Source organism: Kitasatospora sp. McL0602 (assembly GCF_052076145.1).
GTDB lineage: Bacteria > Actinomycetota > Actinomycetes > Streptomycetales > Streptomycetaceae > Kitasatospora.
In genome coordinates this window covers 5,511,586-5,568,254 of record NZ_CP197246.1, presented here as the reverse complement: position 1 = coordinate 5,568,254, position 56,669 = coordinate 5,511,586, and the positions used below count along the sequence as shown (strand labels likewise).

Annotated in this window: 48 protein-coding genes (2 of these 48 only partly in view); 21 read left to right on the top strand and 27 right to left on the bottom strand. The window is 71.7% G+C overall.

The window, feature by feature from the left end:
* Window positions 1-65, top strand: partial view of an SRPBCC family protein gene (locus tag ACR68M_RS25315; RefSeq protein WP_441246414.1) — the 3' end only. It extends 391 nt beyond the left edge of the window; the window shows 65 of its 456 coding nt (coding positions 392-456); its start codon lies beyond the left edge, outside the window; it ends in the stop codon at window positions 63-65.
* A gap of 3 nt (window positions 66-68) precedes the next feature.
* On the opposite strand, the gene ACR68M_RS25310 is transcribed toward ACR68M_RS25315, so the two are convergent.
* Window positions 69-1,067: an alpha/beta hydrolase gene (locus ACR68M_RS25310; RefSeq protein WP_441246413.1), complete on the bottom strand. Its 999-nt coding sequence runs from the start codon at window positions 1,065-1,067 to the stop codon at window positions 69-71.
* 364 nt (window positions 1,068-1,431) lie between these two features.
* Between ACR68M_RS25310 and ACR68M_RS25305 the strand changes: the two genes are divergently transcribed.
* Window positions 1,432-2,193, top strand: a complete 762-nt coding sequence (locus ACR68M_RS25305; RefSeq protein WP_441246412.1) for an SDR family oxidoreductase — start codon at window positions 1,432-1,434, stop codon at window positions 2,191-2,193.
* Window positions 2,194-2,205: 12 nt separating this feature from the next.
* Here the strand turns inward: ACR68M_RS25305 and ACR68M_RS25300 are convergent, their stop codons facing one another.
* The gene (locus tag ACR68M_RS25300) at window positions 2,206-2,469 is read right to left on the bottom strand and encodes a hypothetical protein (protein WP_441246411.1); all 264 of its coding nucleotides are present in this window, start codon (window positions 2,467-2,469) and stop codon (window positions 2,206-2,208) included.
* Window positions 2,470-2,531: 62 nt separating this feature from the next.
* The gene (locus ACR68M_RS25295) at window positions 2,532-4,268 is read right to left on the bottom strand and encodes a carbohydrate-binding module family 20 domain-containing protein (protein ID WP_441246410.1); all 1,737 of its coding nucleotides are present in this window, start codon (window positions 4,266-4,268) and stop codon (window positions 2,532-2,534) included.
* 263 nt (window positions 4,269-4,531) lie between these two features.
* Here ACR68M_RS25295 and ACR68M_RS25290 point away from each other — a divergent pair, with 263 nt between their 5' ends.
* Window positions 4,532-5,038, top strand: a complete 507-nt coding sequence (locus ACR68M_RS25290) for a SigE family RNA polymerase sigma factor (RefSeq protein WP_441246409.1) — start codon at window positions 4,532-4,534, stop codon at window positions 5,036-5,038.
* Between the two features lie 48 nt (window positions 5,039-5,086).
* Window positions 5,087-5,941 (top strand): hypothetical protein, encoded by an 855-nt coding sequence (locus tag ACR68M_RS25285; RefSeq protein WP_441246408.1) that lies wholly within the window; start codon window positions 5,087-5,089, stop codon window positions 5,939-5,941.
* A gap of 21 nt (window positions 5,942-5,962) precedes the next feature.
* Here ACR68M_RS25285 and ACR68M_RS25280 read toward each other — a convergent pair whose 3' ends face one another.
* The 3 genes from ACR68M_RS25280 to pulA all read right to left on the bottom strand — a co-directional run bounded on the left by ACR68M_RS25280 (window position 5,963) and on the right by pulA (window position 14,800).
* Window positions 5,963-6,301, bottom strand: coding sequence for a P-II family nitrogen regulator (locus ACR68M_RS25280; RefSeq protein ID WP_441246407.1), 339 nt, complete (start codon window positions 6,299-6,301; stop codon window positions 5,963-5,965).
* Between the two features lie 121 nt (window positions 6,302-6,422).
* Window positions 6,423-8,759: a M4 family metallopeptidase gene (locus tag ACR68M_RS25275; protein ID WP_441246406.1), complete on the bottom strand. Its 2,337-nt coding sequence runs from the start codon at window positions 8,757-8,759 to the stop codon at window positions 6,423-6,425.
* A 569-nt stretch (window positions 8,760-9,328) separates the two neighbouring features.
* Window positions 9,329-14,800: a pullulanase-type alpha-1,6-glucosidase gene (pulA, locus tag ACR68M_RS25270; RefSeq protein WP_441246405.1), complete on the bottom strand. Its 5,472-nt coding sequence runs from the start codon at window positions 14,798-14,800 to the stop codon at window positions 9,329-9,331.
* A 391-nt stretch (window positions 14,801-15,191) separates the two neighbouring features.
* Here pulA and ACR68M_RS25265 point away from each other — a divergent pair, with 391 nt between their 5' ends.
* Window positions 15,192-16,154, top strand: a complete 963-nt coding sequence (locus ACR68M_RS25265; RefSeq protein WP_441246404.1) for a phosphatase PAP2 family protein — start codon at window positions 15,192-15,194, stop codon at window positions 16,152-16,154.
* A 61-nt stretch (window positions 16,155-16,215) separates the two neighbouring features.
* On the opposite strand, the gene ACR68M_RS25260 is transcribed toward ACR68M_RS25265, so the two are convergent.
* On the bottom strand, window positions 16,216-19,236 hold the full coding sequence (locus ACR68M_RS25260; protein WP_441246403.1) for a bifunctional [glutamine synthetase] adenylyltransferase/[glutamine synthetase]-adenylyl-L-tyrosine phosphorylase: 3,021 nt from the start codon (window positions 19,234-19,236) through the stop codon (window positions 16,216-16,218).
* 143 nt (window positions 19,237-19,379) lie between these two features.
* On the opposite strand from ACR68M_RS25260, the gene ACR68M_RS25255 reads away from it, so the two are divergent.
* On the top strand, window positions 19,380-20,570 hold the full coding sequence (locus tag ACR68M_RS25255; RefSeq protein WP_441246402.1) for an acyltransferase family protein: 1,191 nt from the start codon (window positions 19,380-19,382) through the stop codon (window positions 20,568-20,570).
* Here ACR68M_RS25255 and ACR68M_RS25250 read toward each other — a convergent pair.
* Window positions 20,537-21,754, bottom strand: coding sequence for a hypothetical protein (locus tag ACR68M_RS25250; protein WP_441246401.1), 1,218 nt, complete (start codon window positions 21,752-21,754; stop codon window positions 20,537-20,539). The two genes, ACR68M_RS25255 and ACR68M_RS25250, sit on opposite strands and share 34 nt — an antisense overlap.
* 120 nt (window positions 21,755-21,874) lie before the next feature.
* Window positions 21,875-22,636, bottom strand: coding sequence for a hypothetical protein (locus ACR68M_RS25245; protein WP_441246400.1), 762 nt, complete (start codon window positions 22,634-22,636; stop codon window positions 21,875-21,877).
* 54 nt (window positions 22,637-22,690) lie between these two features.
* On the opposite strand from ACR68M_RS25245, the gene ACR68M_RS25240 reads away from it, so the two are divergent.
* Window positions 22,691-23,782 carry an IS630 family transposase gene (locus ACR68M_RS25240; protein ID WP_441246399.1) on the top strand — a complete coding sequence of 364 codons (1,092 nt, stop codon included), beginning with the start codon at window positions 22,691-22,693 and terminating at the stop codon, window positions 23,780-23,782.
* A 72-nt stretch (window positions 23,783-23,854) separates the two neighbouring features.
* Here the strand turns inward: ACR68M_RS25240 and ACR68M_RS25235 are convergent, their stop codons facing one another.
* The 3 genes from ACR68M_RS25235 to glnA form a co-directional block, all read right to left on the bottom strand.
* Complete coding sequence (locus ACR68M_RS25235; RefSeq protein WP_441246398.1) at window positions 23,855-24,145, bottom strand: hypothetical protein; 291 nt, start codon at window positions 24,143-24,145, stop codon at window positions 23,855-23,857.
* Between the two features lie 33 nt (window positions 24,146-24,178).
* A complete protein-coding gene (locus tag ACR68M_RS25230) occupies window positions 24,179-24,637 on the bottom strand; it encodes a hypothetical protein (RefSeq protein WP_441246397.1) in 459 nt (152 codons plus the stop codon).
* Window positions 24,638-24,980: 343 nt separating this feature from the next.
* Window positions 24,981-26,342 carry a type I glutamate--ammonia ligase gene (glnA, locus tag ACR68M_RS25225; RefSeq protein ID WP_441246396.1) on the bottom strand — a complete coding sequence of 454 codons (1,362 nt, stop codon included), beginning with the start codon at window positions 26,340-26,342 and terminating at the stop codon, window positions 24,981-24,983.
* 186 nt (window positions 26,343-26,528) lie between these two features.
* Between glnA and ACR68M_RS25220 the strand changes: the two genes are divergently transcribed.
* A complete protein-coding gene (locus ACR68M_RS25220) occupies window positions 26,529-28,283 on the top strand; it encodes an NAD+ synthase (RefSeq protein ID WP_441246395.1) in 1,755 nt (584 codons plus the stop codon).
* Window positions 28,284-28,423: 140 nt separating this feature from the next.
* On the opposite strand, the gene ACR68M_RS25215 is transcribed toward ACR68M_RS25220, so the two are convergent.
* From ACR68M_RS25215 to ACR68M_RS25205, 3 genes are all read right to left on the bottom strand, one after another.
* The gene (locus ACR68M_RS25215; protein WP_441246394.1) at window positions 28,424-29,431 is read right to left on the bottom strand and encodes an endonuclease/exonuclease/phosphatase family protein; all 1,008 of its coding nucleotides are present in this window, start codon (window positions 29,429-29,431) and stop codon (window positions 28,424-28,426) included.
* Window positions 29,432-29,602: 171 nt separating this feature from the next.
* Window positions 29,603-30,262, bottom strand: a complete 660-nt coding sequence (locus ACR68M_RS25210; RefSeq protein ID WP_441246393.1) for a TetR/AcrR family transcriptional regulator — start codon at window positions 30,260-30,262, stop codon at window positions 29,603-29,605.
* 23 nt (window positions 30,263-30,285) lie between these two features.
* A complete protein-coding gene (locus tag ACR68M_RS25205) occupies window positions 30,286-31,920 on the bottom strand; it encodes an MFS transporter (protein ID WP_441246392.1) in 1,635 nt (544 codons plus the stop codon).
* A 251-nt stretch (window positions 31,921-32,171) separates the two neighbouring features.
* On the opposite strand from ACR68M_RS25205, the gene panB reads away from it, so the two are divergent.
* From panB to ACR68M_RS25190, 3 genes are all read left to right on the top strand, one after another.
* Complete coding sequence (panB, locus tag ACR68M_RS25200; protein ID WP_441246391.1) at window positions 32,172-33,050, top strand: 3-methyl-2-oxobutanoate hydroxymethyltransferase; 879 nt, start codon at window positions 32,172-32,174, stop codon at window positions 33,048-33,050.
* Window positions 33,051-33,184: 134 nt separating this feature from the next.
* Window positions 33,185-34,201 (top strand): ATP-binding cassette domain-containing protein, encoded by a 1,017-nt coding sequence (locus tag ACR68M_RS25195; protein WP_441246390.1) that lies wholly within the window; start codon window positions 33,185-33,187, stop codon window positions 34,199-34,201.
* A complete protein-coding gene (locus ACR68M_RS25190; protein ID WP_441246389.1) occupies window positions 34,198-35,007 on the top strand; it encodes an ABC transporter permease in 810 nt (269 codons plus the stop codon). Before ACR68M_RS25195 ends, ACR68M_RS25190 begins: the two co-directional genes overlap by 4 nt.
* A gap of 16 nt (window positions 35,008-35,023) precedes the next feature.
* On the opposite strand, the gene ACR68M_RS25185 is transcribed toward ACR68M_RS25190, so the two are convergent.
* Window positions 35,024-38,329 (bottom strand): BTAD domain-containing putative transcriptional regulator, encoded by a 3,306-nt coding sequence (locus tag ACR68M_RS25185; RefSeq protein WP_441246388.1) that lies wholly within the window; start codon window positions 38,327-38,329, stop codon window positions 35,024-35,026.
* 99 nt (window positions 38,330-38,428) lie between these two features.
* On the opposite strand from ACR68M_RS25185, the gene ACR68M_RS25180 reads away from it, so the two are divergent.
* Both ACR68M_RS25180 and ACR68M_RS25175 read left to right on the top strand, forming a co-directional pair.
* Window positions 38,429-39,247 carry a site-2 protease family protein gene (locus ACR68M_RS25180; RefSeq protein ID WP_441246387.1) on the top strand — a complete coding sequence of 273 codons (819 nt, stop codon included), beginning with the start codon at window positions 38,429-38,431 and terminating at the stop codon, window positions 39,245-39,247.
* A 112-nt stretch (window positions 39,248-39,359) separates the two neighbouring features.
* Window positions 39,360-41,399: a transglycosylase domain-containing protein gene (locus tag ACR68M_RS25175; RefSeq protein WP_441246386.1), complete on the top strand. Its 2,040-nt coding sequence runs from the start codon at window positions 39,360-39,362 to the stop codon at window positions 41,397-41,399.
* 1 nt (window position 41,400) lies between these two features.
* Here ACR68M_RS25175 and ACR68M_RS25170 read toward each other — a convergent pair whose 3' ends face one another.
* Together ACR68M_RS25170 and npdG are read right to left on the bottom strand one after the other, a co-directional pair.
* On the bottom strand, window positions 41,401-41,583 hold the full coding sequence (locus ACR68M_RS25170) for a hypothetical protein (RefSeq protein WP_441246385.1): 183 nt from the start codon (window positions 41,581-41,583) through the stop codon (window positions 41,401-41,403).
* Window positions 41,584-41,689: 106 nt separating this feature from the next.
* Entirely contained in the window at window positions 41,690-42,382 is a 693-nt protein-coding gene (gene npdG, locus ACR68M_RS25165; protein ID WP_441246384.1) for an NADPH-dependent F420 reductase, read from the bottom strand.
* 47 nt (window positions 42,383-42,429) lie between these two features.
* Here npdG and ACR68M_RS25160 point away from each other — a divergent pair, with 47 nt between their 5' ends.
* Both ACR68M_RS25160 and ACR68M_RS25155 read left to right on the top strand, forming a co-directional pair.
* On the top strand, window positions 42,430-42,996 hold the full coding sequence (locus ACR68M_RS25160; protein ID WP_441246383.1) for a hypothetical protein: 567 nt from the start codon (window positions 42,430-42,432) through the stop codon (window positions 42,994-42,996).
* 77 nt (window positions 42,997-43,073) lie between these two features.
* Window positions 43,074-44,354: an MFS transporter gene (locus tag ACR68M_RS25155; protein ID WP_441246382.1), complete on the top strand. Its 1,281-nt coding sequence runs from the start codon at window positions 43,074-43,076 to the stop codon at window positions 44,352-44,354.
* Window positions 44,355-44,367: 13 nt separating this feature from the next.
* Here ACR68M_RS25155 and ACR68M_RS25150 read toward each other — a convergent pair whose 3' ends face one another.
* Window positions 44,368-44,586 carry a hypothetical protein gene (locus ACR68M_RS25150; protein ID WP_441246381.1) on the bottom strand — a complete coding sequence of 73 codons (219 nt, stop codon included), beginning with the start codon at window positions 44,584-44,586 and terminating at the stop codon, window positions 44,368-44,370.
* Between the two features lie 131 nt (window positions 44,587-44,717).
* Between ACR68M_RS25150 and map the strand changes: the two genes are divergently transcribed.
* Entirely contained in the window at window positions 44,718-45,563 is an 846-nt protein-coding gene (gene map / locus ACR68M_RS25145) for a type I methionyl aminopeptidase (protein ID WP_441246380.1), read from the top strand.
* Window positions 45,564-45,582: 19 nt separating this feature from the next.
* On the opposite strand, the gene ACR68M_RS25140 is transcribed toward map, so the two are convergent.
* A complete protein-coding gene (locus tag ACR68M_RS25140) occupies window positions 45,583-46,281 on the bottom strand; it encodes a bifunctional DNA primase/polymerase (RefSeq protein WP_441246379.1) in 699 nt (232 codons plus the stop codon).
* Between the two features lie 365 nt (window positions 46,282-46,646).
* Here ACR68M_RS25140 and ACR68M_RS25135 point away from each other — a divergent pair, with 365 nt between their 5' ends.
* Window positions 46,647-46,916 carry a hypothetical protein gene (locus ACR68M_RS25135; protein WP_441246378.1) on the top strand — a complete coding sequence of 90 codons (270 nt, stop codon included), beginning with the start codon at window positions 46,647-46,649 and terminating at the stop codon, window positions 46,914-46,916.
* Here ACR68M_RS25135 and ACR68M_RS25130 read toward each other — a convergent pair.
* Window positions 46,867-47,523: a PadR family transcriptional regulator gene (locus tag ACR68M_RS25130; protein WP_441246377.1), complete on the bottom strand. Its 657-nt coding sequence runs from the start codon at window positions 47,521-47,523 to the stop codon at window positions 46,867-46,869. The two genes, ACR68M_RS25135 and ACR68M_RS25130, sit on opposite strands and share 50 nt — an antisense overlap.
* A gap of 152 nt (window positions 47,524-47,675) precedes the next feature.
* Between ACR68M_RS25130 and ACR68M_RS25125 the strand changes: the two genes are divergently transcribed.
* Window positions 47,676-48,074: an ACT domain-containing protein gene (locus ACR68M_RS25125; protein ID WP_441246376.1), complete on the top strand. Its 399-nt coding sequence runs from the start codon at window positions 47,676-47,678 to the stop codon at window positions 48,072-48,074.
* Between the two features lie 9 nt (window positions 48,075-48,083).
* A complete protein-coding gene (locus tag ACR68M_RS25120) occupies window positions 48,084-49,124 on the top strand; it encodes a serine hydrolase domain-containing protein (RefSeq protein WP_441246375.1) in 1,041 nt (346 codons plus the stop codon).
* Between the two features lie 7 nt (window positions 49,125-49,131).
* On the opposite strand, the gene ACR68M_RS25115 is transcribed toward ACR68M_RS25120, so the two are convergent.
* Window positions 49,132-49,536 (bottom strand): SSI family serine proteinase inhibitor, encoded by a 405-nt coding sequence (locus tag ACR68M_RS25115; RefSeq protein ID WP_441246374.1) that lies wholly within the window; start codon window positions 49,534-49,536, stop codon window positions 49,132-49,134.
* 212 nt (window positions 49,537-49,748) lie between these two features.
* Here ACR68M_RS25115 and ACR68M_RS25110 point away from each other — a divergent pair, with 212 nt between their 5' ends.
* A complete protein-coding gene (locus ACR68M_RS25110; RefSeq protein WP_441246373.1) occupies window positions 49,749-49,922 on the top strand; it encodes a hypothetical protein in 174 nt (57 codons plus the stop codon).
* Window positions 49,923-50,021: 99 nt separating this feature from the next.
* Here the strand turns inward: ACR68M_RS25110 and ACR68M_RS25105 are convergent, their stop codons facing one another.
* From ACR68M_RS25105 to ACR68M_RS25085, 5 genes are all read right to left on the bottom strand, one after another.
* Entirely contained in the window at window positions 50,022-50,633 is a 612-nt protein-coding gene (locus tag ACR68M_RS25105; RefSeq protein ID WP_441246372.1) for a GNAT family N-acetyltransferase, read from the bottom strand.
* Window positions 50,630-52,681: a penicillin acylase family protein gene (locus ACR68M_RS25100; protein WP_441246371.1), complete on the bottom strand. Its 2,052-nt coding sequence runs from the start codon at window positions 52,679-52,681 to the stop codon at window positions 50,630-50,632. The genes ACR68M_RS25105 and ACR68M_RS25100 overlap by 4 nt, the downstream gene beginning before the upstream one ends.
* 2 nt (window positions 52,682-52,683) lie before the next feature.
* Complete coding sequence (locus tag ACR68M_RS25095; protein WP_441246370.1) at window positions 52,684-53,529, bottom strand: ABC transporter ATP-binding protein; 846 nt, start codon at window positions 53,527-53,529, stop codon at window positions 52,684-52,686.
* Between the two features lie 86 nt (window positions 53,530-53,615).
* The gene (locus ACR68M_RS25090; RefSeq protein WP_441246369.1) at window positions 53,616-54,647 is read right to left on the bottom strand and encodes a FecCD family ABC transporter permease; all 1,032 of its coding nucleotides are present in this window, start codon (window positions 54,645-54,647) and stop codon (window positions 53,616-53,618) included.
* Window positions 54,644-55,714, bottom strand: a complete 1,071-nt coding sequence (locus ACR68M_RS25085; RefSeq protein WP_441246368.1) for a FecCD family ABC transporter permease — start codon at window positions 55,712-55,714, stop codon at window positions 54,644-54,646. Before ACR68M_RS25085 ends, ACR68M_RS25090 begins: the two co-directional genes overlap by 4 nt.
* A gap of 209 nt (window positions 55,715-55,923) precedes the next feature.
* On the opposite strand from ACR68M_RS25085, the gene ACR68M_RS25080 reads away from it, so the two are divergent.
* Window positions 55,924-56,669, top strand: partial view of an ABC transporter substrate-binding protein gene (locus tag ACR68M_RS25080; protein WP_441246367.1) — the 5' portion only. 304 nt of this gene lie beyond the right edge of the window; only the first 746 of its 1,050 coding nucleotides appear in the window; the start codon lies at window positions 55,924-55,926; its stop codon lies beyond the right edge, outside the window.

Here is a 56,669-nt window from a genome sequence, read left to right as displayed (position 1 = left end):
GCTACCCGGAGTCCGGCTACCTGGACGGGATCAAGGCGTACGCGGAGTCGGCCACCCAGCCGTAGGCCTCAGTCGGTCTGGGGGCCGGCGAGGTTCTTGGTGAGCCACTGGAGGGTGTTGGGGATCATCTTCTTGAAGTCGGAGGTGAGGTGCTTGCCGCCGGGCTGCTCGTAGTAGTCGATGGTGAGCGGCGCGGCCGCCTTGGCGACCCAGTTCTTGACCAGCTTGGTCTCGTAGGCGTTGGCCCCGCCGGAGGTGGCGAGCATCCGGACGTCGGCCTTGCTCTGGCTGACCAGGATGTCCGGGCTGTTGGCGAGGCGCTCGGCCTCGTGGCCCTTCCAGAGCGGGGAGTCCGGGGTGAAGTAGCCGTCGATCGGCACCGCGGCCTTGAACACGCCGGGGTGCTGCATCGCCAGCTTGGCGCTGCAGAACGCACCGGTGGAGGTACCCATCACGCCCCAGCCGTCGCGTCCCTTGACGGTGCGGAAGTTGGCCCGGACGAAGTCGGGGATGTCCTCGGCCATCCAGGTGCCGATCTTGGGCTGGCCCGGGATGTCACTGCACTCCAGCGCCATGGCCTCGTTGGAGTCCAGGTTCTGCACCGGCATGATCATGATGAACGGGTGCGCCTGTCCCTGCTGGCTGAGCTGGGCGTCGGCCTCCTGGATCGGCAGCTGATTGTCCGTCCAGGTGTTGTAGCCCGCGCTCTGGCCGCCCGCGTAGAGCGTCAGCACGGGGAAGCCGTACTTGGCGTACTTCGGGTCGTTGTACTGCGGCGGCAGCCAGACCCAGACCTTGCCGGAGACGCCGGACTTCTTCCCGGTCAGGGTGGTCATCAGGATCGGCCCGGCACCGGTCGTCCGGACTGTCCTGAGGTCGGCGGCCGGGCCGGTCGGCATCAGCACCTTGGAGGGCTTCGGCGGCGGGGTGCTGCTCGGCGGGGCACTTGGGGTGGCGCTGGGCACGGTGTGCGCGGCGGGCTTGGCGTCGGAGCCCGGCTTCGAGCCCGTACTGCCGCAGGCCGCCAGCGCGGTGGTGAGGGCGAGCGCCGTGGCTCCGAGGAGCACGGCGCGAGTGCGGGTGGGCTGCGACAGCGACTGCACTGTGAGTATCTCTCCGACCGATCTCACGCCCGGTCGACCGATCCGGGCGGGGCCCCGAGGTGGGGCGGCGCGACGGCTCCGTCCGGAGCACAGCGCCGACTGCGAATCCTATGACGTACGGCCCGAGAAAACCGGTTGCAGGTCAACCGGACAAAGCTCTGCATACCCGCCGATCGGCGGGGGTTGCGGCGGGTCGCGGCGGCGGCGCAGCGGAGATCTCACCAGGCGGACCGGCCTGCCGGGGGCGAGGATTGGAGGCTTCTATGAGTGCCCCGCCCGGCGCCCGTGCACGATCATGGGAGCGCCACCGCACCCCGAGGAGCCCACCATGCCGGACCAGATCGCCGTCGTCACCGGAGCCGGCACGGGCGTCGGACGCGCCGTCGCCCTGGAGCTCGCCGCAGCGGGCTGGCAGCTGGTACTCGCCGGGCGCCGCAACGAGCCGCTGCTGGAGACCGCCGCGCTGGCTGCCGCCGCTTTGGCCGGCGGGCCGGGCGCGGTGGTGGTGCCGACGGATGTCACCGACCCGGCCGCCGTGGACGCGCTGTTCGCCGAGACCGCCGAGCGCTTCGGGCGGCTCGACCTGCTGTTCAACAACGCGGGGACGTTCGGGGTGTCCGTGCCCGTCGAGGAGCTGTCGTACGAGGCGTGGCGCAGCGTGGTCGACCTCAACCTGACCGGTGCCTTCCTCTGCGCGCAGGGGGCCTTCCGGCAGATGAAGGCGCAGCGCCCGCAGGGCGGCCGCATCATCAACAACGGCTCGATCTCCGCCCACGTCCCGCGCCCGAACAGCATCGCGTACACGGCGACCAAGCACGCCGTCACCGGCCTGACGAAGTCGCTCTCGCTGGACGGCCGCCCGTACCGGATCGCCTGCGGCCAGATCGACATCGGCAACGCGGCGACGGACATGACGGCGGCGATGAGCACCGGCGTCACCCAGGCCGACGGCCGGGTGGCCGCCGAGCCCACCATGGACGTGGCCGACGTCGCCCGGACCGTCCGGCACATGGCCGAACTCCCCCTGGAGGCCAACGTCCAGTTCGCGACCGTGCTGGCCACCGCGATGCCGTACATCGGGCGGGGTTAGCAGCTGCTACCACTACTCGTCGTGGGAGTGGCGGTAGTAGCCGGGTTCGAGGCGGTAGATGCTGGTGGTGGGCCAGTACTCGCCGACCTCGGTGGCGGGGAGTTCGGTGCGCAGGGCCATCCGGAGGGACGGGGGTGGGGCGGCGGCCCGGACGCGCTTGTGGTGGCCGTCCCAGCGTCCGCCGTAGAGCTGGAGGTCGAGGACGGCGGGGGCGCCGGGGGTGCTGGTCATCCCGTCGATGCTGCCAGGGGTGGCGGCCAGGGTCCGGGGGGACACCGGCCGGGCCACTCCTTCGAGGGGTTTCGGGGGCTCGGCCGTGACCGGCGGCCGGGTGGGGGTCAGTTGCGCCAGGTGTCGTTCAGGGTGATCAGGCCACTGGCGGGGACGGTCGCGGTGCGGTTGGCCCCGGACTCCCAGGTGACGGCGCCGCTCGCGTCCTTGCGGACGTACTTGTACTCGAAGGCGGTGCCGGCCGGCATCGTGACGTCCAGCTTCCAGACCGGGTAGCTCGCCGAGGAGAGCGGCAGGGCCTTGCCGGTGTCCCAGGCGCCCAGGCCGGTGGTGCTGCCGACGACGTAGATGTTCTGGCCGTAGACGGTGCTCGCGTTGACCGCGAAGGAGGCGCCGTGGGCGGAGCTCGTGCCGCTGCCGGGGGCGCCGACGTAGAGCGCGAGGGAGTCGCCCGCGCCGACCGTCGCGGTGAAGCGGCCGTCCGAGCCGACGGTGTAACTGGCGCCGGTGCAGCCGCCGTTGGCGGGGTCGCCGTGCTCGACGTCGCAGTAGGAGCCGGCCGGGAGGGAGGTCTGGAAGGTCTGGGTGACGGCCGAGCCTTCGTGGTTGATCGCGACGTAGCCCTTGCTGCCCCGACCGAAGGCGATCGCGTTGCTCCCGTCGGACCACCAGTTCGTCACGCCGGTGCCCGCGACAGCGTTGCGGAAGCCGACCATGTTGGCGACGGGCTGCCAGGCGTGCGTGCAGTTCCAGCCGTCGGTGTAACAGGCGTTGACCGTACCGCCGTTGGGCGGCCCGTCGTCGTTGGCGGCGAAGGCGTAGCCGGAGTAGACGTTGGGCGAGCCGTACGGGAAGGCCAGCATGAAGACGTTGGCCAGGGTATAGCTGTTGCCGTCCTTGTAGGTGAGGGTCGAGCCGTTGCGCTCGGTGTCCCAGTTGTCGACGAAGGTGCGGGCCTGGGCGCCGGGGAGCAGCCCGGAGCCCCAGTTCGAGAGCGAGGCGATGCTGCCGCCGGAGAAGGCGCTCTTCAGCCAGGTGCCGGAGCGGAACTCGTCCACATCCCCGGTGCCGGTGTACTCGGTGGGCTGGATGGGCTCGCCCGCGCCGTAGATGACCTCCTGCACCCAGTACGCGTTGGGGTTGGTCATCTTCGCCTTGACGGCGCTCAGGTCGCTCGCGGCGATGTGCTTGGCCGCGTCGATCCGGAATCCGTCCACGCCGAGGCTCAGCAGGTCGTTCAGGTAGTTGGCGATGGTCTGCTGCACGTAGGCGCTGCCGGTGTTCAGGTCGGCGAGGTTGACCAGCTCGCAGTTCTGCACGTTGGAGCGGTCGTTGTAGTTGCTGATCGCCTGGCGGCAGGAGTGGAAGTCCTGGTCCTGGTAGTACCCGGGGTAGTTGTACTTGGTGTAGGCGATGCCGCCGGTGCCCGTGCCGGAGCCGGCCGACATGTGGTTGATCACCGAGTCCGCGATCACCTTGACGCCTGCCGCGTGGCAGGTGCTCACCATGTGCTGGAACGAGGCGCGGTCGCCGAGCCGCCCGGCGATCTTGTAGCTGACGGGCTGGTAGGAGGTCCACCACTGCGGGCCCTGGATGTGCTCCTGGGCCGGGGAGACCTCGACGAAGCCGTAACCCTTGGGGCCGAGGGTGTCGGTGCAGGCCTTGGCGACGGAGTCGAACTTCCACTCGAATAGGGTGGCGGTGACGTCCTTGGTGGAAGGCGGGGCGGCCTGGGCCGCCGGGGCGATGGTGAGGCCCGTGCCTATCGAGAGGGCGAGGGCGGCGGACGCGCCGAGGGCGCCCGCCGTACGGGCGCGCCGACGGGCGGCGGAGGTGGTGACCACGGTGTCTCCAGAGCGACGGCAGGGGTGGGGGGTGCCGAAGTGAACGTCTGCAAGCTTCCTCTGAAACTTGCTGGAACCTTGCAGTGCGCCGAACTTACGAGCGACCGCCGGGCTCGTCAAGGCACGCCGCACAACGGTTCGGTTTCGGCCCCAAAGGGCAGACCGGAAACTTCTCCGCCCGAGTCGTGAGACTCCGCCGGGAGGTGCGGGCGTCTAGTTCGGTTGACGCCGCGACCACACCGAAACGCACGGGGGACGACCTGATGGAGAGCGCAGTCAGCTTCGAGGAGTTCGCGAGTACCAGGGCTCGCCGGCTCTTCCAGCTCGCCTATCTGATGTGCGGCGACTGGCACCAGGCGCAGGATCTCGTCCAGGTCACCCTGGCCAAGATGTTCGCCGCCTGGACCCGGCTGCGCCGGGGCCGGGACGAACCGGGCCTGGACGCCTACGCCCGCAAGGTGCTGCTGCGCACCTACCTCTCGCACCGGCGGCTGCGGCGTTCCTCCGAGCTCGTCACGGCCGAGTTGCCGGAGGCCACGACCGGGCCGGACGGCAACGACCTGCGGCTCACCCTGGCCGCCGCTGTGGCCCAACTCCCGCCCCGGAACCGGGCGGTGGTGGTGCTGCACTACCTGGAGGACTACAGCACCGAGGGCGTGGCCGACCTCCTGGGCCTCTCCGTGGGGGCCGTGAAGAGCCTCAACACCCGCTCACTGGCCAAGCTGCGGGAGATCCTCGCCGAGGATCGCGAGCTGCTCCACCGGCACTGACGCGCGTCACCGCACCAACCCCATCGAATCACCGACTTGGAGCCCCGCATGAACCTCGAAGAGCAGCTCGGCCACCAGCTCGCGCAGGACGCCGAGCGCCTGCACCCGCCGATCCACGCCATCGTCGCCGAGGCCGACCGGCAGGGCCGCAAGCTGCGGTTCCGCCGACGCCTGCAGATCGCCGGCGCCGCGGCGGCCGTGGCGGCCCTGGCCACCACCGGCACCGCGCTCGGCCTGCAGCCCGGCCACGACAAGGGAGCCGTCGTCCAGGCCGCCGCCCCGGCGGCCGACCCGACCGCCGTCGGCATCACGCCCGGCGCCGGGGGCACCCCGACGACCCCGGCGACAGGCTCCGTGCCGCTCAACAGCGACGCGATGCTGAAGATCGTCTCCGGGCTGCTGCCCGCCGGCACCAAGCTGACCAACTACAAGCCGGGCCAGCCCGACTGGGCCAAGCTGCCGGGTGCGACCAGCATCTCCGTCGAGGCCGACAGCGGGCAGGGCCCGGTGTGGATCACCCTCTCCGAACGTGACCACGTCACGGGCCTGCCCGCCACCGACTGCAACAGCGACGGCAAGGCCGGCGACTCCCGGCCGGACTGCACGCCGGGCACCATGGCCTTCGACAAGTCGACCATCCAGGCCATGGGTGACTGGGACGCCACGGCCGACTGCTCGCCCGTGCAGCTCGACATCAAGCACACCGACGACCTCGCGGTCCGGCTGACGCTTCGCACCTGCGTCCAGCGCGGCGGGGCGCTCGTCCCGAGCCACAAGTCGGCCCAGACGCTCGCCCCCTGGTCCAACCACGTGACCAGCTCGCACAACTGGATGGCCAAGGTGCCCGCCGAGCTGGCCGCCCAGGGCGCCGAGCTGGCGAAGACGATCCCGGTCGTCAACTAGCCCCGGCTGCGGGCCGGTCCGTCAGACGGCGGCCGGCCCGCTTTCGCCTGTCCGGACCCGGACGACGGTGTCCACCGGCACGGCCCAGACCTTGCCGTCGCCGATCCGTCCCGTCCGGGCCGCCGTGACGATCGCGGCGATCACCGGCTCGGCCTCCTCGTCCTCGACCACGAGCTCCAGCCGCACCTTGGGCGTCAGCTCGATCCGGTACTCCGCTCCCCGGTACACCTCGGTGTGCCCGCGCTGGCGCCCGTAGCCGCTCGCCTCGGTCACGGTCAGGCCCGAGACCCCGAGCGCGGTGAGCGCCTGGCGGACCTCGCCGAGCGACTGCGGCCGGACGACGGCGGTTATCAGCTTCATGGGGCCGCATCGTACGCGGGGAAATCGTACGTGGGAACGACGAAGTGGAGCCCGGCGTCAGCAGCCGCCGGGCCCCACTCACCTGTCGTTCAGCGCTTCACCCGCAGGGGGTGAGGGTGGATCAGCTGGTCGTGACGGCGGTGTCGTCGATCACGAAGCTGGTCTGGAGCGAGGAGTCCTCGACACCGTTGAACTTGATCGTGACGCTCTGGCCGGCGTAGGCCGAGAGGTCGAAGGTGCGCTGGGCGTAGCCGGTGGCCGCGTCCACGTTGGAGTAGGTCTTCAGCGCGGTGCCGTTGGCCGTGACCGTGAGCTTGTCGTAGGCCGTGGTGCCGGTCTCGGCGGTGTCGATGTGCAGCCAGAAGCTCAGGCTCGCCTTGCAGCCGGCCGGGATGGTGACGGTCTGCGACACCGAGTCGGTGTGCGCGGAGCCGTAGCCGTTCATCCACGCCTTCCAGGAGCCCGAGTGGGCGGCCTGCGAGGCGCTGTTGTCGACCACACCGGAGGTCGCCGTCCACGGGGCGGCGGAGCCGGTCTCGAAGCCCGCGTTGCCGAGCAGCTGCGCCGGGGTGCAGCCACCGCCGCCACCGGTGCTGACCGTCCAGGTGAAGCTGGTGGAGCCGGTCTTGTTGGCGGCGTCCTTGGCGGTGACGGACACGTTGTACGTGCCGGCGGCCGTCGCGGTGCCGGTGATCTTGCCGCTGGTGCTGATCGACAGGCCGGTCGGCAGACCGGTGGCCGAGAAGGTCAGCGGAGCGGTGCCGCCGCTGGCGTTGATCTGCAGGTTGGCCGTGCCGTTCAGCGCGGTGGTCTGGTTGCCCGGGTTCGTGACGGTGGGCGTGCCGCTCACCACGGTGCCGACGTTGACGGCGGCCCAGGTGTTGGCCACCGCGTTCGCCTCGGCGCTGCCGGCGCCGTACAGGTCGTTGGCCGCGTTGATGGTCGCGGTACGCGCGGCGGCGTAGTTGGTGGTGGAGGTCATGTAGGTGCTCAGCGCGCGGTACCAGATCTGCGCGGCCTTGTCCCGGCCGATGCCGGTCAGGGTCGACCCGTTGGAGGTCGGGCTGTTGTAGTTGACCCCGTTGACGGTCTTCGCGCCGCTGCCCTCGGACAGCAGGTAGAAGAAGTGGTTGGCGACACCGGACGAGTAGTGGACGTCCTTGTTGCCGACCGTCGAGGACCAGTAGTCGGCCGACTGGCCGTCCTTGGAGGGCTGGTCCATGTAACGGAGCGGCGTGCCGTTTCCGTTGAGGTCGATCAGCTCGCCGATGAGGTAGTCGGGGTTGTCCTTGGGGTTGTTGGCGTAGAACTCCACCATCGTGCCCATGATGTCCGAGGTGGCCTCGTTGAGGCCGCCGGACTCACCCGAGTAGTTCAGGTTCGCGGTGGCCGCGGTGACACCGTGGCTCATCTCGTGGCCCGCGACGTCGATCTCGGTCAGCGGGTGGGTGTTGCCCGACCCGTCACCGTAGGTCATGCAGAAGCAGGTGTCGTCCCAGAACGCGTTGGTGTAGTTGGTGTCGTAGTGCACCCGGGAGTACGCGCCGACACCGTCGTTGCGGATGCCGTTGCGGTTGAAGGTGTTCTTGTAGAAGTCCCAGGTCATCTCGACGCCGTAGTGGGCGTCGACGGCGGCCGACTCACCGTTGCTGGCCGAGCCGTTGCCCCACACGTCGGTGGACTTGGTGTACAGGGTGCCGTTGCCGGAGGTCCCGTTCGCCATGTTGGTGGTGTACATCCCACCGCGGGTGTTGTCCTTCATCTGGTACGTCGAACCCGACAGCGTGGTGCCGATGGTGACGTTGCCGACGAAGACGCCGGTGCCGGTGCCGGTGTTGATGCCCTCGTTCTTGAAGAGCACCGTGCCGGTCTTGGCGTCGGTCACCACGTGCAGCTTGCTCGGGGTGCCGTCGGACTCCTTGCCGGAGACGACCGTCTCCCAGGCCAGGGTCGGGGTGCCGTTGGCCGCGTAGATCACCAGGCGCGGGGCGGTGCTGAGGGCGGAGCCGGACTCGGCGGCCAGCGCGGCGGCCTGCGCCTTGGGCGCGGCCAGGGCCGGGGTGGTGTTGATGGTGCCGAGCTGCGCGTTGCTGGCCTTGTCCACGCTCTTGGTGACACCACCGGCGGTCTGGTGCACGATCATGTCACCGCCGAGCACGGGCAGACCGGCGTAGGTCCGCTCGTAGCGGATGTGCTTGGTGCCGTTGGCGTCAGCGATGACGTCCTTGACGACCAGCTTCTCCTGGCTGCCGAGGCCCAGGCTCTGGGCGATCGAGGCGCTCTGCTGGCCGGCGTCGGCGATCAGAGCGGCACGGTTGGCCACGGCGGCCTGCTGCGCGGCGACGGCCTGCGGGGCCGACGAGGCGGCACTGGCGACGACCGGTATGCCGGTCACCAGCAGGGCGGTGGTCGCGGCCAGGGCGGCCATGGTCACCCGGACATTGGTGTGGCGGGACATGCGGACTCCTTTTCCGACCGGTCGCGGGGTTCACGATCGGTGGAGAGAACCTGGCCGCGGGGTTGCGGCGCAGCGGGGGCCCCGTCCGCCGGTGCGCGGAGGGGTGCGGTGCAACAGGAGCTGAGCGGAGAAGAGATGCGCTGTGCCTGCGCTGGTTCAGCTGCACCGGGGGTGGGGGACCTCTCATCTGCAGCCGGGGGAATCGTGGCAGCAAAAGACCCGCCGATGACAGATGCATGCCACTGATTGGCTAATAACCGTTCACTGCACGGCAAAGCCTGTGGAATGCCAGGCCAAGGCTCGACCAAGTGTCAGCCGGTAATGATTGTCATCACGGCCGAAACCCCCGACACCGCCCCGACCTGCCTGACCAGCCCGCGAACCGGACGACCGGTCGGCTGCCATGATCAGGTTCCGCGCGTAGACCCCTGACGATCCGTCTGCGCCCGAAGACAGCGCCGACCGCCCTGCGCATGTCACCTCGGGATGGCCGGAACCGATGGTTTTCAGCCATAACTGCCTGGAGCCCCGCTGGGAAGCGGGGCTCCAGGGTCTGTGAAGGACCTGCGTCAGTTCTGGACGAAGACCGCCACAGTGCGACCGGGCACCGTAAAGCTGCCGGTCAGCGCGTCGAACGAGGACTGCTTCACGATCTGGTCGATTCCCGCCAACTGGATCGGGTGCAGACTCTGACCAGTTCCGGCCAAGCCCGGGACGGCCTGCGACTGCGTCGAGGGGGTCGCGTTGAAGACCACGGTGATCCCCTTCTCCGCCCCCGGCAGCCCCTTCCCGTCCAGGTGCATGGTGATCACGCCGGGCGTCTCCCCCGCCGTGCCCGACAGCGGGAAGGACAGCCGCTGCTGCACCTCGGCCGCGCTGCCCAGCGCGAAGAGCGGCGAGGACTGCCTGATCCGCAGGTACTGCTGGTACTGCGCGGACGCCGACAGGATCTCGCCACAACCGACCGCCAGCCTCGGGTCGGCCAGCAGCCGCCCGGCCGTCGGCCACATCGAGCCGTTGTCCGCCGCCGCCGGCAGCCCCCGGCCCCAGCCGTTGCCCTGGGCGCAGTCCCAGTGCACCGCGTTGAACCAGTCACCGGAGTCGTAGGAGTTGGCGTCCAGCGACTTCGAGCGCAGCAGGTCGCTCCCGGCCTGCACGAAGCCCGGCCCCTGGGCCAGCGCGGTGAGCGAGAGGCCGAGCGCCTGCATCCGGGCCCGGTCGGCGGGCGAGGTGCTCTCCGGGAGCTTGTAGGCGAGCGCGTCGAAGAGGTCGGTGTTGTCGTGCGCGTCCACGTACTCCACGGCCTCGCCCGGCTGCGCCGCGTAGCCCGTCGGCGAGCCGTTGTAGTCGACCCCGGCCCCCGTCACGGCCTTTCCGGCGCTGTCGGTGAAGCCGTACCCGGCCAGGTCGCCCGTCAGGCCGACCTTCAGCTGGTCCATCTGGCGCAGCAGCCGGGCCTTCTGCTCGGCCGCCGTGCCGTTGTCGGCCGAGCCGTTGGGGTCGGTGAACAGCCCCGAGGCGAAGCCCTGCTGGGGCGCGGAGGAGAGCATGAAGTTGCCCCCGCGGGCCGCGTCCCGCAGCCGGTCGTTGAAGGTGGCGATGCCGGTGCCCGCCATGTTGGCCTGAGTCGCCTGCACGAAGCGGGAGTTGTTCGCGACGACGCCGAAGTTCCAGCCCTCGCCGTAGAGGAGGAAGCTCCGCCCCTCCGCCTTCGTGACGTCGGCCAGCGCCGACTGCACGTCCAGCATGGTCGACTTCGGGTCGAGCCCCATCAGGTCGAAGCGGAAGCCGTCCACCTTGTACTGCCGGGCCCAGGTGACGACGGAGTCGACCACCAGCTTGTTCATCATGGCGTGCTCGGGCGCGGTGTCCGCGCAGCAGCTGTCGGTGGTCACCTTGCCGTCGTCACCGAGGCGTTGGTAGTAGCCGGGCACCACCTTGTCCAGCACCGACCTGTCGTCCTGCCCGGCGGCGGCGGTGTGGTTGTAGACCACGTCCAGCACCACCCGCAGGCCCGCCGCGTGCATCGCCTCCACCATCTGCCGGTACTGCACCGTCCGGGCCTCCGGGTCGGTGGCGTACGCGCCGTCCGGCACGGTGTAGTGCAGCGGGTCGTAACCCCAGTTGTACGCGTCCTGCGCCTTCACCGCCGCGACGCACTCCTGCTGCTTCGGGCTGTCCGCCGGGAGGGCGGCCAGATCGCACGGCGGCAGCTGCTGCTGGTCGCGCGGCGGCACGGAGGCGATGTCGAAGGTCGGCAGCAGGTGCACGGTCGTCACCCCGGCCTTGGCCAGATCCCGCAGGTGCTGCATCCCGGCCGAGTCCTGCTCGGTGAAGGCCAGGTAGCTGCCGCGCTCGGCGGCCGGCACGGTGGTGTCCGCCGCCGAGAAGTCCCGGACGTGCAGCTCCTGGATCTGCTGCTTCACGGCCGGCACGGCGGGCGGGGTGGCGTGGGTGTCCCAGCCCGGCGGCTTCAGCCCGGCACCGGCCAGGTCGACGACCTTGCTGCGCCGCGAGTCGGCCGAGAGCGCGACGGAGTACGGGTCGGTGACCAGGTTCGTCACCGCCTTCTGCACGCTCGGCGCCCAGACCCCGACCTGGAAGACGTAGTACTTCCCGTCCAGGTCGGCGGCGGTGAGCGACCAGACCCCGCTGGCGTCGTCGCGCTTCAGCGGCACCGTCCTCGGGGTGCCGCCGGTCGGCGTGTCGAAGAGCTGCACGGAGACCGCGGAGGCCGTCGGCGCCCAGAGCGAGAGCGTCACCCGCCCGTTCCGGTGGACCGGGCCGAGCTGCGCCTTGGCGGCCTTGGCCGCGTACAGGTCGTCCAGCACGCCGGGCAGTTGGACACCCGTCGCGGCGAGCGCCGCGCCGTTCGGCAGGTGCTCGGTGAAGAGCACCTGGCTGCGCAGGACCTGCGGCACCCGCTGCGCGTCGCGCGGATCGACGCTGAACGCACGGTAGTTGGCCAGATTCGGGTACTTGGCCTTCTGCGCGTCCGTCAGCGCGCCCGGGTTCAACCGCAGCCAGCGGCCGGGGCCGTTCAGCACGCCCTTGTCGAACGTCAGGCCACCGGCGGGGTCGTAGACCAGCTGCGCGCTGGTGCCGCCCGCCAGCGCCGCGTCGGCCGCGCCGTAGCCGGACGGGACGACGACGGTCTGCGCGTCGATCCACTGCGCCTTGGCGGTGCTGAGGTCGAGCTGCGCGGAGGCCCCGGCCGCCTGCGGCAGCAGGTACGTCTCCTGGCCGCCGAGTATCCAGACCTCGCGGCCACTGGCGGCGAAGTTCAGCGACTGGTCGTTCGGCAGGTCCTTGTCGTTGCCGTTGTGCAGGATGTAGCTGAGGCTGGTCGCGCCGGCCGCCAGCGGCACCTCGAAAACGTCCCCGAAGGCGTCCTTGCGGGCCGGTTGCAGCGGCGCGCCCCAGTCGGTCGGCGAGGCGGCGCCCGTCCAGTCGTGCAGGCCCCAGCCGTCGTAGGCGCCGTCCGCCCGGTGGTAGTGGATGACGGCCTTCCCGTCCGGCACGGGCACGGCCGGGTCGGGGTCGGCGGTCCGGACGGCCGGGTCGCCCTCCTTGAGCCAGACCTCCCCGGTGGAGCCGACGTCGATGTGCCGGTCGGCGTCTACGTCCTTGGTGCCGTTGTTCTCAACGACGATGCCGAGGTCCGAGGCGCCGCCCTTCAACTTGACGTAGGCGAAGGCCCCGTACGCGTCCCGGCCGGTGAACCCGTGCCCGGCCGGCCAGTTGGTCCCTTCGCCGTCGGCGAGGTCGCCCCAGGCGTAGAGGTTCCAGCCGTCGTAGTTGCCGTCCTTGCGTTGGTAGTGCACGACGGCGTACGGGCGGCTGGTCGCGCTCGGCACCGGCTTCGGCGCCGGGGTGCCGGTGGTGAAGCTGCCGGTGGTCGAGCGCAGTCGGCCGCTGGAGTCCTGCACCACGGCCTTGTAGCGGACGACCGTGCCGGGGGCCACCGCGCCGACGTCCTGGGTCACTTGGTAGACCCCGCTGTCGGCACTGCCGAGCTTCTGCCAGGGGCCGTCACCGACCTGCGCGGCGAACGAGACCCGGTCGAAACCCCCGCCGGGCACGTCCGCGCCGACGGTGACCAGCCCGGTGGAGCCGTCGGCCGGTGCGCGCAGGGTGATCCCTGGGGCGGCGGCGGTCTTCGCGATCCGCCCGGCGGCCTGCTGCACCACGGCGGAGAGCGGCGGCACGGTGACGGTGAGCTTCCGGTCCGCGCCGCTGGTGGCCGACGGACCGGCCTGCGGGTAGAGCTGCTTGAAGGCCATCCCCGCCGAGAAGGTGTCGAGGGTGACGGTCTTCGCCTCGGTCGAGTTGTTGACCGCGACGACGTACTCGACCTGCTCCTTGGCGTCGACCCGGGAGAACGCGTACACCCCCGGGCCGTCGGCCGCGTACCGCTCGATCTGCGCGCCGTCGGCCAACGCCGGGTGATCCTTGCGCAGTTGAGCGAGCCCGGCGATGCCCTGGTAGAGCGCGCCACCCTGGCCGTAACGGTCGGCGGAGCCGGGGGCGCCGCCGATGACGTTGTCCGCGTTGTAGGAGGCGGTCTTCGAGGCGAACATGTCCTGCCGGGCGTCCTTGTCGCCGCCCGCACCGGTGAAGCCCTGCTCGTCGCCGTAGTAGACCACGGGCTGACCGCGCGTCAGGAACTGCAATTCGTTGGCGAGTTGGTCCTTCTTGAGCAGATCTGCCTGGCTCGCACCGGGGTTGTCGGCCTGGAGGAAGCTGCCGATCCGGCCCATGTCGTGGTTGCCGAGGAAGGTCGGCAGCTCGTACGCGGACGTCTCGGCGCTCGCGTAGCGGTAGTCCTGCCCGTACAGCTCGGCGAGCTGCCTGGCGGAGCCGCCCTGCGAGGCGTAGCTGCGGGCGGCCTGCTGGAAGGGGAAGTCCAGCGTCGCCTGGAGCCTGCCCTTGGTGACGTACGGCGAGGTGACGGCCGGGTCGCCGGAGTAGACCTCGCCGAACATGAAGAAGTTCCGGTTGCCCTGCTTGGCGGCGAACTGCTTGAGCGAGGGCGCCCACTGCTGCCAGAAGGCCATGTCGACGTGCTTGACGGTGTCGATCCGGAAGCCGTCCACCCCGGTCTGCGCGACCCAGTCCTGGTAGACCTTCTCGAAGCCCTTGACCACCGCCGGGTTCTGGGTGTCGAGGTCGTCCAGACCGGAGAAGTCGCCCTCGGTGGCCGACTCGCCCGCAAAGGTCGAGTCGCCCCGGTTGTGGTAGAGCGCGGGGTCGTTCAGCCAGGCCGGGGTCTTGGCGGTGGCATCCGCCGGGGTGCGCAGCACCGGCGTGTACGGGAAGGAGTCGGCGGTGGTCCTCGGCCACTTGGCGCGGGCGTCGGCGAGGGCCGTCTCGTCCACCGGCCGGCCGTCGGCGTCCAGCGTCGGGTAGGCGCCGGTCGAGCGGTAGTCGTACTTCTTCTCGGAGTAGTCGAGGACGTCGGCGGTGTGGTTGGTGATGACGTCGAAGAAGACCTTGATGCCCTTGGCGTGCGCCTGGGCGATCAGCTGCTTGAGCTGGTCGTTGGTGCCGAAGTGCGGGTCGACCTGGGTGAAGTCGGTGATCCAGTACCCGTGGTACCCGGCCGAGGCGGCGTCGCCGGTGCCCTGGACGGGCTTGTTCTTGAAGATCGGCGCCAGCCAGATCGCCGTGGTGCCGAGGCCCTGGATGTAGTCGAGCCGGTCGATCAGGCCCTTGAGGTCGCCACCGTGGTAGAAGCCCTTGTCGGTGGGGTCGAGGCCGTTGTCCATCCGGCTCCCGGTGATGCCGCCGGCGTCGTTGCCCTGGTCGCCGTTGGCGAAGCGGTCCGGGAGGACGAAGTAGAACTGCTCCCGGGTGAGGTCGTGCCGGACCGCCGAGGAGGCGAGGGCGGCGTCGGTCGGCGGCGCGGGCGGGGCGGCGGTGGCCGAGGGGGCCGCGCCGAGGGTGGCCGCGAGCAGGGCGGCGGCCAGGGGGGCGGCTGCGCGGCGTGGTCTGCGATGGGGGGTGGTGCTCCGTGTGCGGCTGGGCGGCACTTCGGCCACTGCGGGCTCCCTCTCGTCCTTGAGACGGCTCGTCGTCGGGTGAGTGGCTGGACGCTAGTGCGTGAAAAATGTTTCAGCAAGATGCTGAAATTGTTGCAAGCGGAGTCTTGACCGAACCGTTGTGCAGGCGCCAGAGTCGTTGTCGGGCCGGGCTGCCCGCCGTGACCTGACAGCGCGGCGGGCGCCCCACCCTTAAGGGAGGAGCCCCAGCACTAAAGGCAGCAGGGGGCCCGCCTCGACCATTGGTCCGTAGGCGAGCAACAATGGACTCCATGCCTCAACTCGGTACCCACCACTCGACACCCCTAGCTCTTTGGGGGGACAGCTGGTGAAGAATCCACTACCGCAGGATGAGCAGGCGGCCACGGGCCGTCTGGCAGACTTCTCGTCCATGGGGGAACCGACCGAGATCCGTAGAGCGAGCGCCGACCGCGCCGACGCGGCTCGCGGAGCTGGTTCCGTCCCGGCCGAGGACCGACCGGTCCGCCTGCCCGACGGAGCCACCCGCGCAGCCCAGACGCCCGCCGCCGCACTGCGCAGCCGCGTACGCGAGCAGCGCCGGACCCCGGCCCGGCCCCGGCTCTGGTTCGAGCTCGCCCTGATCGGTCTCAGCTACTGGCTCTACTCACTGGTGCGCAACGCCGTACCCGAGCAGGAGGCCATCGCCCAGAAGCACGCCTCCTGGATCTGGCACTTCGAGCAGACCGTCGGCGTCGGTGTGGAGCAGGCCGTCAACCACGGCGTGAACTCGGTCGGCTGGCTGATCGTGGGTATGAACTACTACTACGCCACGCTGCACTTCATCGTGACGATCGCCGTGCTCGTCTGGCTCTACCGCGCCCACCCCGGCCGGTACGCGGCCGCGCGGGCCGTGCTCTTCGTCACCACCGGTATCGCGCTGGTCGGCTTCTACTTCTTCCCGCTGGCACCACCCCGCAAGATGTGGGGCGGCGACTTCGTCGACACCGTGCTGGTCCACCACACCTGGGGCTCACTGGCCTCCGGCGCGGGGGCCCAGGTCTCCAACCAGTACGCCGCGATGCCCTCGATGCACATCGGGTGGTCGCTCTGGTGCGGCCTGACGATCTTCTTCCTGGCCCGCCGCAGCTGGGTCCGGGCCCTCGGCCTGGCCTACCCCGCGGCGACCCTGGTCGTGATCATCTCGACCGCCAACCACTTCTGGATGGACGCGGTCGGCGGCGTCCTCTGCCTGGCCGTCGGCTTCGCGGCCGCCCGCGTCATCTACCACGTCTGGGCTTACCAGCTCCCCCGCCACCCGGGCGAGACCCCGGACGAACCCCCGGTCACCGTCCCCGTCCAGTGGACGACCCCGGTCGAGGCGGGCCGCCGCTAACTCCCTGCGGGAGCCCACCAGCGATCATCGGCTTCGCCGACGGGGGCGCGGGGTTGGTCCTTCAGCCGTAGAAGAGGCGCTCGACGACCACCCGGGCGCGCCGCGTCGTGCGGCGGTAGTCGTCGACCAGCTCGCCCGAGTGGCCGGAGCCGTAGCCGAGGTAGCGGGCGACGCCGGCCAGCTCGCGGGTGTCGGCGGGGAAGCTGTCGCCGGCGCGGCCCCGGACGAGCATGACGGCGCTGCGGACCCGGGAGGCCAGCTCCCAGGCCGTGTCCAGCACCTCCGCGTCCTCCGCGTCGACCAGCCCGGCCTCGGCCGCCGCCGCGAGCGCGGCCCGCGTCCGGGTGGTCCGCAGCTGCGGCAGCTCGTGCCCGTGCCGCAGCTGGAAGAGCTGGACCGTCCACTCGACGTCGGCCAGCCCGCCGCGCCCGATCTTCGTGTGGGTGGTGGGGTCGGCGCCGCGCGGCAGCCGCTCGGACTCTATCCGCGCCTTGATCCGCCGGATCTCCATCAGGTCCTTCTCCGGCACGCCCGTGCCGGGGTACCGCAGCGGGTCGATCAGCGCCCGGAAGCGCTCGCCCAGCTCGGCGTCGCCCGCCACCGGCTCGGCCCGCAGCAGCGCCTGGCTCTCCCAGACGTGCGACCACCGCCGGTAGTAGGCCTGGTACGAGGCGAGGGTCCGCACCAGCGGGCCCTGCCGCCCCTCCGGCCGCAGGTCGGCGTCGACCAGCAGCGGCGGCTCGGGCGAGGGCGCCGAGAGCAGCGTCCGCAGCTGGTGGCAGACGGCCTGGGCCGCGCGGGCCGCGTCCTGGTCGAGGACGCCGAGGAGCGGCTCGTGGACGAAGAGCACGTCGGCGTCGGAGCCGTAGCCGAGCTCGTGACCACCGAAGCGGCCCATCGCGATGATCGACAGCCGGGTCGGGAACTCGCCGTTCTCGCGCTCCCAGGCGGCCGTGCAGGCGGCCAGTGCGCCTTGCAGGGTGGCCGCGTTCAGGCTGGTCAGGGCCTCTGCGGCGACGTCCACGGCCGTCCCGGGGTCGTCGTCGAGCCGCCCGAGCACATCGGCGGCGGAGGTCCGGAAGAGCTCCCGGCGGCGGACGCCGCGCGCGGCCGCGACCCCGGCCTCGGCGGTCGCGGCACGGCCGACGGCGGCCCGGATCTCCTGCTCCAGGGCGGCCCGCCCGCGCGGTCGCAGACCGGCCGGGTCGCCGAGCATGGCGACGGCCTCGGGGGCGCGCAGCAGCAGGTCGGGGGCGAGCCGCCCGGCGGAGAGCACCCGGGCCAGCTGCTCGGCGGCGGCGCTCTCGTCCCGCAGCAGGCGCAGGTACCAGGGGGTGCGGCCGAGCGCGTCGGAGACCTGGCGGAAGCCGAGCAGCCCGGCGTCCGGGTCGGCCGAGTCGGCGAACCAGCCGAGCAGCACCGGCAGCAGCGTCCGCTGGATGGCGGCCTTGCGACTGACCCCGGAGGCGAGCGCCGTCAGGTGCCGCAGGGCGTTGGCGGGGTCGGCGTAGCCCAGTGCCTCCAGTCGGGCGCGGGCGGCCTGCGGGCTGAGCCGGGCAGCGGGCATCGGCAGCTCGGCGACGGCGTCCAGCAGCGGGCGGTAGAAGAGCTTCTCGTGCAGCCGCCGCACCTCGACGGCGTGCCGCTTCCACTCCCGGTGGAGCGCGGCGACGGGGTCGGCCCGGGTGTCGTCGTTGATCTCTGCGGCGAGCGAGCGGGAGAGCCGGCGCAGGTCGGCGTCCTCGCGCGGCATCAGGTGGGTGCGGCGCAGCCGGTGCAGCTGGATGCGGTGCTCCAGGGACCGCAGGAAGCGGTATGCGGCGTCCAGCGAGGCGGCGTCGGCCCGGCCGACGTACCCGGCGGAGCTGAGCGCCTCGAGCGCCTCCAGGGTGTTGCCGCTGCGCAGGCTCTCGTCGGTGCGGCCGTGCACGAGCTGGAGCAGCTGGACGGAGAACTCGACGTCCCGCAGCCCGCCCGGCCCCAGCTTGAGCTGGCGGTCCAGCTCGGTGGCGGGGATGGAGTCCACCACCCGGCGGCGCATCTGCTGCACGTCCGCGACGAAGTTCTCCCGCTCGGCGGCCTGCCAGACCAGCGGCGCCACGGCCGCGCCGTAGGCGGCGCCGAGCTCGGCGTCCCCGGCGACCGGGCGGGCCTTCAGCAGCGCCTGGAACTCCCAGGTCTTCGCCCAGCGCTGGTAGTAGGCGAGGTGGCTGGCCAGGGTCCGCACCAGCGGGCCGTTGCGGCCCTCGGGGCGCAGGTTGGCGTCGACCGGCCAGATGGTGCCCTCACCGGTGGTGTCCGAGCAGAGCCGCATCATCCGGGCGGCGAGCCGGGTGGCGGCCTGCAGCGCCTGGTGCTCGTCGACGTCCTCCCGCGCCTCGGCGACGAAGATGACGTCCACGTCCGAGACGTAGTTGAGCTCCCGGCCGCCGCACTTGCCCATCCCGATCACCGCCAGCCGACAGGCCACGGCCGCCTCCGGGTCCTCGTCGGCGGCGATGTCGAGGGCGGTCTGCAGGGTCGCGCCCGCGAGGTCGGCCAGCTCGGCGGCGGCCTTGGGCAGGTCGGTGGTGCCGCTGAGGTCGCGGGCGGCGATGGCCAGCAGGCAGCGGCGGTAGGCGACGCGCAACGCGTCCGCCCGGTCGGCGGGGGCGGCCTGCCGGACGCCGGCGGAGAGCTGGCGGACGAAGTCCTCCGCGCCGGGGTGGATGTCGCGCAGCTCGAAGGTGACCAGGGCATGCCAGTCGGCGGGGTGCCGGGCGAGGTGGTCGCCGAGGGCGGCGGAGGCGCCGAGCACGCCGAGCAGCCGGTCGCGCAGCGGCTTGGAGCCGGTGAGGGTGTCCCGCAGGGTGTTCCGCTCCGCCTCGCCGAGCGCCTCCAGCAGCCGGGCCAGCCCGAGCAGCGCCAGATCCGGGTCGGCGGTGGCACCGAGCGCGTCCAGCAGCACCGGGTCGTTGGCGAGCCCGTGCAGCCCCGGGCCGTCCAGCAGCAGGACGGCGGCCTCGGGGTCGGTGAACCCGCGCCGGACGAGCCGACTCCCCAAGCTGCTCTGCCTGCTGCCGCTCCGTCCGTCCACTGCCATCGCCCCTCCGGCCACCGCAAACAGATGTTCCCTCAGCAGCGTACGTGCCGACCGCGCCGGTCACCTTCCGCCCACTCCGCCGTTAGCACTACGCCGGTCCCGCAGCAGTCCGTAGGTCCGTCTGTCCGTAGGAAGGAGCTCCCGTGCCCGCTCGTCTGCCCTCCCTCACCGGGCTGCGGTTCTGGGCCGCCCTGCTGGTGGTGCTCTACCACCTCTCCCGGCAGGCCGGGCCACTGCCGCTGGTCAGCCCGGTGGTCTGGTACGGGCGCAGCGGGGTGACGTTCTTCTTCGTCCTCTCCGGCTTCGTGCTGGCCTGGACGTACGCCGACTCCCCTACCCGCGCGTGGACGTTCTACCGCCGACGGCTGGCCCGGATCTGGCCGCTGCACGCCCTCACCACGGGGCTCTCGCTCGCCGTGTACGCCGCCGCCGGGGCGGTGCTGCCGTGGCGGGCCGCGCTCTGGTCGCTGCCGCTCGTCCACCCGTGGGTGCGGGAGCTGACGATGGGCGGCAACCCGGCGGGGTGGTCGCTGGGCGACGAGGCGTGGTTCTACCTGCTGTTCCCGCTCCTGCTCCCGCCGCTGCTGCGCCGGGCCGCCCCGGGCCGGCGGGCCGCGCTGGTCCGGTCGGCCGCGCTGGTCCGGTCGGCCGTTCTGGTCCGGTCGGCCGTTCTGGTCCGGTGGGCCGCGCTGGCCTGCCTCGGGCTCGGGCCGCTGCTCTGGCTCGCCGGAGCGCTGGTGGCCGATCCGGCGCTGCGCAGCTGGCTGCTCGACTACCTGCCGCTGACCCGCACCCCGCAGTTCGTGCTCGGCCTGGCCGCCGGTTTCGCCGTCCGGCGCGGCCTGCTGCCCCGGCTGCCGCTCGGCGCGGCGGCGCTCGCCGTACTCGGCTGGCACCTCGCCCTGGTGCCCTGGCACCTCGCGGTGCCGGACACCGCCTGGTACGGGCCGTACTCGGCCTCGCAGCTGCTCTCCGCCCCGCTGTTCGCCTGGCTGGTCGCCGCCGCCGCGCAGCACGACCTGCGGGGCGGCCGCCCGCTGGGCCTGGTGCGGCCGGGCGAGTGGTCGTTCGCCTGGTACCTGGTGCACGAGATCGGGCTGCGCTGCTGGCTGTACGCCTTCGGCCACCCGGCGGCGGGCCTGCCCACGGCGGGCGTCTGGCTGCTGGTGGCAGCCGGCACGCTGGCCGGGGCCGCCGGGCTGCACCGCTGGGTGGAGCGGCCCTGCGAGCGGTGGCTGCGCGGCCCGGGAACGGCGCTGCCGCCCCACCCGGCGCGGGTGGGGCGGCAGCGGACGGCGGATCAGAGCTCGGTCGAGGAGTCCAGGTTGACGTAGGCGTAGAAGACGCCCAGGTCGTAGCCGTCCTTGTCGGTGGCGAAGGTCACCGTGATGTCGGTGTCACCCGGCCGCAGGTAGTTCGAGACGTCCCAGCGGTTGGAGTCGTAGCCGAAGTTGTTCCGGTTGTACGGGTTCCGCGCGAACTGGTCCGACGGGGTCAGCTCCTCGATGGTGGAGTTGAAGGCGTCGTCCGGCGAGTGGTTCGGGTCGCTGAAGGTCGTCATCGGCCCGTTGGTGCTCTTGATCGCGAGCGTGTCGCCGGTCCACTTCAGGTCGCCGTCGTAGACCACGAAGCCGAGCTTGCCGTGCACGTCACCGGGGGTCGAGGGGGTCTTGAGCCCCGTCAGCTGCAGCTGACGGACCGGGCTGTCGGGCAGCTCGACCTGGAAGCCGTCCCAGAGGTGGATGTGCCGGTACGGCTTGCAGGGGTTCTCGTACGCGACCACGATCGTCCAACCGCCCCAGCTGTGCGGCTTCACCACCGAGTCCATGTTGGCGACGGTGTAGGTGCCGTTGCCGTGCCCCTTCACCATGTCGGTGATGTCCGCAGAGGCCTGGTAGCTGCTCTCCTCGGTGGTGGTGATGTAGCCGATCGAGGGCTGGTCGTTGGCGATGTTGGTGTACTGCGCGTCACCCGGCAGCTTGAGGTAGACCTCGTTGATCTGGCTCTCCGGCAGCACCGTGTCGCCGATGCCCCGGGTGCCGCCCCAGTACAGCCGCGCGTACTTGACCTCGGAGCCGTCCACCAGCCCCAGGTCGGCGGAGCTGGCCGAGTAGATCGCGTCACCGAACGGGCCGATGCTGCCCGGGTCGATGTTGACGTACTTCATGTAGTAGTTGTTGTTGATCGGCCGGGAGCCGGCGCCCGTCCGCGCGTCCACGCACGGGGGCTGTGCGGGGTCGAGCTGTGGCTTCGACTCGTCACAGGTCATCAGGCTGTTGCTGATCCTGGTGATCGAGCCGTGCATGTCGCTCTCGAACCGAGTGGTGAACGGCAGCGGGTTGTCGGACAGCGTGGTGGCCCGCTGCGAGCCGTGCTGGGCACCCGGGCCGGGGCCCCGGGCATCCGCGACGGGGCTGGCCAGCAGCTGCGCGGCGACGGCGACCAGCGCCGCACCGGCGACGCCGAGCCGACGCGCGAACCGCCGGGGCTCGGCGGTGCGACTTGTGGTGGAGAGCATGTGTACCTCTCGGTTCGAAGGGATACACCCATCGGACCACAACCCTGTGTGACCGTCATGTCACGTACCGCCAAGAGGGATGCTCTCCATACACGAACGGCCCTGCCCGCTGACCGGAAGTCAGATCTCCTGCAGCCGGGGCACCGGAGCCGCCCGCCGCACCCGCCGAGGGGCCGACCGATAGGCCGCATAGAGCAGCACCGTGGTGACCAGGGCCAGCAACGCCGCGAGAACGCACGACAGCACGTACGCCGGAAGAAGCTCCGACGGCGGCGTGTGGCTCGCCAGCTCGACGAGCTGCACCTGCTCCAGCATCGCCGACAGGAACGAGTGGACCAGCACCACCGGCAGCACCCGCAGCGCCGTCCGCCAGTCACCGTGCGACAGCCCCCACGCCCGGCCGAAGCCCCGGCCCTCCAGCAGGACGGCCATCGGCAGCAGCGCGGCACCGAACGCCAGGTACAGCGCGCCCAACTGGATCGGCAGAATCGCGGACGAGACCACCAGATCGACGTACAGCCTGACGTCGAGGTACCTCAACACCTCCAGCAGCCCGACCAGGCCCAGCACCACCAGCCAGACCGCCAACCGCCCGACCCGCCGCAGATCCGGCCGCAATGCCGCCGCCACCCCGTGCCCACCGTCCAGGATCCGCAGCTTCGCGGACCACCCCCACGCCGCAGCAAGACCCCCCGAGAGCAGCATCACCACATACCCGGCCAACCCCATCCCGGCCCGCTGCAACGCCCACCCCACCCACTGCCCGCCGACCCCGACCGCCGAGAACACCACCTGCACCACCAGCAGCCGCCACCCCACCCCGAACGCCGTCCGCACAGTCCCCCACCAGGCCCCACCGGGCCGCCCACCCTCATCAATCACCGGGCGACCCTAGTGTCCTGAGTCTTAGAAAAGCTGTAGAAGTATGCTGGGTTCATGGCGCGGATGGGTCGACCGACGGTCGAAGTGGTTCTGACGGATGACGAGCGTGAGACGTTGCTGCGCTGGTCGCGGCGGGCGACGTCCGCGCAGGCGCTGGCGCTACGCTGCCGAATCGTCCTCGCGTGTGCTGACGGGCTGTCGAACACCCAGACGGGCGCGAACCTCGGGATCCATCCGACCACCGTGGCCACCTGGCGCAAGCGGTTCGCGGCCCAGCGATTGGAGGGCCTGGCCGACGAGAAGCGGCCGGGCCCTGCCCGCACAGTGACGGACGAGCAGGTCGAGAACGTGATCGTGCGGACTCTGGAGACCACGCCGAAGGGCGCCACACACTGGTCCACCCGCGAGATGTCGAAGCAGAGCGGGCTGAGCCAGTCGACGGTCTCACGGATCTGGCGCACCTTCGGCCTCAAGCCGCACCATGTCGACACCTTCAAGCTGAGTAAGGACCCGCAGTTCATCGAGAAGGTCCGCGACGTGGTGGGCCTCTACCTCGATCCGCCCGAGCGCGCCATCGTGCTCTGCGTCGACGAGAAATCGCAGATCCAGGCACTGGATCGCTCGGCACCGGTGCTGCCGCTGATGCCCGGGATGCCCGAGCGCCGCACCCACGACTACCTTCGAGGGGGCGTAACCACCTTGTTCGCGGCGCTCAATGCCGCCACTGGTAAGGTCATCGGCTCCCTTCACCGCCGCCACCGCGCTGTCGAGTTCAAGAAGTTCCTCGCCAAGCTCGACAAGGAGGTCCCCGCCGAGCTCGACGTCCACCTGATCTGTGACAACTACGCCACCCACAAGACCCCCGCCATCCAAAAGTGGCTACTCGCGCACCCGCGCTTCCACATGCACTTCACTCCGACCAGCTCGTCCTGGCTCAACCAAGTCGAGCGCTGGTTCGGCCTGCTGACGGACAAGCAGATACGGCGCGGGGTCCACAAGAACGTCCAGGCGCTGGAGAAGGACATCCGCGACTGGATCGCCCACTGGAACGAGGATCCCAGGCCGTTCACCTGGACCAAGTCCGCCGACGAGATCTTCGAACGGCTCGCCGGCTATCTGAACCGCCTGCCGAACCCCAACCCTTAGATATGCAGCTCTTCTGAGACTCGGGACACTAGCCCAGCAGCCCCGAACGACGGTACGCAAAAAGCTCCGGGCCTACCGAAGAATGCCGAGCAGGCCCTGGACGGTGCAGCCGATGCCGATGACTGCGAAGAACGCGAACCCGACTCGGGTGAAAGCAACCGCCGCGCGGTAGGCGCGGTGCTCCGGCCCCATCTCGTTCACCTGGATCTTGTAGGCCACGCCGCGGAAGTTGACCACATAGAGGATCAGGGCAAGGGATACCACTCCGGCAACGCCGAACAGCACCCATGAATCGTGGTGGTTCAGGTGATCCAGGTCTATGACCTGTCTGGCGGAACTGAGTACCACGGCCCGGCCTTCCACGAGTCCCTACCTCTCCTGACGGGGCGTCGAGGATCAGGGCTGCTGGCGGGCGTACCCGAGGGCGTCGGCGAATGCGCGGTACGAGGACTCGATGTCGAAGAGCGTGGCGAGATGGGTACCTCCGGTACCGGCGGCGGCGTTGCTCAGGCAGTCGGTGGTGGCCTTCTCCATCTTGTCGAGCGTCTCCTCCCAACTGCGGCGGACGGTCTCGTCGGGCAGCGTGCGGAAGGCCTTGGCCGCCTTCACGTCGTCGAGCACTTGTTGACACCGCGCGGCGATCGCGGGGTCCGTGCTGCCGGCATAGCTCGTCTGGCTCAGGGCGGTCAGGTCCTTGCCGATGGTGACGGCCTGATCCTTGCCACCCTTCGCGGACCAGCTCGCCATCGTCTCCTTGTCCTCGGAGCAGCCGGCCAGCGTGGTGAGCAGCAGGGCGGCACCGGTCACGACGAGGGCGCCCCGCACGACGCGACGCGGGCATATGGACAGGTTCATGGGATGCGTCCTTCGCTTCGTGTGAACTGTCCTGACAGTCTGTCAGTCACGTCCGACAGCCTGCGGGGCCCGGCGCCGTCGCCCAGGGCCCTGCCCGTGCCGGGCGCCGAGCTCAGTGCCGCCGGCGCCGCTGCTCCGCCATCCGGTGCCGGATCACCCGCAGGTCCGCCAAGGCGACCACGGTGAACAGCGACGGGCGGGCCCGGAAAGCCGTGGACAGCCTCTACGAGGCCGCCGATTCCCCACTTGACGGCCCACAGCAACTGAAACGGGCCTGGGCCGACGACGGTGAGTCGCCGGCCCAGGCCCGTTCGTCGTGCAGAGGATGTCCACTGACCTGCGCTTACAGCACCTGGAGGTTCTTCCGCAGCTCGAACGGCGTCACCTCGGAGCGGTACTCCTCCCACTCCTGGCGCTTGTTGCGCAGGAAGAAGTCGAAGACGTGCTCGCCCAGGGTTTCGGCGACGAGTTCGCTGCGCTGCATGAGGTCGATGGCCTCGCCGAGGTTCTGGGGCATGGGCTGGATGCCCATGGCGCGGCGTTCGGCGTCGGAGAGGGCCCAGACGTCGTCGTCGGCGCCGGGGGGGAGTTCGTAGCCCTCCTCGATGCCCTTGAGGCCGGCGGCGAGGGTGACGGCATAGGCGAGGTAGGGGTTGCAGCCGGTGTCGAGGGAGCGGACCTCGACGCGAGTGGAGCCCTGCTTGCTCGGCTTGTACATCGGGACGCGGATCAGGGCCGAGCGGTTGTTGTGGCCCCAGCAGATGTAGGAGGGGGCCTCGCCGCCGGCGCCGGCGGTGCGCTGGGAGCCGCCCCAGATCCGCTTGTAGGAGTTGACCCACTGGTTGGTGACGGCGGCCGTCTCGGCGGCGTGCCGCAGCAGGCCGGCGATGAAGGAGCGGCCGGTCTTGGAGAGCTGGTACTCCGCGCCGGACTCGTGGAAGGCGTTGCGGTCGCCCTCGAAGAGCGAGAGGTGGGTGTGCATGCCGGAGCCGGGATGCTCGGAGAACGGCTTCGGCATGAAGCTGGCGTGCACGCCCTGCTCCAGCGCGACCTCCTTCATGACCAGCCGGAAGGTCATGATGTTGTCGGCGGTGGAGAGCGCGTCGGCGTACCGGAGGTCGATCTCCTGCTGGCCCGGGGCGCCCTCGTGGTGGGAGAACTCCACCGAGATGCCCATCGACTCGAGCATGGTGATCGCCTGACGGCGGAAGTCGTGGCCGACGCCGCGCGGGGTGTGGTCGAAGTACCCGGACTGGTCGGCGGGGATCGGCGGGGTGCCGTCGCCGGGGAGGTTCTTCAGCAGGAAGAACTCGATCTCCGGGTGGGTGTAGAAGGTGAAGCCCTGCGCGGACGCCTTCTCCAGGGTGCGCTTGAGCACGAAGCGCGGGTCCGCGTAGGAGGGCGAGCCGTCGGGCATCAGGATGTCGCAGAACATCCGTGCGGTGCCGGGGGTCTCCGAGCGCCACGGCAGTATCTGGAACGTCGTCGGGTCCGGCTTGGCGATCATGTCCGACTCGTAGACCCGGGCGAAGCCCTCGATCGCCGAGCCGTCGAAGCCGATGCCTTCCTCGAAGGCCTGTTCCAGCTCGGCCGGGGCCACCGCCACCGACTTGAGGAACCCGAGTACGTCGGTGAACCACAACCGGACGAACCGAATGTCACGCTCTTCCAGCGTGCGAAGCACGAACTCCTGCTGCTTGCCCATGGGGACAGTCTCACCTCTGCTCTTTACGTTCGTGTTACGCCTGCAACCGGCCAGGAGCGACGCGAGGGGCACCTGTTCCCCATCATGGCGGACCCCGGCCCGGAGTCCACCTCCGGGGAGGCCGCCGACATGACGAGAAAGGCCCCCCGGAGACATAACGTCAGATAGACGATTACACTCTGGGGCATGCCGAATCTCCGTCTCGCCCTGAGCCAGATCGACCCCTGGGTCGGTGACATCGCGCGTAACAGCGACGAGGTGGTGCGCTGGACCAGGCAGGCCGCCGAGGCCGGTGCCGATCTGGTGGCCTTCCCCGAGATGGTCCTGACGGGGTACCCCGTCGAGGACCTCGCGCTGCGCAGTTCCTTCGTCGAGGCGTCCCGCACCGGGCTGGTCGAGCTCGCCGCCCGGCTGGCCGCCGAGGGCCTGGGCGGGCTGCCGGTGGTGGTCGGCTACCTCGGCCGCTCCGAGGAGCCGTACCACGAGACCGGCCGCCCGGCCGGGTCACCGCAGAACTGCGCGGCGGTGCTGCACGACGGCCAGGTCGTCACCCGCTTCTCCAAGCACTTCCTCCCCAACTACGGCGTGTTCGACGAGTACCGGTACTTCTCCCCCGGCAACCAGCTGCCGGTGCTGCACCTGCACGGCGTCGACGTGGCGCTGGCGATCTGCCAGGACATCTGGCAGGACGGCGGCCGGGTCGCCGCCACCGCCGAGGTCGGCGCCGGGCTGCTGGTGGTGGTCAACGGCTCGCCGTACGAGCGCGGCCGGGGTGACGTCCGGCGGGAGCTGGTGCAGCGCCGGGCCGCCGAGGCGGGCTGCGCGCTCGCGTACGTCAACATGGTCGGCGCCCAGGACGAGCTGGTGTTCGACGGCCAGTCGATCGTGGTCTCGGCCGACGGCGAGGTGCTGGCCCGCGCCCCGCAGTTCGAGGAGACGCTGCTGGTGGTCGACCTGGAGCTGCCGGCCGCGACCGGCGACCACGCCGACGGGCTGCTGCTCGCCGACGGCCTGCGGCTGGTCCGCACCGACCTGGGCGGCGAGCCCCGGCCCGCCCCCGCCGAGCCGGTGACCGGCGGGATCGCCCCGGAGCTGGCCGACGAGGCCGAGATCTACGCCGCGCTGGTCGAGGGCACCCGGGCGTACGTGCGCAAGAACGGCTTCAAGTCCGTGCTGATCGGGCTCTCCGGCGGCATCGACTCGGCGCTGGTCGCCGCGATCGCGGTGGACGCCGTCGGCGCGGAGAACGTGCACTGCGTCTCGATGCCGAGCCAGTACTCCTCGCAGCACTCCCGCGACGACGCCGCCGAGCTGGCCCGCCGCACCGGGCTCAACTTCCGTACGGTGCCGATCGCCCCGATGTTCGACGCGTACATGGGATCGCTCGGCCTCACCGGGCTGGCCGAGGAGAACCTGCAGTCGCGGCTGCGCGGCACGATGCTGATGGCGATCTCCAACCAGGAGGGGCACATCGTGCTCGCTCCGGGCAACAAGAGCGAGCTGGCGGTCGGCTACTCGACGCTGTACGGCGACTCGGTCGGCGCGTACGGGCCGATCAAGGACGTCTACAAGTCGCTGATCTTCCGGCTCTCGCGCTGGCGCAACGAGGCGGCCCAGGAGCGCGGCGAGGTGCCGCCCATCCCGGAGAACACCATCTCCAAGCCGCCGTCCGCCGAACTGCGGCCGGGCCAGGTCGACACCGACTCGCTGCCCGACTACGACCTGCTCGACACCGTCCTCGACCTCTACATCGAGGGTGACCAGGGGCGCGACGCGATTGTGGCCGCGGGCTTCGACGCGGCGGTCGTGGACCGGGTGGTCCGCCTGGTCGACGGCGCCGAGTACAAGCGGCGGCAGTACCCGCCGGGCCCGAAGATCTCCGCCAAGGGCTTCGGCCGCGACCGGCGCCTGCCGATCACGAACCGCTGGCGCCGCGGCTGACGCTCCGTCGGCGACAGCCAGTTGCACCGGCCAGGGGTGCGGGGAACTGCGCGAACCGGGGGAGACGGGCCCGTAGCCTGCCGCCCTCGCGCAGTTCCCCGCGCCCCTGGTGGTTCACGCACGAGTACGGGAGCCCCCGGTCAGTAGCGGTAGCCGGCGGCGATCGGGAGGTGGTCGCTGCCGTCTGCGGGGAGGACCCAGGAGTTGGTGGGCTTGAGGCCGCCCTTGCTGAGGATCTGGTCGATCCGGGCCATCGGGAAGGCGGCCGGCCAGCTGAAGCCGAAGCCGTCGCCGGCGGCGCCCTGGGCGGAGCGGAGCTGGGAGGTGACGGGGGCCAGGCTGCGGTCGTTGACGGTGCCGTTGAGGTCGCCGAGGAGGATGACCTTCTTCAGCGGCTCGGCCTGGATCGCCTCGCCGAGGGCCTTGGCGCTGACGTCGCGCTGACCGGCGGTGAAGCCGGCGTCGAACTTCACCCGGACGGACGGCAGATGGGCGACGTACACCGCGAGCGGGCCCTTGGGGGTGGTGACGGTGGCGCGGAAGGCCCGCGTCCAGCCCATCTTGATGTCGACCACGGAGACGTCGCCGAGCGGGTACTTGGACCACAGGCCGACGGTGCCCTCGACCACGTGGTACGGGTACGTCCCGGCCAGGCCCCTGGAGTAGGTGGTGACGGCGCCGGAGGCCAGCTCCTCCAGGGCGACGATCTGGGCGCCGGAGCCGTTCAGCAGCCGGACGGTACCGGCCGGGTCGGGGTTGGCGGCGGCGACGTTGTGGGTGAGGACGGTGAAGTCGGCACCCGCTCCGGCGCCCTTGCCGGTGCTCTTGTCGGTGAGCAGCCCGCCGAAGAGGTTGACCCAGACGATCGCGGGCAGCAGCACCGCCGCCAGCGCGGTGGCCGAGCGGCGCCAGAGGCCGAGCGCCAGCAGGATCGGCACGGCCAGGCCGACCCAGGGCAGGAAGGTCTCCAGCAGGCTGCCGAAGTTGCCGAAGGTGTTGGGCACCCAGGAGTGACAGGCCATCAGCGCGGCGGTGAGCACCGCCACGGCGGCCAGCACCCAGCCGCGCCGCCAGTCCTTCCAGGGGGAGGACGGGCTCTCGGGCGCACGGGTGGTGGTCGTCGCCTCTGCGCTGTCGGCCTGCGTCATACCCCTGGTCCTCCGTACTGTCCCGCTTCGCCTGACCGATCCCGGTTTAGTCGGATTCTCGGCTCAGCCTATGACGGGACAGACGCGGCCCGGCCTGCCCCGGGTTGCGACGCGCCTCGGCGAGTGAGATTCACCACCGGACGGGCCCAAGGGCGGCCGGTCAGCGGGCGGTCAGCGAGCGGGGTCGGCCCCCACGCCGCGCAGGACGGCGTCGACCATCCGCTCGGGGAGCGTCGGGTCGTCCAGTGGGGCGTCCTCCCAGAGGACGGTGCGCAGCAGCATCGGGCCCATCACGATCTCGGCCAGGATGTCCAGGTCGAGGTCGTCCCGGAGCACGCCCTCGTCGACGCCGCGCCGGATGATCGTGCGGGCCAGCTCGCGGCGCGGCCTGAGCACCCGCTCCTCGTACGCGTTGCGCAGCTCGGGCCAGGAGTGCATCTGGCCGAGCGCGGCCTTGAGCATCCAGCGCGAGCGCTTGGCGAGCCCGGCCTGCCGCATGTACTCCATCATGCCGACCAGGTCGTCCCGGACGCCGCGGCCGCAGAGCACCGGCTCGGGGACGTCGAGCCGGGCGACCACGTCGATCAGCAAGGCTTCCTTGTTGGGCCAGCGGCGGTAGATGGTCGCCTTGCCGACCCCGGCGGCGGCGGCGATCCGCTCCACCGAGAGCTCGGCGAGCCCGGCGCCCTCCTCCATCAGCCGCTCCACGGCGGCGAAGATCGCCTGCTCGGCGGCCTCGCTGCGCGGACGGCCCCGCCGGGGAGCGCCTGGCTCTCCGGCGGAGCAGTCACGGTCGGCGTGGGCCTTCGGCGCCGTGGTCTCGGTCTTCATGGCCCTATTCTCCACGGCTCGGCTCAGGCCCCGACAGAGTCCGGCTCGTTCGCCGGTTGGGCCTGGGCGACGGGTGCGGCCGGGGCGGCCTCGGGCTGGACCCTGCCGGGCAGGAGCAGCCAGGCCAACAGCATGCCGACGGCGGTGATCCCGGCTGAGAGCCCGGCGACGACGTGCATCGCGTGGATGAAGGAATCCTGGGCCGGGGCGACGAGGGCCGCGTCGTGGGTGTGGTCGGCGATCGCCAGGGTGGCCTCCAGCGATTCGCCCGCCTTGTCGCGGAGGGCGGCCGGGAGCTGGGCGATGTGGTCGGCGATGCCGTCGCGGTAGACGGTGGAGAGCACCGCGCCGAGCACGGCGACCCCGAGCGAGCCACCGACCTGGCGGAAGGTGTTGTTGATCGCGGAGCCCGCGCCCGCCTTCTCCCGGGGCAGCGAGCCCATGATCGCGACGGTGACGGGCGGCATCACGTGCGCCATCCCGGCGCCCATCACGAAGCCGAGCACGACGAGCACCCAGATCGGGGTGGAGACCCCGAGCAGCAGGTAGCCGAGGAAGCCGACGGCGATCAGTGCCATGCCGCCCGCGCAGGTGGCCCGGACGCCGAAGCGGTCGACCACCAGCCGGGCCCTGGGGGCGAAGATCAGCTGGGCGGCGGCCAGCGGCAGCATCAGCACGCCGGCCTGCAGGGCGCTGTAGCCCCGGACGCTCTGGGTGTAGAAGACGCCGAAGAAGGAGACGCCCATCAGCGCGAAGAAGACGATGCCGACGACGGCGACGGAGCCGCTGAACTGCTTGCGGCGGAACCACGTGACGTCCAGGGCCGGGTGGCTGGTGCGCCGCTCGTGCAGCACGAACAGGACGAGCGCCAGCGCGCCGCCCGCGACCGGCAGCCAGGCGCCGGGGGCGGTGAAGTCCGCCAGCTCGCCACCCTTGATGATGCCGTAGATCAGCGCGACCAGGCCGATGATCGAGAGCAGCACGCCGACCGGGTCGAGGCGGCCCGGGTTCGGGTCCTTGGAGTTGGGGACGAAGACCGCCATGGCGACCAGTGCGAGGGCCACGATCGGGACGTTGACCAGGAAGACCGAGCCCCACCAGAAGTGCTCGATCAGCAGGCCGCCGGTGATCGGGCCGATCGCGATCGCCAGGCCGACGGCCCCGGCCCAGATGCCGATCGCCTTGGGCTGCTCGTGCCGCTCGAAGACGTTCATGATGATGGCCAGCGTGGCGGGCATCACGAAGGCGCCGCCGAGGCCCATCACCGCGCGGTAGGTGATGAGTTCACCGGACGAGGCGGAGAAGGCGGAGAGCAGCGAGCCGAGGCCGAAGACCAGCATCCCCGCCAGCAGCGTCCACTTGCGGCCCATCCGGTCGCCGAGCAGCCCGGCGGTGAAGAGCAGGCCGGCGAAGACCAGGGTGTAGGAGTTGATCGACCATTCGAGGTCGCTCTGGCTGGCGCCGAGCCCGGTCGGGGCGGGCGAGGCGATGGTCTTCATCGCGACGTTGAGGATCGAGTTGTCGAGGACGACGACGAGCAGCGCGAGCACCAGGGTGCCGAGGATCAGCCAGCGCCTGCGGTGGATCGCCTCGGGGATGCGTGGTGGTGCGGCCGGTCCGCCCGGTGCACTGGGCGCGGATGCGCTCTGGGTAGCCATTTCTGCGTGTTCCCGTCCGTACGAGGTTGTCACGGACTTACGAGCCGCATGCGTCTCGTAACCCCTTCGGTGTCAGAGTAGCCGGTTTTTCGATACGAGACGTGCTCGTATCGTAAAGCCTGGGCAAAGGACCTCAGGTGACGATCTCCGGTACCCGGCTCTTTGCGACGGGGCGAGCCCGTGCAAGCATGGAGGAGATCCGGGGACGCCGTACGGCGCCACGAGACGACAACCCTTCAGGAGCCTGTTCGATGAACGCTTCTCAGCTTCAGCCTGCCCCCGCACCGGGTACCACCCAGGGGCAGCAGACCCTCTACGGCGGGGTCACCAACCGCCGGGTCACCGTCCGCGACCTGGCCGCCGCCAAGCAGCGCGGCGAGCGGTGGGCGATGCTCACCGCGTACGACTCCCTCACCGGCGGGGTCTTCGACGAGGCCGGTATCCCCGTCCTCCTCGTCGGCGACTCGGCCGGGAACTGTCACCTCGGCTACGAGACCACCGTGCCGGTGACCATGGACCAGATGGTGATGCTCTCCGCAGCCGTCGTCCGAGGCACCAAGCGCGCCATGGTCATCGGTGACATGCCGTTCGGCTCCTACCAGGAGTCGCCCGCCCAGGCCATGCACAACGCCGCCCGGCTGATGAAGGAGGCCGGGGTCGGCGCCGTGAAGCTGGAGGGCGGCGAGCGCAGCGCCCGTTCGATCGAGCTGCTGGTCGAGGCCGGCATCCCGGTCATGGCCCACATCGGGCTCACCCCCCAGTCCGTGCACGCCTTCGGCGGGTACCCCGTCCAGGGCCGTGGCGACGAAGCGGCGCACCAACTGCTGCGGGACGCCAAGGCCGTCCAGCAGGCCGGTGCCTTCTCGGTAGTCCTGGAGGCCGTGCCCGCCGAGCTGGCCACCACCGTCACCGAACAGCTGGCCATCCCGACGGTCGGCATCGGCGCGGGCGTCGGCTGCGACGCGCAGGTGCTGGTCTGGACGGACATGGCCGGCATGACGGCCGGGCGGGTGCCCAAGTTCGTCAAGCAGTACGCCAACCTGCGGAGCGTCCTGGGCGACGCGGCCCGCGAGTTCGCGGCGGACGTCACGGCGGGGACCTTCCCGGCGGCGGAGCACACCTTCAAGTAGGCGCCGACCGACAGGGGGCGCGGGCAGTGCCCGCGCCCCCTGTCGCGTTGCTGACCGCGCATGACAGCGGATGACAGTGCGGGTGACAGTGGGCTGACGGCGGGCTGACAGCGCGGCCCGGCAGTCTCTGGGACATGACACGAAACGCCACTGCCCCGGCCGACCGGGGGCCGCTCAGCTCGGAGAACGCCGTCGAGGTCCGCGGCATCGTCAAGCACTACGGCGAGACGAAGGCCCTCGACGGGGTCGACCTCACCGTCCGGCAGGGGACGGTCCTCGGGGTGCTCGGGCCGAACGGCGCCGGGAAGACCACGCTGGTCCGCGTCCTCTCCACCCTGATCAAGCCGGACGCCGGCACGGCGTACGTCGGCGGGTACGACGTACTGCGCCAGCCCCGGCAGCTGCGGCGGACGATCGGCCTCACCGGCCAGTACGCCTCCGTCGACGAACTGCTCTCCGGGTACGAGAACCTCTACCTGATCGGCCGCCTGCTCGACCTCTCCGGCAAGGCCGCCAAGGCCCGCGCCACGGAGCTGCTGGAGCGCTTCTCGCTCACCGACGCCGCCAAGCGGCCCGCGAAGACGTACTCGGGCGGGATGCGCCGCCGCCTCGACCTCGCCGCCAGCATGATCGGCAGCCCCAAGGTGCTCTACCTGGACGAGCCGACCACCGGTCTGGACCCGCGCACCCGCAACGAGGTCTGGGACGAGGTCCAGCGGATGGTCGCCGACGGCACCACCGTGCTGCTCACCACCCAGTACATGGAGGAGGCCGAGCAGCTCGCCCACGAGCTGACGGTCATCGACAAGGGCCGGGTCATCGCCGCCGGCGGCATCCACGAGCTGAAGACCCAGGTCGGCGGCCGGACGGTGCAGGTGCGGCCCGCCCACCTGGCCGAACTCCCCGAGATGGCCCGCTGCCTGGGCGAGGCGGGCATAGCCGCCACGGTCTCCCCCGACACCGGACTGCTCTCCGTGCAGATCGCCGACGACGAGCAACTCACCGCCGTGGTCGGCGTGTTGGGCGGCCGGGGCTTCGGCATCGCGAGCATCGACACCAAACTGCCCAGCCTGGACGAGGTCTTCCTCGCCATCACCGCCAAGCCCGGCGCCTCCGCCGCCCGCACCCTGCTGAAGGAGACCGTGGCATGAGCGCCGCGACCCTGACCCCCGGCCACCTCGACGACCCGCGCATCGGCCTGCGCGGCGGCCTGCGCCACCTCGGCGCGCTGACCCGCCGCAACCTGATGCGGATCAAGGCCGACCCCGAGTCGATGCTGGACGCGCTGCTCGTCCCGATCATCTTCACGCTGCTCTTCGTCTACGTCTTCGGCGGCGCCGTCAAGGGCAACCAGCACGAGTACATCCAGTACATGATCCCCGGCCTGCTCGGCACCACCGGCCTCAACCTGGCGATGGGCGTCGGCACCGGCCTGAACAGCGACTTCCAGAGCGGGGTGATGGACCGCTTCCGGACGATGCCGATCGCCCGCTCCGCCGTGCTGCTCTCCAAGATGGCGGCGGAGACCCTGCGCGGGCTGGTCTCCTTCACCATCCTGATCCTCTTCTCGATGCTGCTCGGGCTGGAGATCACCCAGGGGTTCTGGCACCTGCTGGCCGCGGTCGCCCTCTCGCTCACCTTCGGGATGTCGATCGTGTGGATCTCCATGCTGCTCGGGATGTCGCTGCGCAGCGCCCAGGCCGTCCAGGGGGTGTCGATGATCGTCATCATGCCGCTGCAGTTCGGCAGTTCGATCTTCGCGCCGACCAGCACCATGCCCGGCTGGCTGCAGACCTTCACCGAGTACAACCCGCTCTCGGCGCTCGCCGACGCCTGCCGCAACCTGATCAACGGCGGGGCGCTCACCCACTCCGTGACGATCGTCCTGGTGTGGTCCTTCGCCATCACGGCCATCACCGCGCCGCTCGCGGTCGCCCGCTTCCGCAAGCGCACCTGAGCGGCACCCGGGGCCCTTACAGCCCCTCCGGATCATCCAGCAGGGCGGCCGTCTCCGACACCGAGAGACGGCCGCCCTCGGCCTTTGCCTCGGCGAACGCCTCCTCGCCGAGCAGCCCGAGGAGCACCCGCTCGGCCTCCTCGCGCTCGCGGCGCTCGAGGAAGGTGCCGAGCTGGCCGTGCAGGGTGCCGTGGGCCCCGAGCAACCGGGCCGCCCGGCGGGCCTGCCGCAGCTCGCCCTCCTGTGCGGCGAGGGCGGTGAGTACGCCGACGGCGGGCAGCACGAGCATCACCATCACGTGCTCGGCGAAGACGGTGGCCGCGCCGCCGACGAAGCGGATCTGCTGCCGACCGCTCCGCAGCAGTTCGACACCCTCGCGTGCGTCACCGCTCATGGCGTACACCCAGCCCCGGATGCACGAGACGATGCCGACGAAGACGCCGGGCACGATCGGGCCGAACGAGTCCTGGGCGTGCTCCAGTTCGTCCAGCTGGCCGAGCGCCTCCGGGTACTCTCCGCGCCAGGCGTGCAGCGAGCAGAGCGCGAGCCGGCCGAACATGACGGCGCCCTCGGCGGCCCGGTGGTGGCCCCAGCCGACACCGTCCAGGGCCTCCCGGACCAGCCGCTCCCCCTCCTCGGGGTCGCTCTCGAACATCGTCTCTCCGAGCCGGACCTGGAGCATCGGTACCTCCTGCCAGGAGCCCAGCTCCTCGGCCAGCACGATCGCCCGTCGGTAGGCGTCCCTCGCGAACTCCGCCCGCCCGCACTTCGCCGCGTTCTCCGCCAGGGCCGCCAGCGCCTCGGACATGCCCCAGCGGTCGCCGACCCGGGTGAAGATCTCCAGCGCCTCGGCGCCGTCCGCGACGGCCTGCTCCGCCGCACCCACCCAGTCGTTGAGCAGCCGGGAGCGGATCTGCAGGATGAACGCCAGGTCGGTGTCCCGGCCGTGCACCCGGCAGCCCACCACCGCGTCGTCCAGCATCTCCCGCAGCTGGTCCATCTCCCCGACGAGGAAGCCGGCGAACACCCGGAGCAGGCTGGGGAAGCGGTACGCCTGCGGCAGGTCCGGGGTGTAGGTGCTGGTGACCCGGCGGGCCAGCTCCGCGGCGTCACTGTTTCCCAGCAGCTCCGTGTTCGAGGCGAACAGGCTGACCATACGGAGGAGCTGGAGCTGGCGGCGGGCCTCCTCCAGCTGCTCCGGTGGCATCGGCAGCGGCGCCTCCAGCGGCCCGGCGAGCAGCGGGACGGGCGCCGGTGCGTCGTCGGCGAAGCCGTTCGGGCCCAGCTCGGCGACCGCGTCGTACCAACCGAGTGCCTCCCGGCGGAAGTCGCGCAGCGACCAGTACCAGCTCATGCCGAGCACCAGGACGAGGGCGTCCTGCTCGTGACCGCCGTCCACCGCCCGGCGCAGCGCGGCCCGGACGTTGTCCTGCTCGCGCTCCAGCACCGCCAGCCAGTGCAGCTGTTCGGCGCCGTGCAGGCACCGCTCGGCCTCCCGGACGAGCTCGCGGAAGCAGTCGGTGTGCCGGTGCGCGGCGGTCTGCTCGGCGGCCTCGGCCAGGCGCTCGGTGGCGTACTCGTGGATCGTCTCCAGCATCCAGTACCGGGGTTCGGCGCCGAAGCCGGCCACCAGCAGGGACTTGTCGACCAGCGAGAGCAGCAGGTCGGCGACCTCCTCCCGGGGGACGCCCGCCTCGTCGGCGCAGACCTGCTCGGCGGCCTCCAGGGTGCAGCCGCCCTGGAAGACCGAGAGCCTGCGCAGGACGGCACGTTCGCGCCTGCCGAGCAGCTCCCAGCTCCAGTCGACGACGGCCCGCAGGGTCTGCTGGCGGGGCAGCAGCGTCCGCGATCCTGCCGTGAGCAGGGTGAACCGGCCGTCCAGCCGGTCGGCGATCTGGCGGGGCGTCATACCGCGCAGCCGGGCGGCGGCCAACTCGATGGCGAGCGGCAGGCCGTCCAGGCGGCGGCAGATCTCGGCACAGGCCGCCTGGTCCGCCGCCGGGTCGAAGCCCGGCCGGGCGGCCGCGCCGCGCTCGGCGAACAGCCGCAGCGCCACCGGATCGGGCAGCGGCTCGACCGGGACGACCACCTCGCCGGGCACGCCGAGCGGCTCCCGGCTGGTCGCCAGCACGGTCACCCCCGGGCACTCGGCGAGCAGTTGGTCGGCGAAGTCGGCGGCGGCCTGGATCAGGTGCTCGCAGTTGTCCAGCACCAGCAGCATCCGCCGGTGGGCGCAGTGCTCGACGACCCGCCGCACCGGGTCGTCGATGCGGGCCACCTCGGCCACCGTGCCACCGGTGTGCAGCACCGTCTCGCGCAGGCCCAGCGCGGAGAAGACCGCGCCCGGCACCGCGCCGGGGTCGTCCAGCGGCGCGAGTTCGACGGCCCAGACGCCGTCCGGCCAGGCGCCGGTGCCCTGTTCGAGCCGCCCGGCCTCGACCGAGAGCCGGGTCTTGCCGGAGCCGCCCGGCCCGGTGAGGGTGGTCAGCCGACCGGCCGACAGGGCCTTGGCCAGCGCGGCGAGGTCGGAGTCACGGCCGACGAAACTGGTCAGCCGGGGGCGGAGGTTGCCGACCGACCGGGGCGTTTCCGGCCGGCTGGGCGCCTCGGGGGTGTGCAGCAACTCCTGGTGGATCGCCCGCAGTTCGGGGCCCGGGTCGGCGCCGAGCTCCTCGACCAGCACCCGCCGGGCGGTCTCGAACTGACGCAGGGCGTCGGCGGTGCGCCCACCGCCCTGCAGTGCCCGGATCAGCAGCACCTGCAACTGCTCGTCCAGCGGTTGGAGTTCGCACAGCTCGGCGAGTTCGGCGGTGACCTCGACGGCCCGGCCCAGGGCCAGCTCGGCGCTGATCCGGTGCCGCCGGGCCTCGTCCCGCTGCCCCTCCAGCCGGGTGGCGGCCCCGGCCTGGTCCGGCAGGTCGGCGAGCGCCGGGCCGCGCCAGAGCGCGAGCGCGGCGCCGAGCCGCTCGGCGGCGAGCGCGGGCTGCCCCGTCTCCAGCGCCTGGCGCCCTTCGGCGGCCAGCCGCTGGAAGTCGCCGAGGTCGCTCGCCCGCCCGGTCAGCCAGTAACCCGCCGGGCCCGAGCCGATCTCGTCCCGGCCGATCGTCCGGCGCAGCCGACCGACCAGGGTCTGCAGCGCGGCGGAGGCGTCCTGCGGCTGGTCCGCGCCCCAGACCTCCTCGACCAGCAACTCGGCCGGGACGGGCCGCCCTTGCCGCAGCACGAGCGCGGCAAGCAGCGCCCGCAACCGGGCACCGCCCAGCGGTACCTGCGTGCCGTCGTCCTGCCGAGCCGTGGTGATACCGAGGATGCCGTAGTGCACCGGCCCATTCTGGCATCCGGCCGACCACTGCTCCGGGGCACGGTCTGGCATCATCGGGGGTCGGCCCGCCCACCCCTACCGCTTCGGAGCGCCTTCGCCATGACCTTCGCCGAAACGCAGCGCTCGCGCAGTGAGGACAGCCGGATCAGCCCGGTCTTCTGGGTACTGATCGCCACCCTCGGTGCGTCCGCGCTCGCGGTGTGGTCGGGCTTCGGGAACGCGCGGCTCGGGGTGTTCCTCTTCGTGGTGTCGGGGTGGGTCGTCTCGCTCTGCCTGCACGAGTACGCGCACGCCCGGACGGCCATGCACGGCGGCGACATCACGGTGGGCGCCAAGGGCTACCTCACCCTCAACCCCCTCAAGTACGCCAACCCGCTCTTCAGCTTCGTCATGCCGGTGATCATGGTGATCATCGGCGGCTTCGGCCTGCCCGGCGGCGCGGTGCTCATCGAGCGCCACCGCATCCAGGGCCGGTTGAAGCACAGCCTGATCTCCGCCGCCGGGCCGCTGGTGAACGTGGTCTTCGCCGCCGCCCTGCTGATCCCGGTCGGCGCGGGCTGGCTCGACAGCTCGTCGCCGGACGGCTACACCGACGGCGTCCACAGCCCGGTCCAGCCGATCACGGCGGCGTTCGCCCTGCTCGGCCTGTTCCAGGTGAGCGCGGCGCTGCTCAACCTGCTGCCCGTCCCGGGCCTGGACGGCTACGGCATCGTCGAGCCCTGGCTCTCGCTGAAGACCCGTCGGGCCGTCGCGCCGTTCGCCCAGTACGGGATGCTGGCGCTCTTCGTCGTGCTGTGGCAGTCCGACGCGGTGAACCGGTGGTTCTTCGGCGTGGTCCACGACATCATGGGCCTCTTCGGCGTCGACGCCTTCGACGCCCGGCTCGGCGACTACCTCTTCCGGTTCTGGCAGAGCTGAAGCGGGCAGCATCAAAGCGGACGACGCGGCTCCGGATACTGTCGCAATCCTGTGACGGACTGACCGCGCGACAGAGCTGGTTTTCTTATTTCGGGTACATACGCTCAAAGGCATGTCACCGTCGCACTCCGGCTCCGTCGTCCGCAGCATCCGCCTCGCCACCAAGCTGGTGGCCATCAGCGTCGTGGCGGGTGTGATCACCGCCGGTCTCGCACTCCCGGCGATCGGGAGCGTCGGGCTGGGTGCCAAGGACGCCGTGTCGAGCTTCAACAGCCTCCCCGACGACTTCACCGCCCCGCCGCTCTCCCAGGCGTCCACGGTCTACGACTCGGCGGGCAACGTCGTCGCGACCGTCTTCGACCGGGACCGCACGGTGGTCGCGAGCGACCGGATAGCGCCGATCATGAAGTCCGCGCTGGTCGACATCGAGGACAACCGCTTCTACGAGCACGGCGCCGTCGACCTCAAGGGCGTGCTCCGGGCGATCGACAAGAACGCGGCCAGCGGCGGCGTCTCGCAGGGCGCCTCGACGCTCACCCAGCAGTACGTGAAGAACGTCTTCGTCGACGAGGCCGGTGACAACCAGCAGGCGGTGCAGGCGGCCCAGGCCCAGACCATCGGGCGCAAGATCCAGGAGATGAAGTACGCGATCAAGGTCGAGGAGACGCTCACCAAGGACCAGATCCTCACCAACTACCTGAACATCACCTTCTTCGGCGAGCAGGCCTACGGCATCGAGGCCGCCGCCCACCGGTACTTCAGCGTCCACGCCTCGGAGCTCACTCTGCCGCAGGCCGCCCTGCTGGCCGGTCTGGTGCAGTCGCCCAGCGGCTACGACCCGGTCTCCAACCTCAAGGCCGCCCAGGAGCGCCGCGACACGGTGCTGCACAAGATGGCCGAGTACGGCACGATCACCGAGGCGCAGGCCGCGCAGGCGATCGCCGAGCACGTCACGCTCACCGTGACCCGCCCGCAGTCCGGGTGCATCACCGCGCAGCAGGGCGAGGGCTTCTTCTGCGACTACGTGAAGAAGGTCGTCACCAACGACCCGGCCTTCGGCGCCTCGGCCGCCGAGCGGCAGGCCCTGTGGAAGCGCGGCGGCCTCCAGATCCACACCACGCTGGACCCGAAGGCGCAGCAGGCCCTGCAGGCCTCGGTGACCAGCCACGTCCACGCCTCCGACAAGGCCGCGACCGCGATGACGGTGGTGCAGCCCGGCACCGGGAAGATCGTCGCGATGGGCCAGAGCCGCCCGTACGGGCTGGGGACGAACCAGACGCTGATCAACCTCAACGTCACCAAGGCGATGGGCGGCGGCCTCGGCTTCCCGACCGGATCGACGTTCAAGCCGATCGTGGCCGCAGCCGCATTGGAGAACGGCATCGACCCCTCGCAGTCGTACGACTCCCCGTACAGCATGCCGTGGCCGAAGATGACGGACTGCAAGGGCGGGCCCTTCCCCGAGGGCGGCGAGGTGCGCAACGACTCGACCACGCTGAAGGGCCCGTTCACCATGGGGCCGGCGATGGCGCAGTCCGTGAACACGTACTTCGCCGCGCTGGAGGGCGACACCGGGCTCTGCACCGTCGCCCAGATGGCGAACAGCCTGGGGATCACCCAGCAGGCCGGCGGCGAGAACCTGAACGTGGTGCCCGCGATGGCGCTGGGCAGCAACGACCTCACCCCGCTGGCCATGGCGAGCGTCTACGCGGCCTTCGCGGCGCACGGCACGTACTGCGCGCCGACCGCGATCGAGTCCGTCACGACGGCGGGCGGCAAGTCACTCAACGTGCCGAAGGCGGCGTGCCACTCGGTGATGTCCCCCCGTACGGCCGACACCATCACCGGCATGCTCAAGGGCGTCGTCGAGGACGGCACCGGCCACCCCGCCGGGCTCAGCGACCGGGAGAGCGCGGGCAAGACCGGCACCACCAACAGCAGCAAGCAGGTCTGGTTCGTCGGCTACACACCCGAGCTGGTCGGCGCGACGGTCGTCAGCGACACCGACAAGCCCACCTCGCTGGAGGGCCAGCGGATCGGCGGCCACATCGTCGACAACGCCTTCGGCGGCACGCTGGCGGGCCCGATCTGGAACGAGGCCATGGCGGGCGCCCTGGACGGCACCCCGGCGCAGTCGTTCGGACTGCAGTAGGTCAGCTCTGGGTCTGGGCCTTCTCCTGGCGCTCCCGGCGCAGGTAGAACCAGGCGATGTTGCTGGCCACACCGGCCAGCAGCACCCAGACCACGCCGAACCAGTTGCCCTCGACGAACGAGACCACGGCGGCGGTCACCGCCAGCACGAAGACGATCGAGGCCATCAGGGCGTTGCGGGGCATCGGAGAGCTCCTAGGTCGGGGGCGGAACGCCTCCATTGTCACGGAAGGCCCCACCTGGTCCGACCAGGGGGGCCTTCCGTGTACGCGCCAAGATGCTCGGCGAGCCTCAGACGTCGGTGATCCGCAGACCCGCGTGGGCCTTGTAGCGGCGGTTGACCGAGATCAGGTTGGCGACCAGCGACTCGACCTGGTGGGCGTTGCGCAGGCGCCCGGCGAAGATGCCCCGCATCCCGGGGATGCGGGCCGCCAGCGCCTGGACGATCTCGGTCGCCTCGCGGTCCTCGCCCAGCACCATGACGTCGGTGTCGATCTCGGCGATCGACTCGTCCTGCAGCAGCACCGCCGAGAGGTGGTGGAACGCGGCGGTGACCCGCGAGTCGGGCAGCAGCGCGGCGGCCTGCTGCGCGGCGCTGCCCTCCTCCGGCTTCAGCGCGTACGCGCCCTGCTTGTCGAAGCCCAGCGGGTTGACGCAGTCGACGACGATCTTGCCCGCGAGTTCCTCGCGCAGGCCGGCCAGCGTCGCCGCGTGCCCGTCCCACGGCACCGCGACGATCACCACGTCGCTCTCCCGGGCCGTGGTCGCGTTGTCCGCGCCCCGCACCCCGAGCCCCAGCTCGGCGGCGGCGGCCTCGGCCCGCTCCGCCGTGCGGGAGCCGATGACGACCTGCTGCCCGGCCTTGGCCAGCCGGTAAGCCAGACCCCGGCCCTGGTCGCCGGTGCCGCCCAGCACGCCGACCACCAACTGTGAGACGTCGGACTGCTGCGGGGCGCCGGGGGTCACTGAATCGTGGGTACTCATGGGGAAGATCCTGCCAAAACACCGTCAGCGGCTCCATCCTGATCCGCATGGACGCCGTGAGAGTTTCAGCACTACGCGACCGACTGGCCGGCACCGGCTGGCTGGAGTCCGCCGGTGTGTTCGCGGGTGAGCTCCGACGCTCCGTCAGCCGCCGCACGGCCCAGGGCCTGCTGCTGGTCGGCACCGACCGGTACGAGCCCTGGCACCTGGCGGCCCACCTGGACGACGAGGCCGCCTGGTCGGGAGTCCCCCGCTTGGCCCCCACCCTGCTGCGCCATCAGGTGCCCGCCGACGCCCCGGCCCACCTGGGCCACGGGCTCGGGCGGCTGGCGGGGGCCCGACGCGGCGCGACCGTCCTGGTGGTCGCCCCCACCGCCGCCGGGGCGCCCCTGCTGGAACGCGTCCACGACGCCCGGCGGGCCGGTGCGACCGTCCTCGCCCTCGACACCGGCGACCACGACCTCGCCGGCCTGGCCCACGAACGCCTCGCCGTCCCCGGCGCGGCGGACGAGCCCTTCGACCTCGTCCAGCACCTCGTCAGCGCAGCCGCCGGAGCAGCCCCACGCAGCCGCCTGCCCCGCTGGCTCACGGCTCCGCCGGCCACCCGCTGGTGAAGCGTCGTCGGGGCGCGACCCCGGCTGCGCGTAAATCGATTGCCCGGTGGGGCGCTGCCGCCGGATGATGCCGACCGATGACTTCTCTACTGCACAAGATCCGCCCCGACCTCACGCCCTGGCGCTCCTCCCGGGACTTCCGGCTGCTCTGGAGCTCCGGCTGCGTGTCGGCGTTCGGCAGCTTCCTGACGTACGTCGCCGTGCCGCTCCAGATCAAGGAGTTGACGGACTCCTCGCTCGCGGTCGGCCTGGTCGGCGCCGTCGAGCTGCTGCCACTGATCGTGTTCGGGCTCTGGGGCGGGGCGCTCGCCGACGCGCTGGACCGGCGCAAGCTGGTGCTGTGTTCGGAGGCGGGGCTCGGGCTGCTCTCGGGGCTGCTGCTGCTCAACGCGCTGCTGCCGACGCCGGTGCTCTGGCCGATCTACCTCGTCGCCGGTCTGGTCGCGGCCGTCGACGGGCTGCAGCGCCCGGCGCTGGACTCGCTCACCCCGAGGATCGTGCCGCACGAGCAGCTCACCGCCGCGTTCTCGCTCACCTCGCTCTACCGCAACGCCGCCTCGGTGGCCGGCCCGGCGCTCGCCGGGGTCATCGTCGCGCTGGCGGGCGTCCAGACCGCGTACGCGCTGGACGTCGCGACGTTCGCCGTCTCGCTCGGGCTGCTCGCCCGGATGCGGGCCGTGCCGCCCGCGACCGGTGCCGAGAAGCCCTCGGTGCAGGCGATCGTCACCGGCATCCGGTACGCCTGGAGCCGCCCGGACCTGCTCGGGACGTACGCGATAGACATCTGCGCGATGCTGTTCGCCTTCCCGGTCGCGATCTTCCCGTTCCTGGCCACCGACCTGCACGCGGGCTGGGCGCTCGGCCTGATGTACGGCGCGTCGGCCGTCGGCGCGCTGGCCGTCTCGGTGACCAGCGGGTGGACGTCGGCGATCCACCGGCACGGGCGGATGCTCGTCCTCGCGGCGCTCGGCTGGGGCGTGGCGATCACGCTCGCCGGGCTGGCGGGGAACGTCTGGCTGGTCCTGCTCTGCCTGGCCTTCGCCGGGGGCGCCGACCAGATCAGCGGCATCGCCCGCTCGACCATCTGGAACCAGTCCATCCCGGACGAGCTGCGCGGGCGCCTCGCCGGGGTCGAGCTGCTCAGCTACTCCGTCGGCCCGCAGCTGGGCCAGGTCCGGGCCGGTGGCATGGCCGGGCTGATCGGCGTCCGGGGCTCGGTCTGGGTCGGCGGCCTGGCCTGCGTGGTCGGCGTGGTCGGCCTGACCGCCGCGCTGCCCAAGCTGCTCTCCTGGGACAGCCGCACCGACCCGAACGCCCTGGCCGTCCGCGAGGCGGCGACGGCTGCCGCCGCCGCCTGACGCACCTGACCGGTTACGGCTGTTTCGGCTTGTCGTCCCAGCGCGGGTCGTTCTGCCACTCACGGTTGCGCTCGGCCGCCGTCTCCAGGGCATGGCCTGCCTCGGCCGGTGTCGCGTACGGGCCGAGGCGGTCCTTGGCCGGGCACTCCGGGCCCTCCTCGACCTTCTGGTGCTTGATGCAGTAGAACCACTCGCCCGGTTTCCCGGTCGGCTTGCCGCCGAACAGTGGCATGGCGCTCACTCCCGTCTGTCGTCCGGTACGTCTCTCGTCCGGTACGTCTGGCGTCCACGTCGATCATTCCCGGTCGCCGCCCGGGGCACACCGCCGGGGCCCGGGGCGGCCCGGCCGATAGACTCGCGGCCATGGCTCTCGTACCCGGCGTCCAGTCGCCCATCCGCAAGGTCCCCGCGCACATCACGCGCCCGGAGTACGTCGGCAAGCCCGCGCCGACCCCGTACACCGGCCCCGAGGTGCAGACCGCCGAGACGATCGAGAAGATGCGGATCGCGAGCCGGATCGCCGCCCAGGCGATGGCCGAGGCCGCGAAGCTGATCGCGCCGGGCGTCACCACGGACGCGCTCGACGTCGTCGCGCACGAGTACATGTGCGACCACGACGCGTACCCGTCGGACCTCGGCTACCGGGGCTTCCCGAAGTCGATCTGCACCTCCGTCAACGAGGTCATCTGCCACGGCATCCCGGACTCGACCGTGCTCCAGGACGGCGACATCGTCAACATCGACGCGACCGCCTACATCCACGGCGTGCACGGCGACCTCAACGCGACGTACCTCTGCGGCGACGTCGACGAGGAGTCCCGGCTGCTGGTCGAGCGGACGGAGGAGTCGCTGCGGCGGGCCATCAAGGCCGTCCGGCCGGGCCGCCAGATCAACGTGATCGGCCGCGTCATCGAGTCGTACGCCAAGCGCTTCGACTACGGCGTCGTGCGGGACTTCACCGGGCACGGCATCAACACGTCGTTCCACTCCGGCCTGATCGTCCCGCACTACGACAGCGAGCGGGCCACCGAGGTCATCAAGCCCGGCATGACCTTCACCATCGAGCCGATGCTCACCCTCGGCACCTACGACTACGAGATCTGGGCCGACGGCTGGACGGTCGTCACCAAGGACCGCAAGCGGACCGCCCAGTTCGAGCACACGCTGGTGGTCACCGCCGACGGCGCGGAGATCCTCACCCTGCCGTGAACCGTCGCGACGGGCGCGGTCAGCCGATGAGCCACTGCTCCTCGGCGACCGCGCCGGTCTCGGTGCAGGCGTCGGTGAGCACGTCCAGCACCCGCAGGGCGTCGGGCAGCTGCTGCTCCGGGCCCCGGAGCCAGCGGACCTGGGAGCCGTCCGGCAGGGCGGCGGGCGGGACGAGGGTGTACGAGCCACGGCAGTGCCAGCGCAGGCCGGGGTGGTCCGACATGGTGTCGGGGGTGCTGTCCAGCACGCTCGGCCACCACTCGTCCTCGTCGGCGGGGGTGCCCCTGGTGGCGGTGAAGAAGAGGTAGCGGTCCTCGCCGACGGCGGCGACCGGGCCGCCGACACCGAGCTCGTCGAGCCGCTCCAGGGCGAGGCGCCCGGCCTCCGCCGGGACGTCCAGCACGTCGTGGGCCCGGCCGGTGGCGGTGACGAAGTTCGCCTGCGGGTCGCGGGCGAGCCAGTGCGAGAGCTGCTCGGGGTCGGTGCTGGCCTGGGACTGCCAGGCGAAGGAGACCGGGTGCTGGCCGGGAGCCGGACAGCCGACCCGGTCGCAGGAACAGCGGTGGCCGGCGGGGTGCGCGGCGGGCGCCACGGGGAACCCGGCCAGGACGGCGCCGAGCAGGAGATCGAGCCGGACCGCGGCATCCAGGCCGGTCGCGGGCCTCGCCCGCTGCTCGCGCCGCTGCCACCAGGCTGTCCACCTACTGCTGGCTTCCATCGGGCCCCTTCCGCTCCGCACCTGCTGTGACTCACCGTGCCTGGTGCGGCACGGCAACCGACGCAACATCCGACGCAACACCCGGGCCCGCCCGTTGCTTCCCGGGCCGGGCTCGGACCGGCGCGTCCGCCACGGGCCGGAGCCGGGTTTGCCGGACGGCCGACGCCCGGGGTCACGGTACGGAGTACGAGAGTTGGGCTCGGCGGGCAGGCGCACCGATGCGCGCCCGGCCCGGCCCGTACGGGGCCCGCTGACCCGGTGGAACCCCGGGGGCGTACAGAGCAGGATAAGGGTGCGGGCGGGGTCGAAATGACCGGGGGGCGGTGCCGCTTCGGTCACACCGGCCCACCGCCTACGCTGAGCTGGTGAGAAGCGCGGAGACCGAATTCATCGGCGGGCCCCTGGACGGCCGGGTACTGGACGTCCTGCTGACCCCGCTCAGCAACGTCCCCAAGGTCTACCGGGTGCCCGTGCCCGCCCACGGGGATGTGCCCGGCGTCACCCTGGTCTACCGACGGGCGAAGGAGTACGACGCCAAGGGCCGCTGGCGCTGGCGTTACGAGTACGACCAGGACGCGTCCGGGCCTACCCCTCCTCCGCGAGGATCAGGTAGAGCCTCTTCCTGGCGTCGGTGAGCACGGCGAGGCCCTTGGCCCGCTGCTCGTCCGTCCCCGTCGCCATGACCTGCCGGATCGCACTGTCGACGGCGCCCAGCGCCTGGCCGACCTCCTGGACGGCCTCCCAGTCGACGCCGCGACCGGCCTCCTCCCACGGCGACTCCGGACCGGCCTCGGCCTCGGCCCGCCCGGTCTCGGTGAGGTCGAACAACCGCTTGCCCGAGATCTCCTGAGCCTTGATCAGCCCCTCCTCCTCCAGCAGCTGGAGGGTCGGGTAGACCGAACCGGGGCTCGGACGCCAGGCGCCGCCCGTCCGCTCACCGATCTCGGTGATCATCTCGTAGCCGTGCATCGGCCGCTCGCGCAGCAGCGCCAGCAGCGAGGCCCGGACATCGCCGCGCCGGGCCCGCCCGCGCCCCCGGCCGCCACCCCGGCCGTGACCGCCGAAGCCGCCGTGCCCGCGCCCGCCGAAGCCGTGGCCGAACGGACCACCCGGCGGGCGCGGCGGACCGCCGAACCCGCCGAAGGCACTCCGGCCCTCGAACATCTCGCCGGGGAACTCCCCGGCCTCCTGGCGCCACCCGCGACGCCGTCCCTCTCCTCGGAACTGTCCTCCTGCGCGCATCACGCGCACCACCCTTCAGGGTCTCCGGATGCCCCCTAGCGAAGCATCTCGATAACTCGACGATATATCGGTAGCTATCGGCCGTCAACGAATTTCGCGCCTCGCCCGGCATCGCGCCGCCCCGGCCGACCGCACGGGCTACGGTGACCGCCATGGCCGGTGAAGAAGATCTCCAGAAGCTCCTCGGCGGAATGCACCCCGTCCTGAACCCCGGGCGGTACGTGTACTGCACACTCCCCGCCAAGATCCCCTCCGGGCTCCGCCCGATCGTCACGGTCACGGAGGCCGAGGGCCCGACCGTGGTCGTGGCCCAGGAGGAGGCCGACTCGCTCGGCCTGCGGTACGACTACGTCGCCGCCTGGATCACCCTCCAGATCCACTCCGCGCTGGAGGCCGTCGGGCTCACCGCAGCCGTCGCCACCCGCCTCGCCGACCACGGCATCAGCTGCAACGTGGTGGCCGGCTTCCACCACGACCATCTCTTCGTCGCCGCCGACGACGCCGACCGGGCACTCGCCGCACTCCGGGGCCTGGCCGCCGAACAGGCCTGACCGCCCCCGGTGCCCGACTGGACAGCCACCACCTGGACAGCCACCACGGCCGCCACCCTCCGGCGCGCCCTGGACCAGCTCACCGGCAGCGCGATCCCAGGCGCGCTGCCAGGCGTGTTTCCGGGCGGGGTCATCACGCTCGGCACCGTGGGCGGGCCGCGCCACACCCTCGGCTCGGGCGTCGTCGCACCCGAGTGCGGCGACGCGACCCCCGACGGCCGGACACACTACGACCTCGCCTCCCTCACCAAGGTGCTCGCGGTCTGGCCCCTGGTCGGCCGCGCCGTCAGCCGGGGCCTGCTCGACCTCGACGCACCCCTGCATGCTGTTGACCCTCAGCTTCCGCCGCCTGGCCGGGACTTGACTGTTCGCCAGCTCATCACGCATACCTCCGGACTGCTCCCCCATACCCGGCTCGACCGCTACCGGGGTCGGGCCACCCCGCTCGCCCAACTCATCTGCGCCGAGCCCCTGGCCGGCACCCCCGGTGCGCAGCACCGCTACATCGACCGGGGGTTCATCCTGCTCGGCCTGCTGCTCGGCACCCTGCACGGGCGCGAACTCCACGATCTGGCCGACGAGTTCTGGCGCGAGACCAGCCTCCCCGACACCCGGTACGGCCCGCTCGCCCGCGCACCCCGGGTCGCGCCGACACAGCCGCGCCTGGCCGGCGCACCACGACTCTGGGGCACGGTGCACGACCCGAGCGCGGCACTGCTCGGCGGCGTGGCAGGCCACGCCGGGGTGTTCAGCACCACGGCCGATCTGGCCGTCTTCGCCGAACACGCGCTCGGCTCCCGCTGGTTGGCCGAGAGCGTGTCCCCCGCCGTGCCGGTCGGGCCGGGTCTCCGTCGAGGTCTGGCCTGGCTCGTCACCGACGACGGCGCGGTCGCCTACCACCACGGCTTCACCGGTACGAGCCTGCATCTCGGCCTGCACACCGGCCGTTACGTCGCCATCTGCACCAACGCCGTCTACCACGGCTGGGAACGCGGCCGACTGGCCCCGCTGCGGACGCTCGCGCTGGAGGCGGTGCGGCGCCGACCCTGAGCGGCGCTCAGAAGACCGGGGTGGCGGCGCGGTGCAGCAGACAGAGACTGGTGTACTTCTTCTGCCAAGTGATCTCCTGGCCACCCCAGTTGCCGTAGGCGGTGGCGGTGACCGGGTCGACGAGGTCCGGGCAGACCAGGCCCGGGTCGCCGGCCAGGCGGTCGAGGTCGCCACCGGCGGCGGCCATCGCCGCACAGGCGCCGCCCGGGTCCGGGTGGTGGCCGCCGTTCGGCGCGCAGGTGAAGGACTGGTCCTCGGCGGCGGAGTCGTCGGCCTCCCGGACGACGTACAACTGGATGAAGCCGCTCGTCGGGGTCGCGCTGGGCACCGCGAAGGGTGCGGCGGCGAGGGTGCCGGCCATGACGGCGGAGACGGCGGCGGCGAGGGTGAGACGCCGGAGTGTGGTGCGCATGCCCTCACCCGACCACGGCTCGACCCGGCCCATCAAGCTGTAACTAGCTCGAACGAGTGAGCCAGGAAAGGAAGTTGGTGCCAACGGCCGACCGGACGGACGGTCCGGGTCGCCCCGAAAGGCCGTCTCCACGATTCATTCACCAACCCGCAGTGTACATGCTCAGTCACTCCAGGTAGTGTCAGTCCCTGTCAACCTGGAGGGGAGTGCAAATGGAGCGCGACAAGATCCCTAGAGTCATCGCAGGCAGCAGCACCTTCGTCACCGACCCTGAGGACGAGGGCGCGGAGGGCGGCGGTCCGCCCTACTGCCACGACTCGGACAGTACCTCGGACGCGGACGAGGAAGCCTCGTCCCACTGGGGCCAGTGGCTCCGGCCCGACTGAGCGACCCGCCGCGCAAGTGGCAGCAGCAGCCCCGGCCTTCCCCCCGACGGCCGGGGCTGCTGCTGTCCCGGGGCTGCTGCTACCCAGCCGGAAACCTGGTCAGCAGGCACCGATCGCCCGATGGGCCCGCTCGGCGGTCTCCCGGGCCAGGAAGACCAGCCGGGCCCGCTTCTCCGGCAGTTCGATCTCCGGCCCTAGCTCGAAGCCGGTGCGCAGCAGCCGCGCGATCGACCTCTCGTTGCGGATGTCCGGCTCGGCGACGATCCGGCGCACCGCCGGGTCGGCCAGCAGGAAGCCCAGGAAGGCGCCGACCAACACCTCGGTGTGGCCGGCTCGCGGGGCGCCGCCGGCCGGGCCGATCAGCAGGTGGATGCCGAGATCGCCCTCCCGCACCGGGTAGTGCTCGCCGAGCGGGTCGTGCTCGGGCTGGTACGTCTGGAAGAGCGCGGCCGGGCGGCCGTCACGGAGCATCAGGTAGGCGTGATGGGTGGTCAGCGAGTCGACGAAGGCGTAGACGTCCGCGATCTGCTCGCGGGTGTGGCCGATCATGCCCCAGAAGCAGGCCCGCTGCTCGTTCACCCAGCCGTGCAGCAGCTCGGCGTCACCCGCCGGGTCCAGCGCGCGGATCCGTACCGTGCCGAAGCCGGGGACGGTGGTGCTGAACAGGGCGGCGGCAGTGGTGGTGGCGGTGACGGGCAGGTCGGTCGTCATGCGGACTCCTTGCTGAGCTTGTTCCAGTCGGTGACCACGGGGACGAGTTCGCCGCGTGACCAGAGCGGTAGTTGGTCGCGCCGGTGCGGGTGGCCGGGGCGGCCGTCGGCGCCGAGCGGCACCACCCAGCCGCTGTCCTCGCGCCGGGCCAGATCCCAGACGTAGCGGGCCGCCGAGGCGCGGCCGCAGAGGTCGGTGACCCCCGGCACACTGGAGGTCGAGAGGACGCAGTCGTGGTCGCCCGCCAGCGCGGGCCAGGGCTCGGGCTCCTCGGCGGGCAGCGCCAGCCAGGGGGCCAGCCGGTGCCGCTCGCCCCAGGTCTGCGCCGAGGGCTCGGCGGCGGCCAGCGCCTCGACTGCTGCCCGGACCAGCGCCGTCGGGTCGACACCCGGCAGCAGGTCGGTGACGAGCAGGTGCTCCAGCGCGTAGCCGATCCGCGCGGTCAGCGAGAGCCAGGGGGCGAAGAGCGGGGGGCGGCCGCTGGGTCCGGCCAGGGCGGCCAGCTCCGGCACGGCGGCGAAGCGGCGCACCACGGCCGAGCGGAGCGCGGCGAAGCGGGCGGCCTGCACCGATTCGGCCGCCATCCTCCGGTCCCAGCCGAGCAGTTCGGTGCGCAGCCGGTCGGCGGCGGGGCTCAGGCCGGTCAGACCGGCGAGCAGGTCGAGCAGGGGGCCTGCGGAGGCCAGGTGGGTGTCCAGGTGGACGGCGGTCAACTCCTGGCCCGTCCAGCTGGTGGAGCCGGCCAGCAGTTCGGCGATCCGCTCGGCCCGGTGCGGGGCGGCGAACTCGATACCCAACGGCGCGGCCAGCGCACGCTGGTTCGCCATCACCGCCCAGCCGCCCACCTCGGCCCGGGGCAGCGGGGCGTGCCAGCCCTGCCACGCGTACTCCGGCTCCCAGGCCGGGACCGGCCGGGCCAGGTTCTCCGGGTGGCGCAGCGGGACGGCTCCGGCGACGCGGTGCAGCAGCCCGCCGGCGGTGTCGGCGGCCTGCACCACGTTGACGGGCTCGGCCCAGCGGTCGAAGGCCCGGTCGACGTCGGCCACCGTGCGGGCGCGGAGCAGTGCGGGCAGCGCGTCGAAGCCCAACTCCTCACGCACCCGGGGCGGGTAGCGCAGGCTGAGGGCGTCGTCCGGCCCGTCCGGTCCGCCGATCACCACCGGGCCGCGCTCGGTCTCGACCACCTCGACGGTGACCGGTTCGCCGCCCGCCACCTCGACGGTCTCGGTGTGTGCGGCGGCCGGGCGCCAGCCGTCCGGACCGAGCGCCTCGACCCCGGCCGGGGTGCGGCGCAGCCGCTCGCGGTAGAGGTCCTGGTAGTCGGCCATGGCGTTGGTGATCGCCCAGGCCACGCCACCGGCGTGCCCGAAGTGGCCGAGGCCCGGGACGCCGGGCACGGCCAGCCCGATCACGTCGAACTCGGGGCAGGCCAGCCGGATCTGCTGGTAGATCCCCGGGGCCTCGATGAAGCGGTGCGGGTCTCCGGCGATCAGGGCGGCGCCAGTCGCGGTGTGCTCGGGGGCGACCAGCCAGCCGTTGCTGCCGGAGGCGGCGGGGCCGTCGGTGGCGAAGAGGTGGACGGCCTGCTCGCCGAGCAGCTCGGCGACCCTCTCCCGCCACAGCTTGCCGGGGAATCCCGCGAAGAGGATGTGGTGGGAGAGCCAGAGGGCCAGCGGTGTCCACTCCTCCCACCGGCCGGGAGCCAACCCGGTGGCCGCGAACTCCGGTGCCCCGTCCGCGCCTTGCCGCAGTCCGTCGTTGACTCCGGCGACGTAGCGGCGGACCCACCGGGCGGTGTCCGGGTCGAGCCGGGCGAAGCAGCGCCGGGCGGTGTCGGCCAGCCGGGCCTGCCGGGCGAAGCAGTCCCACTCCAGGCTGTCCGACCCCAGGAAGGCGGCCGAGCTGCCCTGGGCCCGGTGGCGTTCGACCTCCAGCTGCCAGGCGCGGTCGGTGGCGGCGTTGCGGCCCTGGGCGTAGGCGAGTTCGAGCGGGTCGGCGGCCCGCAGGTGCGGGATGCCCCAGCCGTCACGGAAGACCTCGACGGCCACGGTCAGTTCACCTCGACAGTGCTGGTGGCGGGGGCGGCCGCCGGGCGGCGCGGGGCTGCGGGCACGACCAACGGCGTACCGGTCTCCGGGTCGTCGATGACCCGGCAGGGCAGCCGGAACACCTCCTGCACCAGTTCGGCGGTGACGATCTCCGCCGGGGCGCCCTCGGCGACCACCCGGCCGTCGCGCATCGCGACCAGGTGGGTGGCGTAGCGGGCGGCCTGATTGAGGTCGTGCAGCACGGCGACCAGCGTGCGGCCCTCCTCCTGGTGCAGCCGGGCACAGAGGTCGAGCACCTCGACCTGGTGGGCGATGTCCAGGTAGGTGGTCGGCTCGTCCAGCAGCAGCAGCGGCGTCCCCTGGGCCAGTGCCATCGCGATCCAGACCCGCTGACGCTGGCCGCCGGAGAGCTCGTCGACCATCCGGTCGGCGAGGTCGCCGACCCCGGTGGCCGCCATGGACTCCCGGACGACCCGCTCGTCCTGCTCCGACCACTGACGCAGCAGACCCTGGTGCGGGTAACGGCCGCGCGCCACCAGCTCGCTGACGGTGATCCCGTCGGGGGCGATCGAGGACTGCGGCAGCAGGCCCATGGTGCGGGCGACCCGGCGGGCGGGCAGGGCGGCGATGTCCTGGCCGTCCAGCAGCACCCGACCGGCGACCGGCTTCAGGGTGCGGGAGAGGGCGCGCAGCAGGGTCGACTTGCCGCAGGCGTTCGGACCGACGATCACCGTGAACGAGCGGTCCGGGATCGCCACGGTGAGCTGCTGGGCGATGGTCCGTTTCTCGTAGGCGAGGGTGAGCTCGCTGCCGACCAGCCGGGGTCCGTCCTGGGTGATGCCGGTCATGCCTGTCTCTCCGTTCGGGTGCTTCAGCACGTGCTTCGCCGGGTGCTTCGCCGGGTGGTTCACCGGGTGCTTCACCGGGTGCGCGGTCATATCCGTCCGGCCCGGCGCTCGGTGGCCAGCAGCCAGAGCAGGTAGCCGCCGCCGAGCACGCCGGTCACCACGCCGACCGGCAACTGGTGGCCGCTGACCAGCCGTTGGGCCGCCCAGTCGGCGCTGACCAGCAGCGCGGCGCCGGTCAGCATCGAGGGGAACAGGTTCGGGCCGGGGGCCCTGGTCAGCCGTCGGGCCAGCTGCGGCGCGGTCAGCGCCACGAAGGAGACCGGCCCGGCGGCGGCCGCCGCCAGCGAGGCCAGCAGCACGGCGGCGGCCAGCAGGGAGAGCCGCAGCGGCTCGACCCGTATGCCCAGTGCTGCGGCGGTGTCGTCGCCGAGCTCCAGCATCCGCAGCGCCCGGCCGCAGCCGAGCAGCACCAGCGGGCCGAGCACGCCCAGCGCGACCATCAGCGGCACGGCGTCCCGCCAGCCGCGCCCGTCCAGACTGCCCGTCAGCCAGAGCACCGCGCGGGCAGCGTCCATCAGCTGCGTACGGGTCAGCAGGTAGCCGTTGACGCCGGTGAGGATCGCGGCCGTGCCGATGCCGACCAGCACCAGCCGTCCGCTGTGCAGGCCGTGCCGCCAGGCGAGCGCGCAGACCGCAGTACCGGTGAGCACGCCCCCGGCCACCGCCCCGCCCGCCAGCGCCAGGCTGCTGCCACCGGCCACCACCACCAGCAGGGCCCCGACCGCCGCGCCCTGGGTGAAGCCGAGTACGTCCGGGCTGCCCAGCGGGTTGCGCACCAGCGACTGGAAGAGTGCCCCGGCGAGGGCCAGTGCGGCGCCGACCAGCAGGGCGGTCACCACCCGGGGCAGCCGCAGCTGGTTGACGACGAAGTCCTGCGCGGGGGTGCCGCCGCCGGTCAGCGTGCGCAGCACCTCGGCCGGGCTGAGCGGGTAGTCGCCGCTGCCGAGGGTGAGCACCGCCACCAGCAGGGCCAGCAGCGCGCAGCCGGCTCCGACGGCCAGGGCGCGCGGCCGGTAGGTCAGCGACCAGGCCCCGCTGCGGATCGTGCTTGTGCTCACGCTCGGGCCACCTTTCCGCGTCGGGCGAAGTAGAGGAAGAACGGCCCGCCGAGCACCGCCGTGATCACGCCGACCAGCAGCTCGCCCGGCCTGGCCAGCACCCGGCCGAGTACGTCGGCGCCGAGCAGCAGCACCGGGGCGAGCACCGCGCAGTAGGGGAAGAGCCAGCGCAGGTCCGGGCCGGTCAGCGCGCGCACCAGGTGCGGCACCATCAGGCCGACGAAGACGATCGGCCCGCAGGCCGCGGTGGCGGCGCCGCAGAGCAGGGTGACGGCCAGGATGGCGGCTCCGCGCACCAGTTCGGGGCGGCTGCCGAGGGCGCGGGCGGCGTCGTCGCCGAGCGCGAGGGCGTTCAGCGGCCGGGCCAGCAGCAGCGCGAGCAGCAGGCCGACGCCGATGAAGGGCAGCACCTTGACCACCGTCTCGGGCCGCGCGTCGGCGAGCGAGCCGACCGTCCAGAACCGCATCCGCTCCAGCGACTTGGTGTCCAGCAGCATGACCGCGCTGACGTACGAGTAGAGCGTCGCGTTGAGCGCGGAGCCGGCCAGTGCCAGCCGCGCCGGGGTGGCTCCGCGCCCGCCGCCGACGGCGTAGACCAGCACGGAGACGACCGCCGTGCCGCCCAGCGCGAACCAGACGTAGCCGTCGAAGGTCGCCACCCCCAGCAGGGACGCGGCGGTGACGACGGCGGCCGAGGCGCCCGCATTGATGCCGAGCAGGCCCGGGTCGGCGAGCGGGTTCCGGGTCACCGCCTGCATCACGCCCCCCGCCAGGCCGAGGGCGGCGCCGACCAGCAGGCCGAGCAGGGTGCGCGGCAGCCGCATCCGGTGGACGACGGTGTAGTCCGGCGAGGTCTGGTCGACCAGGCCGTGCCAGACCTGGCCGAGCGTCAGCGCCTTGGCGCCGACACCGATGCTCAGGGCGAGCACCGCGACCAGGACCAGGAGGGCGGCCACGAGGCCACCGGCCCGCAACGCGGTGCGCGCGGCCGGTGGGCGAGCGGGGGCCGGCTCCGACCCCGCGCCGCTGACACCACCTCTGACCTGCGGTGACGTAGAGACAGACACGGCTCGGCTCCGGGTTCGCAGCGAAGTCCGGGGGGCATCTGACTTCCCCCCTGGACAGGAACTTAGGTTAGGTTAACCTATGTTCGACCGAGGGTCGCCGCTCCTGCTCCAAGCTCCGCGCCCTGTTCCGCACCCCGTCACACACCCCTGTCACGTGCGCTGTTCTTCGCGCTTCCCGTCAGGCCCGTCATCGCGAGAGAGACCCCGTCATGCACTTCAGAACCGCCAGCCAGCTCTCCCGTCGCGGCCTGCTCGCCGCCGGTGGTGCCACCGCCCTCGGCGCCCTGCTGACCGCCTGCGGCAGCAGCGGTTCGAAGAGCGACTCGGCGAAGCCCGCCCCCGGCGGCACGGCGAAGACCGGCCCCTGGACGTTCACCGACGACCAGCCGAAGGCGCTCACCGCCCCCGCCACACCCGAGCGCATCGTCGCCTTCACCGGCACCGCCGCCGCGCTGGTCGACTTCGGTGTGGACCGGCAGATCGTCGGCGTCTTCGGCGAGACGAAGACCTCCGACGGCAAGGCCGACCCGCAGGCCGGCGACCTGGACGTCAGCAAGGTCGAGATCCTCGGCAACGCCTGGGGCGAATTCAACATCGAGAAGTACGCGGCGCTCCAGCCGGACCTGCTGGTGACTCACATGTACGACCCGGGCGCCTTCTGGTACGTGCCGGACGAGAGCAAGGACAAGATCTTCAAGCTCAACCCGACCGTCGCGGCCGTCACCGTGGCCCGGGTGCCGATGACCCAGCCGATCGAGCACTACGCCAAGCTGGCCGAGTCGCTCGGCGCCGACCTGGGCGCCAAGAAGGTCACCGAGGCCAAGGCGCGTTTCGAGGCCGCCGCCGAGAGCGTGCGGCAGGCCGCCAAGGCGTCCGGCAGCATCAAGGTGCTCGCCTGCTCCGGCAGCGCGGACCTGTTCTACGCGTCCAACCCGCAGATCAGCACCGACCTGAT

Bases quoted from the DNA above. Each gene is read 5' to 3' on its own strand.
- ACR68M_RS25305 (WP_441246412.1), top strand. From the start codon at position 1,432: ATGCCGGACCAGATCGCCGTCGTCACCGGAGCCGGCACGGGCGTCGGA.
- ACR68M_RS25290 (WP_441246409.1), top strand. From the start codon at position 4,532: ATGGAGAGCGCAGTCAGCTTCGAGGAGTTCGCGAGTACCAGGGCTCGC.
- ACR68M_RS25285 (WP_441246408.1), top strand. From the start codon at position 5,087: ATGAACCTCGAAGAGCAGCTCGGCCACCAGCTCGCGCAGGACGCCGAG.
- ACR68M_RS25280 (WP_441246407.1), bottom strand. From the start codon at position 6,301: ATGAAGCTGATAACCGCCGTCGTCCGGCCGCAGTCGCTCGGCGAGGTC.
- ACR68M_RS25275 (WP_441246406.1), bottom strand. From the start codon at position 8,759: ATGTCCCGCCACACCAATGTCCGGGTGACCATGGCCGCCCTGGCCGCG.
- ACR68M_RS25265 (WP_441246404.1), top strand. From the start codon at position 15,192: ATGGGGGAACCGACCGAGATCCGTAGAGCGAGCGCCGACCGCGCCGAC.
- ACR68M_RS25260 (WP_441246403.1), bottom strand. From the start codon at position 19,236: ATGGCAGTGGACGGACGGAGCGGCAGCAGGCAGAGCAGCTTGGGGAGT.
- ACR68M_RS25250 (WP_441246401.1), bottom strand. From the start codon at position 21,754: ATGCTCTCCACCACAAGTCGCACCGCCGAGCCCCGGCGGTTCGCGCGT.
- ACR68M_RS25240 (WP_441246399.1), top strand. From the start codon at position 22,691: ATGGCGCGGATGGGTCGACCGACGGTCGAAGTGGTTCTGACGGATGAC.
- ACR68M_RS25230 (WP_441246397.1), bottom strand. From the start codon at position 24,637: ATGAACCTGTCCATATGCCCGCGTCGCGTCGTGCGGGGCGCCCTCGTC.
- glnA (WP_441246396.1), bottom strand. From the start codon at position 26,342: ATGGGCAAGCAGCAGGAGTTCGTGCTTCGCACGCTGGAAGAGCGTGAC.
- ACR68M_RS25220 (WP_441246395.1), top strand. From the start codon at position 26,529: ATGCCGAATCTCCGTCTCGCCCTGAGCCAGATCGACCCCTGGGTCGGT.
- ACR68M_RS25215 (WP_441246394.1), bottom strand. From the start codon at position 29,431: ATGACGCAGGCCGACAGCGCAGAGGCGACGACCACCACCCGTGCGCCC.
- ACR68M_RS25210 (WP_441246393.1), bottom strand. From the start codon at position 30,262: ATGAAGACCGAGACCACGGCGCCGAAGGCCCACGCCGACCGTGACTGC.
- ACR68M_RS25205 (WP_441246392.1), bottom strand. From the start codon at position 31,920: ATGGCTACCCAGAGCGCATCCGCGCCCAGTGCACCGGGCGGACCGGCC.
- panB (WP_441246391.1), top strand. From the start codon at position 32,172: ATGAACGCTTCTCAGCTTCAGCCTGCCCCCGCACCGGGTACCACCCAG.
- ACR68M_RS25195 (WP_441246390.1), top strand. From the start codon at position 33,185: ATGACACGAAACGCCACTGCCCCGGCCGACCGGGGGCCGCTCAGCTCG.
- ACR68M_RS25190 (WP_441246389.1), top strand. From the start codon at position 34,198: ATGAGCGCCGCGACCCTGACCCCCGGCCACCTCGACGACCCGCGCATC.
- ACR68M_RS25180 (WP_441246387.1), top strand. From the start codon at position 38,429: ATGACCTTCGCCGAAACGCAGCGCTCGCGCAGTGAGGACAGCCGGATC.
- ACR68M_RS25175 (WP_441246386.1), top strand. From the start codon at position 39,360: ATGTCACCGTCGCACTCCGGCTCCGTCGTCCGCAGCATCCGCCTCGCC.
- ACR68M_RS25170 (WP_441246385.1), bottom strand. From the start codon at position 41,583: ATGCCCCGCAACGCCCTGATGGCCTCGATCGTCTTCGTGCTGGCGGTG.
- npdG (WP_441246384.1), bottom strand. From the start codon at position 42,382: ATGAGTACCCACGATTCAGTGACCCCCGGCGCCCCGCAGCAGTCCGAC.
- ACR68M_RS25160 (WP_441246383.1), top strand. From the start codon at position 42,430: ATGGACGCCGTGAGAGTTTCAGCACTACGCGACCGACTGGCCGGCACC.
- ACR68M_RS25155 (WP_441246382.1), top strand. From the start codon at position 43,074: ATGACTTCTCTACTGCACAAGATCCGCCCCGACCTCACGCCCTGGCGC.
- ACR68M_RS25150 (WP_441246381.1), bottom strand. From the start codon at position 44,586: ATGCCACTGTTCGGCGGCAAGCCGACCGGGAAACCGGGCGAGTGGTTC.
- map (WP_441246380.1), top strand. From the start codon at position 44,718: ATGGCTCTCGTACCCGGCGTCCAGTCGCCCATCCGCAAGGTCCCCGCG.
- ACR68M_RS25140 (WP_441246379.1), bottom strand. From the start codon at position 46,281: ATGGAAGCCAGCAGTAGGTGGACAGCCTGGTGGCAGCGGCGCGAGCAG.
- ACR68M_RS25130 (WP_441246377.1), bottom strand. From the start codon at position 47,523: ATGCGCGCAGGAGGACAGTTCCGAGGAGAGGGACGGCGTCGCGGGTGG.
- ACR68M_RS25125 (WP_441246376.1), top strand. From the start codon at position 47,676: ATGGCCGGTGAAGAAGATCTCCAGAAGCTCCTCGGCGGAATGCACCCC.
- ACR68M_RS25115 (WP_441246374.1), bottom strand. From the start codon at position 49,536: ATGCGCACCACACTCCGGCGTCTCACCCTCGCCGCCGCCGTCTCCGCC.
- ACR68M_RS25110 (WP_441246373.1), top strand. From the start codon at position 49,749: ATGGAGCGCGACAAGATCCCTAGAGTCATCGCAGGCAGCAGCACCTTC.
- ACR68M_RS25105 (WP_441246372.1), bottom strand. From the start codon at position 50,633: ATGACGACCGACCTGCCCGTCACCGCCACCACCACTGCCGCCGCCCTG.
- ACR68M_RS25095 (WP_441246370.1), bottom strand. From the start codon at position 53,529: ATGACCGGCATCACCCAGGACGGACCCCGGCTGGTCGGCAGCGAGCTC.